This window comes from Mesorhizobium abyssinicae (assembly GCF_049887195.1).
In the GTDB taxonomy this organism is placed as follows: domain Bacteria; phylum Pseudomonadota; class Alphaproteobacteria; order Rhizobiales; family Rhizobiaceae; genus Mesorhizobium; species Mesorhizobium abyssinicae.
This window is the reverse complement of the sequence record NZ_JARAKC010000013.1, coordinates 56928-112460: the sequence shown is the minus strand read 5'-3', so window position 1 is coordinate 112460 and position 55533 is coordinate 56928. Positions and strand designations below refer to the sequence as shown.

At 65.8% G+C, this 55533-nt stretch carries 55 protein-coding genes, 1 tRNA gene, 1 pseudogene and 1 riboswitch (2 of these 58 running past the window's edge); of the genes and pseudogenes, 31 read left to right on the top strand and 26 right to left on the bottom strand.

Features of this window, described 5'->3' with window-relative positions; all coding sequences use genetic code 11:
* The 10 genes from PU724_RS24300 to PU724_RS24255 all read left to right on the top strand — a co-directional run.
* Positions 1 to 260 carry the 3' portion of a DUF6600 domain-containing protein gene (locus tag PU724_RS24300; protein ID WP_127392100.1) on the top strand. 892 nt of this gene lie to the left of the window's left edge, so 260 of the gene's 1152 nt are visible here — the last part of the coding sequence; the start codon falls outside the window, past its left edge; the stop codon is at positions 258 to 260.
* Positions 261 to 519: 259 nt separating this feature from the next.
* Positions 520 to 2301, top strand: coding sequence for an acetolactate synthase 3 large subunit (locus PU724_RS24295; protein ID WP_127285088.1), 1782 nt, complete (start codon positions 520 to 522; stop codon positions 2299 to 2301).
* An 84-nt stretch (positions 2302 to 2385) separates the two neighbouring features.
* Positions 2386 to 2958 carry an acetolactate synthase small subunit gene (gene ilvN, locus PU724_RS24290; RefSeq protein ID WP_006204962.1) on the top strand — a complete coding sequence of 191 codons (573 nt, stop codon included), beginning with the start codon at positions 2386 to 2388 and terminating at the stop codon, positions 2956 to 2958.
* Between the two features lie 146 nt (positions 2959 to 3104).
* Positions 3105 to 3701 (top strand): LysE family translocator, encoded by a 597-nt coding sequence (locus PU724_RS24285; protein WP_127392168.1) that lies wholly within the window; start codon positions 3105 to 3107, stop codon positions 3699 to 3701.
* Between the two features lie 340 nt (positions 3702 to 4041).
* On the top strand, positions 4042 to 5319 hold the full coding sequence (locus PU724_RS24280) for an efflux RND transporter periplasmic adaptor subunit (protein WP_354424113.1): 1278 nt from the start codon (positions 4042 to 4044) through the stop codon (positions 5317 to 5319).
* Positions 5316 to 8480 (top strand): efflux RND transporter permease subunit, encoded by a 3165-nt coding sequence (locus PU724_RS24275; RefSeq protein WP_127392166.1) that lies wholly within the window; start codon positions 5316 to 5318, stop codon positions 8478 to 8480. The genes PU724_RS24280 and PU724_RS24275 overlap by 4 nt, the downstream gene beginning before the upstream one ends.
* Positions 8481 to 8549: 69 nt before the next feature.
* Entirely contained in the window at positions 8550 to 9155 is a 606-nt protein-coding gene (nthA, locus tag PU724_RS24270) for a nitrile hydratase subunit alpha (RefSeq protein ID WP_127392165.1), read from the top strand.
* Between the two features lie 13 nt (positions 9156 to 9168).
* Positions 9169 to 9828, top strand: a complete 660-nt coding sequence (gene nthB / locus PU724_RS24265) for a nitrile hydratase subunit beta (protein WP_354424110.1) — start codon at positions 9169 to 9171, stop codon at positions 9826 to 9828.
* Positions 9815 to 10183: a nitrile hydratase accessory protein gene (locus tag PU724_RS24260; protein WP_354424108.1), complete on the top strand. Its 369-nt coding sequence runs from the start codon at positions 9815 to 9817 to the stop codon at positions 10181 to 10183. Before nthB ends, PU724_RS24260 begins: the two co-directional genes overlap by 14 nt.
* Before the next feature lie 152 nt (positions 10184 to 10335).
* Positions 10336 to 11463, top strand: coding sequence for an ATP-dependent DNA helicase (locus tag PU724_RS24255; RefSeq protein WP_127285265.1), 1128 nt, complete (start codon positions 10336 to 10338; stop codon positions 11461 to 11463).
* A 12-nt stretch (positions 11464 to 11475) separates the two neighbouring features.
* Here the strand turns inward: PU724_RS24255 and PU724_RS24250 are convergent, their stop codons facing one another.
* Positions 11476 to 11880: a SpoIIAA family protein gene (locus PU724_RS24250; RefSeq protein WP_354424106.1), complete on the bottom strand. Its 405-nt coding sequence runs from the start codon at positions 11878 to 11880 to the stop codon at positions 11476 to 11478.
* Between the two features lie 145 nt (positions 11881 to 12025).
* Between PU724_RS24250 and PU724_RS24245 the strand changes: the two genes are divergently transcribed.
* Positions 12026 to 12766, top strand: coding sequence for a pyridoxine 5'-phosphate synthase (locus tag PU724_RS24245; protein WP_354424104.1), 741 nt, complete (start codon positions 12026 to 12028; stop codon positions 12764 to 12766).
* Between the two features lie 103 nt (positions 12767 to 12869).
* On the top strand, positions 12870 to 14789 hold the full coding sequence (locus tag PU724_RS24240) for a potassium transporter Kup (protein ID WP_127285268.1): 1920 nt from the start codon (positions 12870 to 12872) through the stop codon (positions 14787 to 14789).
* A 55-nt stretch (positions 14790 to 14844) separates the two neighbouring features.
* On the opposite strand, the gene PU724_RS24235 is transcribed toward PU724_RS24240, so the two are convergent.
* Complete coding sequence (locus PU724_RS24235; protein ID WP_354424102.1) at positions 14845 to 15738, bottom strand: SDR family oxidoreductase; 894 nt, start codon at positions 15736 to 15738, stop codon at positions 14845 to 14847.
* 137 nt (positions 15739 to 15875) lie between these two features.
* Here PU724_RS24235 and PU724_RS24230 point away from each other — a divergent pair, with 137 nt between their 5' ends.
* The gene (locus PU724_RS24230; protein ID WP_127283382.1) at positions 15876 to 16286 is read left to right on the top strand and encodes a winged helix-turn-helix transcriptional regulator; all 411 of its coding nucleotides are present in this window, start codon (positions 15876 to 15878) and stop codon (positions 16284 to 16286) included.
* A gap of 78 nt (positions 16287 to 16364) precedes the next feature.
* Positions 16365 to 17606: an FAD-dependent oxidoreductase gene (locus tag PU724_RS24225; protein WP_354424099.1), complete on the top strand. Its 1242-nt coding sequence runs from the start codon at positions 16365 to 16367 to the stop codon at positions 17604 to 17606.
* Here PU724_RS24225 and PU724_RS24220 read toward each other — a convergent pair.
* Entirely contained in the window at positions 17554 to 18312 is a 759-nt protein-coding gene (locus tag PU724_RS24220; RefSeq protein ID WP_354424097.1) for a glutathione S-transferase family protein, read from the bottom strand. The two genes, PU724_RS24225 and PU724_RS24220, sit on opposite strands and share 53 nt — an antisense overlap.
* A 96-nt stretch (positions 18313 to 18408) precedes the next feature.
* Between PU724_RS24220 and PU724_RS24215 the strand changes: the two genes are divergently transcribed.
* From PU724_RS24215 to ilvC, 3 genes are all read left to right on the top strand, one after another.
* Positions 18409 to 18864 carry a MarR family winged helix-turn-helix transcriptional regulator gene (locus PU724_RS24215; RefSeq protein ID WP_354424095.1) on the top strand — a complete coding sequence of 152 codons (456 nt, stop codon included), beginning with the start codon at positions 18409 to 18411 and terminating at the stop codon, positions 18862 to 18864.
* Positions 18865 to 19027: 163 nt separating this feature from the next.
* A complete protein-coding gene (locus PU724_RS24210) occupies positions 19028 to 19678 on the top strand; it encodes a TetR/AcrR family transcriptional regulator (protein ID WP_354424093.1) in 651 nt (216 codons plus the stop codon).
* Positions 19679 to 19704: 26 nt separating this feature from the next.
* Positions 19705 to 20724, top strand: a complete 1020-nt coding sequence (gene ilvC / locus PU724_RS24205; protein ID WP_127283377.1) for a ketol-acid reductoisomerase — start codon at positions 19705 to 19707, stop codon at positions 20722 to 20724.
* A 411-nt stretch (positions 20725 to 21135) separates the two neighbouring features.
* On the opposite strand, the gene PU724_RS24200 is transcribed toward ilvC, so the two are convergent.
* On the bottom strand, positions 21136 to 21420 hold the full coding sequence (locus PU724_RS24200) for a PilZ domain-containing protein (RefSeq protein WP_135858711.1): 285 nt from the start codon (positions 21418 to 21420) through the stop codon (positions 21136 to 21138).
* A gap of 150 nt (positions 21421 to 21570) precedes the next feature.
* The gene (locus PU724_RS24195) at positions 21571 to 22149 is read right to left on the bottom strand and encodes a BA14K family protein (protein WP_320254981.1); all 579 of its coding nucleotides are present in this window, start codon (positions 22147 to 22149) and stop codon (positions 21571 to 21573) included.
* A 166-nt stretch (positions 22150 to 22315) separates the two neighbouring features.
* On the opposite strand from PU724_RS24195, the gene PU724_RS24190 reads away from it, so the two are divergent.
* Both PU724_RS24190 and PU724_RS24185 read left to right on the top strand, forming a co-directional pair.
* Entirely contained in the window at positions 22316 to 23428 is a 1113-nt protein-coding gene (locus PU724_RS24190) for an endonuclease/exonuclease/phosphatase family protein (protein WP_354424090.1), read from the top strand.
* Between the two features lie 28 nt (positions 23429 to 23456).
* The gene (locus tag PU724_RS24185; protein ID WP_354424088.1) at positions 23457 to 24182 is read left to right on the top strand and encodes a hypothetical protein; all 726 of its coding nucleotides are present in this window, start codon (positions 23457 to 23459) and stop codon (positions 24180 to 24182) included.
* A gap of 4 nt (positions 24183 to 24186) precedes the next feature.
* Here the strand turns inward: PU724_RS24185 and PU724_RS24180 are convergent, their stop codons facing one another.
* Positions 24187 to 25257, bottom strand: a complete 1071-nt coding sequence (locus PU724_RS24180; RefSeq protein WP_127283372.1) for a 1-aminocyclopropane-1-carboxylate deaminase — start codon at positions 25255 to 25257, stop codon at positions 24187 to 24189.
* Between the two features lie 146 nt (positions 25258 to 25403).
* On the opposite strand from PU724_RS24180, the gene PU724_RS24175 reads away from it, so the two are divergent.
* Entirely contained in the window at positions 25404 to 25880 is a 477-nt protein-coding gene (locus tag PU724_RS24175) for an Lrp/AsnC family transcriptional regulator (RefSeq protein WP_354424086.1), read from the top strand.
* Between the two features lie 21 nt (positions 25881 to 25901).
* Here PU724_RS24175 and PU724_RS24170 read toward each other — a convergent pair whose 3' ends face one another.
* The 4 genes and pseudogenes from PU724_RS24170 to PU724_RS24155 all read right to left on the bottom strand — a co-directional run bounded on the left by PU724_RS24170 (position 25902) and on the right by PU724_RS24155 (position 29446).
* Positions 25902 to 26144, bottom strand: a complete 243-nt coding sequence (locus PU724_RS24170; protein ID WP_127283370.1) for a hypothetical protein — start codon at positions 26142 to 26144, stop codon at positions 25902 to 25904.
* A gap of 91 nt (positions 26145 to 26235) precedes the next feature.
* Entirely contained in the window at positions 26236 to 27453 is a 1218-nt protein-coding gene (locus PU724_RS24165) for an ABC transporter permease (RefSeq protein ID WP_354424083.1), read from the bottom strand.
* Complete coding sequence (locus PU724_RS24160; protein ID WP_127393495.1) at positions 27450 to 28157, bottom strand: ABC transporter ATP-binding protein; 708 nt, start codon at positions 28155 to 28157, stop codon at positions 27450 to 27452. Before PU724_RS24160 ends, PU724_RS24165 begins: the two co-directional genes overlap by 4 nt.
* A gap of 4 nt (positions 28158 to 28161) precedes the next feature.
* A pseudogene (locus tag PU724_RS24155) lies at positions 28162 to 29446 on the bottom strand (efflux RND transporter periplasmic adaptor subunit).
* Between the two features lie 101 nt (positions 29447 to 29547).
* On the opposite strand from PU724_RS24155, the gene PU724_RS24150 reads away from it, so the two are divergent.
* Positions 29548 to 30453, top strand: a complete 906-nt coding sequence (locus PU724_RS24150) for a PhzF family phenazine biosynthesis protein (RefSeq protein ID WP_127393497.1) — start codon at positions 29548 to 29550, stop codon at positions 30451 to 30453.
* 195 nt (positions 30454 to 30648) lie between these two features.
* Positions 30649 to 30724: transfer RNA gene (locus PU724_RS24145), tRNA-Lys, on the top strand.
* A 151-nt stretch (positions 30725 to 30875) separates the two neighbouring features.
* On the opposite strand, the gene PU724_RS24140 is transcribed toward PU724_RS24145, so the two are convergent.
* From PU724_RS24140 to cbiE, 8 genes are all read right to left on the bottom strand, one after another.
* Entirely contained in the window at positions 30876 to 31208 is a 333-nt protein-coding gene (locus PU724_RS24140) for a hypothetical protein (protein WP_127283365.1), read from the bottom strand.
* Between the two features lie 219 nt (positions 31209 to 31427).
* Complete coding sequence (cobT, locus tag PU724_RS24135; RefSeq protein WP_320254973.1) at positions 31428 to 32438, bottom strand: nicotinate-nucleotide--dimethylbenzimidazole phosphoribosyltransferase; 1011 nt, start codon at positions 32436 to 32438, stop codon at positions 31428 to 31430.
* A 24-nt stretch (positions 32439 to 32462) separates the two neighbouring features.
* Entirely contained in the window at positions 32463 to 33239 is a 777-nt protein-coding gene (locus PU724_RS24130) for an adenosylcobinamide-GDP ribazoletransferase (protein WP_320320310.1), read from the bottom strand.
* 3 nt (positions 33240 to 33242) lie between these two features.
* Positions 33243 to 34556 (bottom strand): cobyrinic acid a,c-diamide synthase CobB, encoded by a 1314-nt coding sequence (locus PU724_RS24125; RefSeq protein WP_354424080.1) that lies wholly within the window; start codon positions 34554 to 34556, stop codon positions 33243 to 33245.
* Positions 34553 to 35368: a uroporphyrinogen-III C-methyltransferase gene (gene cobA / locus PU724_RS24120; protein ID WP_135858714.1), complete on the bottom strand. Its 816-nt coding sequence runs from the start codon at positions 35366 to 35368 to the stop codon at positions 34553 to 34555. Before cobA ends, PU724_RS24125 begins: the two co-directional genes overlap by 4 nt.
* Positions 35365 to 36129, bottom strand: coding sequence for a precorrin-4 C(11)-methyltransferase (cobM, locus tag PU724_RS24115; RefSeq protein ID WP_292173379.1), 765 nt, complete (start codon positions 36127 to 36129; stop codon positions 35365 to 35367). The genes cobA and cobM overlap by 4 nt, the downstream gene beginning before the upstream one ends.
* On the bottom strand, positions 36126 to 36512 hold the full coding sequence (locus PU724_RS24110; protein ID WP_354424077.1) for a cobalamin biosynthesis protein: 387 nt from the start codon (positions 36510 to 36512) through the stop codon (positions 36126 to 36128). The genes cobM and PU724_RS24110 overlap by 4 nt, the downstream gene beginning before the upstream one ends.
* Positions 36509 to 37738 (bottom strand): precorrin-6y C5,15-methyltransferase (decarboxylating) subunit CbiE, encoded by a 1230-nt coding sequence (gene cbiE / locus PU724_RS24105; protein ID WP_354424076.1) that lies wholly within the window; start codon positions 37736 to 37738, stop codon positions 36509 to 36511. The genes PU724_RS24110 and cbiE overlap by 4 nt, the downstream gene beginning before the upstream one ends.
* Before the next feature lie 154 nt (positions 37739 to 37892).
* Here cbiE and PU724_RS24100 point away from each other — a divergent pair, with 154 nt between their 5' ends.
* Entirely contained in the window at positions 37893 to 38657 is a 765-nt protein-coding gene (locus tag PU724_RS24100; RefSeq protein ID WP_354424075.1) for a cobalt-precorrin-6A reductase, read from the top strand.
* Here PU724_RS24100 and PU724_RS24095 read toward each other — a convergent pair.
* The 8 genes from PU724_RS24095 to PU724_RS24060 form a co-directional block, all read right to left on the bottom strand.
* The gene (locus PU724_RS24095) at positions 38621 to 39385 is read right to left on the bottom strand and encodes a precorrin-3B C(17)-methyltransferase (protein WP_127283356.1); all 765 of its coding nucleotides are present in this window, start codon (positions 39383 to 39385) and stop codon (positions 38621 to 38623) included. The genes PU724_RS24100 and PU724_RS24095 overlap by 37 nt on opposite strands.
* On the bottom strand, positions 39382 to 40140 hold the full coding sequence (locus PU724_RS24090) for a precorrin-2 C(20)-methyltransferase (RefSeq protein WP_354424073.1): 759 nt from the start codon (positions 40138 to 40140) through the stop codon (positions 39382 to 39384). Before PU724_RS24090 ends, PU724_RS24095 begins: the two co-directional genes overlap by 4 nt.
* Positions 40137 to 40769 (bottom strand): precorrin-8X methylmutase, encoded by a 633-nt coding sequence (locus tag PU724_RS24085; protein WP_354424071.1) that lies wholly within the window; start codon positions 40767 to 40769, stop codon positions 40137 to 40139. Before PU724_RS24085 ends, PU724_RS24090 begins: the two co-directional genes overlap by 4 nt.
* Before the next feature lie 2 nt (positions 40770 to 40771).
* Positions 40772 to 42229 carry a precorrin-3B synthase gene (cobG, locus tag PU724_RS24080; RefSeq protein ID WP_426213656.1) on the bottom strand — a complete coding sequence of 486 codons (1458 nt, stop codon included), beginning with the start codon at positions 42227 to 42229 and terminating at the stop codon, positions 40772 to 40774.
* Positions 42226 to 45789 (bottom strand): cobaltochelatase subunit CobN, encoded by a 3564-nt coding sequence (gene cobN, locus PU724_RS24075; protein ID WP_354424069.1) that lies wholly within the window; start codon positions 45787 to 45789, stop codon positions 42226 to 42228. Before cobN ends, cobG begins: the two co-directional genes overlap by 4 nt.
* A 17-nt stretch (positions 45790 to 45806) precedes the next feature.
* The gene (cobW, locus tag PU724_RS24070) at positions 45807 to 46844 is read right to left on the bottom strand and encodes a cobalamin biosynthesis protein CobW (protein ID WP_292169099.1); all 1038 of its coding nucleotides are present in this window, start codon (positions 46842 to 46844) and stop codon (positions 45807 to 45809) included.
* A 2-nt stretch (positions 46845 to 46846) separates the two neighbouring features.
* Positions 46847 to 47275, bottom strand: a complete 429-nt coding sequence (locus tag PU724_RS24065) for a DUF1636 family protein (protein WP_354424067.1) — start codon at positions 47273 to 47275, stop codon at positions 46847 to 46849.
* Between the two features lie 38 nt (positions 47276 to 47313).
* Positions 47314 to 47519, bottom strand: a riboswitch (cobalamin riboswitch).
* A 29-nt stretch (positions 47520 to 47548) separates the two neighbouring features.
* The gene (locus PU724_RS24060) at positions 47549 to 48748 is read right to left on the bottom strand and encodes a winged helix-turn-helix domain-containing protein (RefSeq protein WP_354424065.1); all 1200 of its coding nucleotides are present in this window, start codon (positions 48746 to 48748) and stop codon (positions 47549 to 47551) included.
* Positions 48749 to 49070: 322 nt separating this feature from the next.
* On the opposite strand from PU724_RS24060, the gene PU724_RS24055 reads away from it, so the two are divergent.
* The 8 genes from PU724_RS24055 to nuoG all read left to right on the top strand — a co-directional run.
* Complete coding sequence (locus tag PU724_RS24055) at positions 49071 to 49436, top strand: NADH-quinone oxidoreductase subunit A (RefSeq protein WP_010910112.1); 366 nt, start codon at positions 49071 to 49073, stop codon at positions 49434 to 49436.
* A complete protein-coding gene (locus PU724_RS24050; RefSeq protein ID WP_126054018.1) occupies positions 49427 to 50008 on the top strand; it encodes a NuoB/complex I 20 kDa subunit family protein in 582 nt (193 codons plus the stop codon). Before PU724_RS24055 ends, PU724_RS24050 begins: the two co-directional genes overlap by 10 nt.
* 4 nt (positions 50009 to 50012) lie before the next feature.
* Positions 50013 to 50618: an NADH-quinone oxidoreductase subunit C gene (locus PU724_RS24045; protein ID WP_292169095.1), complete on the top strand. Its 606-nt coding sequence runs from the start codon at positions 50013 to 50015 to the stop codon at positions 50616 to 50618.
* Between the two features lie 9 nt (positions 50619 to 50627).
* Positions 50628 to 51818 carry an NADH-quinone oxidoreductase subunit D gene (locus PU724_RS24040; RefSeq protein ID WP_127286224.1) on the top strand — a complete coding sequence of 397 codons (1191 nt, stop codon included), beginning with the start codon at positions 50628 to 50630 and terminating at the stop codon, positions 51816 to 51818.
* Positions 51819 to 53090 (top strand): NADH-quinone oxidoreductase subunit E, encoded by a 1272-nt coding sequence (locus PU724_RS24035; protein WP_354424059.1) that lies wholly within the window; start codon positions 51819 to 51821, stop codon positions 53088 to 53090.
* Between the two features lie 10 nt (positions 53091 to 53100).
* Positions 53101 to 54405 carry an NADH-quinone oxidoreductase subunit NuoF gene (nuoF, locus tag PU724_RS24030; protein WP_127392362.1) on the top strand — a complete coding sequence of 435 codons (1305 nt, stop codon included), beginning with the start codon at positions 53101 to 53103 and terminating at the stop codon, positions 54403 to 54405.
* A 75-nt stretch (positions 54406 to 54480) separates the two neighbouring features.
* Positions 54481 to 55176 (top strand): NADH-quinone oxidoreductase subunit E, encoded by a 696-nt coding sequence (locus PU724_RS24025; protein ID WP_354424057.1) that lies wholly within the window; start codon positions 54481 to 54483, stop codon positions 55174 to 55176.
* Positions 55177 to 55250: 74 nt separating this feature from the next.
* A protein-coding gene (gene nuoG, locus PU724_RS24020; RefSeq protein ID WP_354424055.1) for an NADH-quinone oxidoreductase subunit NuoG crosses the window boundary here: on the top strand, positions 55251 to 55533 show its start. Its footprint extends 1799 nt past the window's final position; 283 of the gene's 2082 nt are visible here — the first part of the coding sequence; it begins with the start codon at positions 55251 to 55253; the stop codon falls past the right edge of the window.

Below are 55533 nucleotides of genomic sequence, written 5' to 3'. Positions count from 1 at the left end.
CGGCGATCGCCGAAGGGGAACCGAACACGGCCGACCGAAAGCACAAGAGGGTGATCGCCGGCGCCGGGCAGGTGGAGATCGGCGAGACATCCGATGGCAAACATGCGCCGCGCAGGAGGCTCAACCATCAGCAGATGCTGGCGATGCGCACACCGCATCATGGGCCGGCGAAGGCCGAGCCGCATCGCCCTTCCTTGGTGCAGGCGAGGAAGGGAGCCAAATGCGATCCGCTTGTCGCGCACTGCAAGCCGCCGCGCTGAAGCCATTTGGGACGGCACGCGAACGGTGGCGAGGCGGGAGCATTTTCCCGGTTGACAGGCCGGCTTTCCCGCCTCTACTGTCCGCCACCATGAAAACGGCACTCATTCTCGTAGGCAGGCGCGTGGGCAAGGCGGTGTAACCGCCGGGCGAAAACCTCCCATGCGCATCACACAGGCTCCCTCGGGGGCCTTTTTTATTGCCCGAAACACGACTAAACGACCAGCAACGCCCAAATGGCGACAGTACGGGACCAGACCGATGAGCAACGAGCGGAACGAGCGGCGCGAAATGACGGGCGCCGAAATGGTGGTGCAGGCGCTGAAGGACAATGGCGTCAAGCATGTCTTCGGTTACCCGGGCGGCGCGGTTCTCCCGATCTACGATGAAATTTTCCAACAGGACGAGGTCGAGCACATTCTGGTCAGGCACGAGCAGGGCGCCGGCCATGCGGCGGAAGGCTACGCGCGCTCGACCGGCAAGGCCGGCGTCCTGCTGGTGACGTCCGGCCCCGGCGCCACCAACGCGGTGACGCCGCTGCAGGACGCGCTGATGGATTCCATTCCGCTGGTCTGTCTGACCGGCCAGGTGCCGACCTCGCTGATCGGTTCCGACGCTTTCCAGGAATGCGACACGGTCGGCATCACGCGCCCCTGCACCAAGCACAACTGGCTGGTGAAGGACGTCAACGAGCTCGCGGCCACGATCCATGAGGCCTTCCATGTCGCGACCACCGGGCGCCCCGGCCCGGTGGTGGTCGACATTCCGAAGGACGTGCAGTTCGCCAAGGGCACCTATGTGCCGCCGCAGACAGCGCCGCGCACCAGCTACCAGCCGAAGGTCCAGGGCGACCTGGAGAAGGTCAAGGCAGCGGTCGAGCTGATGGCCAGCGCAAAGAAGCCGATCATCTATTCGGGAGGCGGCGTCATCAATTCCGGTCCGGAGGCGAGCCATCTGCTGCGCGAACTGGTCGATCTCACCGGCTTTCCGATCACCTCGACGCTGATGGGGCTCGGCGCCTATCCGGCTTCCGGCAAGAACTGGGTGGGCATGCTCGGCATGCACGGCACCTACGAGGCCAACATGGCCATGCACGATTGCGACGTGATGATCTGCATCGGCGCCCGTTTCGACGACCGCATCACCGGGCGGCTCAACGCGTTCTCGCCGAACTCGAAGAAGATCCACATCGACATCGATCCGTCGTCGATCAACAAGAACGTTCATACCGACGTGCCGATCCTCGGCGATGTCGGCCGGGTGCTGGAGGATCTGGTGCGGCTGTGGCGGGCGACCGCCAAGGCCGACAAGAAGGCGCTCTACCCGTGGTGGGAGCAGATCGCCAAATGGCGGGCGCGCGACTCGCTGGCCTACAAGCCGAACGCCGACGTGATCATGCCGCAATACGCCATCCAGCGGCTCTATGCGCTGACCAAGGACATGGACACCTACATCACCACCGAGGTCGGCCAGCACCAGATGTGGGCGGCGCAGCACTATCATTTCGAGAAGCCGAACCGCTGGATGACGTCGGGCGGGCTGGGCACGATGGGCTACGGCCTGCCGGCAGCGCTCGGCGTGCAGATCGCGCATCCCAATGCGCTGGTCATCGACATCGCCGGCGATGCCTCGGTGCAGATGACGATGCAGGAGATGAGCACGGCGGTGCAGTACGAAGCGCCGATCAAGATCTTCATCCTCAACAACCAGTATATGGGCATGGTCAGGCAGTGGCAGCAGCTGTTGCACGGCAACCGGCTGTCGCATTCCTACACCGAGGCAATGCCGGACTTCGTCAAGCTGGCCGAGGCCTATGGCGGCCACGGCATACGCTGCGACAAGCCGGACGAACTCGACGACGCGATCAAGGAAATGATCGCGGTGAAGAAGCCGGTGCTGTTCGACTGCCGCGTGGCGACTTTGGCCAACTGCTTCCCGATGATCCCCTCGGGCAAGGCGCATAACGAGATGCTGCTCCCCGACGAGGCGACCGACGAGGCGGTGGCCAATGCCATCGACGCCAAAGGCAGGGAACTGGTGTAGGCGACGAGCCAAGGCAGGGCTGGTCTAAGGAAGCCGTGCGCAAACAGAGAATTAGATCCAAGAGTTGAAATCGAGATTCACCCCATGAACGCACAGCTCCAACCGACCGGCTCCGCCTATTTCATCGCCAAGGAAACGGAAAAGCCGGAGAACCACACGCTCTCCGTGCTGGTCGACAACGAGCCGGGCGTGCTTGCCCGGGTCATCGGCCTTTTCTCCGGCCGCGGCTACAACATTGAGAGCCTGACCGTCTCGGAGACCGAGCACGAGAAGCATCTGTCGCGCATCACCATCGTGACGCGCGGCACGCCGCATGTGCTGGAGCAGATCAAGCACCAGCTCGAGCGCATCGTGCCGGTGCACCGTGTGGTCGACCTCACCGTGCGCTCGCACGAGCTTGGCCAGGAGCGGCCGCTGGAGCGCGAGCTGGCGCTGGTCAAGGTCGCCGGCACCGGCGACAGCCGCGTCGAGGCGTTGCGTCTTGCCGATGCCTTCCGAGCCAGCGTCATCGACGCCAACACAGAGCATTTCATCTTCGAGATCACCGGCAAGGGCTCCAAGCTCGACCAGTTCATCGCCATCATGAAGCCGCTCGGCCTGGTAGAGATCTGCCGCACCGGCGTGGCGGCGATGAACCGCGGCCCGCAGGGCATGTAGTAGGCCGGCGCCGAAGCGCCGGCAGGTCGTCATTTCCGTCCTGACCGTCTGGCCCGGTTGATGCTCCAGGGTGGCCTTTGCGCGCCCGGTATAAAAGGACAATTATACTGACCTATTCGACGCGATGACTTGTGTGGGAGGACGTCATGCCGCTTGAAACGTTCCTTGCGCTCCTGGTCTACGCCTTCGTCACCTCGATCACGCCGGGGCCGAACAACCTCATGCTGCTGGCTTCCGGCGTCAATTTCGGCATCGTCAGGACCGTTCCGCACATGCTCGGCATCAGCATCGGATTTCTGGTGCTGCTGCTTGCCGTCGGCTTCGGGCTGGGCGCAGTGCTGACGGCGTTTCCGGTGCTGCATACGGCGCTGAAGGTCGCCGGCGGCGTCTATCTGCTTTATCTCGCCTGGAAGATCGCCATGTCGCGTTCGCTGAGCAGCAAGGGCGAGATGGAAGCGCGACCGATGCGCTTCATCGATGCGGCGGCGTTCCAGTGGGTCAATCCCAAGGCCTGGGTGATGGCGATCACCGCCATGGCCGTCTATGCCAATGCGGAGCACCCGTTCCTGTCGGTGGTGCTGATCTCGGTCGCCTTCACCATCGTCAACCTGCCGAGCGTCTCGGTGTGGGCGGGCTTCGGCACGGCGCTGCGCGGGTTCCTGTCGGATCCGGTGCGGCTGAAGTGGTTCAACATCGCCATGGGTGCGCTGCTGGCGGCGACGCTGTGGCCGATGCTGCGTTAAGATCTGTCGATATTCAGGTGCGGCCGGCCTGCAAACGGCGCTTTCCTGCGCTTCCGGTGCTCACCTATCCAAAGGTACGCTCCGCTCCGGTTCTCGGAAATCAACGTTTTCGACTCGGCCTGACCTGAATCTCAACAGATCTCAGGTCGCGGTCCCGGCCCATGGGTCGGGTTGCCTCCTTATTGTGCACTGCACATTAAATCTTCGTAATGCCGTGTTTTGGCCCTTTTCCGCCAAAGCCTTGTCCTATCTATTTCGGCGAAATTCGCGGCAAGGCGCCGCGGATCGAGCAAAAATAGACCACCGGATCCGGCGTGTCGCGTGAGAGGGCTTGTTGTCGATGCGCGGAAAAATCGTCTTTGCGGTGATTGCGCTGGCCTGCGTTGCCGGGGCCGGTCTCTACCTTTCGCCGACGGCGCTGGGCAAAGTCCAGCAACTGATTTCGGGCCAGCAGGCCGCCAGCAACGGCACGGAAAAGACGGCCAAGGCACCGGACAATGCAAAGGGCGGCGGCGGTGGCTCGCATTCGGCCTCGATCGTTTCCGCGGCCGCCACCACCGCCGATTTTCCCATCCGCCGCTATGCCATCGGCTTCGTGTCCTCGCCGGAGGTGGTTGCCATCAACGCCCGCGTCTCCAGCCAGATCGTCTCGATCGCGGTCAAGGACGGGCAGATGGTCAAGGCCGGCGATCTTCTCATTTCACTGGATGACCGGGCGCTGAAGGCGCAGCTCGCAAAAGACCAGGCGACGCTGGTCAAGGACCAGGCCATGCTGGTCAGCGCCCGGGCCGACCTGCAGCGCGCCAAGGACCTCGTCGCCAAGCAGGCCGGCACGCAGCAGACCTACGATCAGGCGCTGGCGGCGCAGAAGGCGGCAGCCGCGACCATCGATGCCGACAAGGCCACCATCGACGCCGATACCGTGCAGTTGAGCTACGCGTCGATCTCGGCGCCGATCTCGGGCAGGCTGGGGGCCGTCAATGTCTCGGTCGGCGATCTCGTCACCACCAGCAACGGCAACAGCAGCAGCTCGACCCCGCTGGTGACGATCACGCAGATGGATCCGCTGCAGGTGAATTTCACCCTGCCGGAGAGCAACCTCGCCCTGCTGCACAAGGCGCTGGCCGACCCGCAGCAAGGCGACGTGACGCTGACCAAGGACGGCGATCCGACGCCGATCGGCAAGGGCACGCTCGACTTCGTCGATTCCAGCGTCGACACCGCCTCCGGCACTATCGCCACTCGGGCGAGCGTACCGAACCCGGATCTTTCGCTGTGGCCCGGCCAGTATGTGAACGTCGTGCTCGACGCCGGCACGATGCCGCAAATGACCTCGGTTCCGACCGTCGCGGTGCAGCCCAGCCAGAAGGGGCCGTTCGTCTACGTAGTCAAGCCGGACAATACGGTGGAGATGCGCCCCGTCCAGGTGGCGCTGACCGAAGGCGACAACAGCGCCATCAGCCAGGGCCTCAAGGGTGGGGAGAAGGTGGTCGTCGAGGGCCAGACCAGGTTGAAGGACGGCGCGGCCGTGCATGAGGGCAAGGCGGCCGCCAAGGGCGGCGCTCAGGGCGCACCCAAGGTCGCGCAAGCCGGCAAGGCGGGCGAGGCCAGCCAATGATCTCCGAATTCTGCATTCGCAGGCCCGTCGCCACGCTTCTGATGTCGTTCGCCCTCGTGCTGGGCGGATTGTTCGCCTACAAGTTTCTGCCGGTTGCGGCGCTGCCCAGCGCCGAGTTTCCGGTGGTCAACGTCTCCGCCCAGCTGGCCGGCGCTTCGCCGGAGACCATGGCGACGTCCGTCGCGACGCCGCTGATCAAGCAGTTCGCCACGATCGCCGGCATCGATTCCATCTCGACCACCAATTCGCTCGGCCAGACCTCGATCGCCATCCAGTTCGTGCTCAACCGCGACATCGACGCCGCGGCCGCGGATGTGCAGGCGGCGATCGCGCGCACGCAAAGGTCGCTGCCGCCCGAGATGACGGCGCCGCCGAGCTATCGCAAGGTCAATCCGGCCGACGCTCCGATCCTGTTGATGTCGCTGGTCAGCGACACGGTCCCGCTGACCGATCTCGATGCCTTCGCCGAGAACGTCATCTCGCCCTCGCTGTCGACCATCGACGGCGTGGCGCAGGTTTCGATCTACGGCCAGCAGAAATACGCCGTGCGCATCCAGATCGACCCGACGGCGCTCGCCGCGCGCGGCATCTCGATCGACCAGTTGCAGGCGGCGGTGGCGTCGGCCAACAGCAACACGCCGCTCGGCGTGCTGCAGAACGACAAGCAGCAATTGACCATCACCGCCAATACTCAGCTTAACAACGCGGCGGGTTTCGCGAATCTAATCATCGCCACCAAAGACGGTCACCCGGTACGGCTGGGCGATGTGACCCGCGTCGTCGATTCGGTTCAGACCACGACGACAGCGAGCTGGTATGACGGCACCCGCGCCATCATCATGGCCGTGCAGCGCCAGCCGGACGCCAACACGGTCGACGTCGTCGACAAGGTCAAGGCGATGCTGCCGTCCTTTCAGGACCAGATGCCGGGCGCCGCCTCGATCAAACTGCTCAACGACCGCTCGACCTCGATCCGCCAGGCCGTCGACGACGTGCAGTTCACGCTGCTTTTGACGATCGCGCTGGTGGTGATGGTGATCTTCGTCTTCCTGCGCCGCGTCACCGCGACGATCATCCCGGCCGTCGCGGTGCCGATCTCGCTGATCGCCACGCTCGGCGCGATGTTCCTGTTCGGCTTTTCCATCGACAACATCTCGCTGATGGGACTGACGCTCGCCGTCGGCCTGGTCGTCGACGACGCCATCGTCATGCTCGAAAACATCTTCCGGCACATGGAGGAAGACGGGCTCTCGGCGTTCGACGCGTCGCTGAAGGGCGCGCGCGAAATCGGATTCACCATCATCTCGATCTCGATCTCGCTGGTGGCGGTGTTCATTCCCGTGCTGTTGATGGGCGGCGTCATCGGCCGCATCTTCAACGAGTTCGCGGTCGTGGTGACCGTCGCCATCCTGGCGTCGATGTTCGTCTCGCTGACGCTGACGCCGATGCTCTGCTCGCGCCTGCTTTCGGTCTCGAAGGCGGAGAGGGAAGCCCATGGAGGCGGCCACCGGCATGACTTCGTCACACGCTGCTACGACTGGCTGCTGAGCTTCTGCCTGCGCCACACCTTCCTGGTGTTCCTGGTCTTCATCGGCACCGCTGCGGCGTCGGTCTGGCTGATCGAGGTCTCGCCGAAGGGCTTCTTCCCGCAAGAGGACATCGGCCAGATATCGGTGACGACGGTCGCCCGCCAGGACATCTCGTTCGACGCCATGGCGAAGCTGCAGGGCCAGGTGGCCAGCGTCTTCTCCCATTCGCCCTATGTCGATCATGTGGCGTGGTCGGCGGGCAGCGGCAACAATGCGCTCAACCAGGGCCAGTTGTTCGTGCAGCTCAAGGACAAGGACAAGCGCCCGGACATCGAAAAGGTGCTCTCGGATCTGCGCAAGCAACTGGCAGGCGTGGCCGGCATCGAGACCTATATGCAGCCGGTGCAGAACCTGAGGCTGGGTTCGCGGTCGTCGGCCAGCGCCTACCAGCTCGTGGTTCAAGGCCTCGATACTGGCCAGACCGATATCTGGGCACAGAAGCTGAATGACGCGATGGCGGCGGACCACAATTTCTTCGCCGATGTCACCAGCGACCTGCAGAACAATGCCCTACAGGCGTCGTTGGTGGTGGACCGCGACAAGGCCGCCCAGCTCGGCATCGATACCGATACGCTGCGCTCGGCCCTCTATGGCGGCTTCGGCACCGATCAGGTCTCGACGATCTTCGGCTCGGCCGACAGCTATGCAGTGATCACCGAGCTCGACCCGAAGATCGAATGGTCGCCCGAGCGCATGCTTGCCATCCAGGTGCGGACGGCGAGCGGCAGCCTGGTGCCGCTTGGCGCCTTCGCCCATGTCGACCGCACAGCCGGCGCGCTCACCGTCAACCAGCTCGGCCAGCTTCCGGCGGTGACGATTTCCTACAATCTGCCGCCGGGCGTGGCGCTGGGCGACAGCGTGACCCGCATCGACCAGCTCAAGGAGCAGGTCGGCATGCCGACAACGATCGGCACCAGCTTTGCCGGCACCGCCAAGACCTTCCAGGATTCGCTCGCCAACCAGGGGCTGCTGATCGGCGGCGCGATCCTGACCATCTATATCGTGCTCGGCATGCTCTACGAGAGCTTCATCCATCCGCTCACCATCCTCACCGGCCTGCCGTCGGCGGTGCTGGGGGCGGTGGTTGCACTGCGTGTTGCCGGCATGGATATTTCGGTGATCGCGGTGATCGGCATCCTGATGCTGATCGGCATCGTCAAGAAGAACGGCATCATGATGGTCGACGTGGCGCTGGAGCTCAGGCGCGAGGGCATGTCGGCGGTGGAGTCCATCCACAAGGCCTGCCTGATGCGTTTCCGGCCGATCATGATGACGACGCTGGCGGCGCTGATGGGCACGTTTCCGATTGCGCTCGGCACCGGCGCCAGCGCCGAACTGCGCCAGCCGCTCGGCGTCGCGGTGGTCGGCGGCCTGCTCGCCTCGCAGGCGCTGACGCTCTTCGTCACGCCGGTGATCTACGTCTATTTCGAGAATTTTTCCGGCTGGCTGCTCGGCTTCTCCTTGAAGAAGGGCCGGCCGGCGCTGCATGCGGTCGAAAGTGCGGAGCAACCGTCGCTGTTCGATCCGGAAGAAGGCCGGGTCATCCAGCTCCAGAAAGCCGCGGCCGAATAGCTCGACCGCCGCTTGCTGGCCCAAGCCGTCATGCTTGCGGCCACATGTCGGCGGTTCTAGTCTGAGCTCATGTCGCATGATCATGACCATGACAACGAGCTCGATCCGTTCGCGGCGCGCGTGCGCGCGCTGGAAACGATCCTGACCCAGAAAGGCCTGATCGATCCGGCCGCGATCGACGTCATCGTCGACACCTACGAGACCAAGATCGGCCCGCGCAACGGGGCCCGGGTGGTGGCCAAGGCCTGGACCGATCCGGCCTATGCCGACTGGCTGAGGCGCGATGCGACGGCGGCGATCGAATCGCTGGGCTATACCGGCAGGCAGGGCGAGCACATGCAGGCCGTCTTCAACAGCGAGGAGACGCACAACCTCGTCGTCTGCACGCTGTGCTCCTGCTATCCGTGGACGGTGCTCGGCCTGCCGCCGGTCTGGTACAAGGCGCCGCCCTATCGCTCGCGGGCGGTGATCGATCCGCGCGGCGTGCTGGCGGAATTCGGCCTGACCCTGCCGGCGGACAAGAAGATCCGCGTCTGGGATTCGACGGCGGAGCTGCGCTATCTGGTGGTGCCGATGCGGCCGGAGGGCACTGAGGGCTGGAGCGAGGAGCAACTGGCCGAGCTGGTGAGCCGCGATGCGATGATCGGCACCGCACTGGCAAAGGCGCCGGCATGACGGGGGAGCCGGCATGAACGGGCCGCAGGATCTCGGCGGGCAGATGGGCTTTGGGCCGGTCGCGCCCGAAACGGACGAGCCCTATTTCCATGCCGGCTGGGAAAGGCGGGCACTCGGCGTGACGCTCACCGCCGGCGCCATGGGCGCCTGGAACATCGACGAAAGCCGGCATGCGCGGGAATCGCTGCATCCGGCCGATTACTATTCATCGAGCTACTACCAGATCTGGATCAAGGCGCTGGAAGTGCTGCTCAAACGGCATGGCTTCGTCAGCGACCGCGATCTGGCCGAGGGCCGGGCGGTCGATCCGGCAGTTGCTCCCAAGAGAATGCTGAAGGCGGAAAACGTCCCGGCAGCGCTGGCCAGGGGCGGCCCGTGCAACCGGCCGGTCGCCACGCCGGCGCGGTTCAGGGCCGGCGACCGGGTGCTCATGAAGAATATCAATCCGACCGGGCACACGCGGCTCCCGCGCTACGCACGCGGCAGGCAAGGCACCGTCGAGGCGGTGCGCGAGGGCTTTGTCTTCCCCGACAGCAACGCGCATGGGAAAGGCGAGAACCCGCAATGGCTCTATACGGTGGTCTTCGATGGCACCGAGGTCTGGGGCGAGGGCGCCGACCCGACGCTGACCGTGTCGATCGATGCCTGGGAAAGCTATCTTGAGCCGGCGTGAAGACCTGCCGGCGGGCTTCGACGAGCCGGTCTTCGCCGAGCCGTGGCAGGCCGAGGCCTTCGCCATGACCGTGGCGCTGCACGACAAGGGCCTGTTTTCCTGGAGCGAATGGGCCGATGCGCTGTCCGCCGAAGTGAAGAGGCCGGATGCGGCAGCGGACGGCCATGACTATTACGAGCACTGGCTGGCGGCGCTGGAAAGCCTGCTGTCGGCCAAGGGCGTTGCCGGCAGGAGCGATGTCGACACGCTTGCCGCCGCCTGGGAGCGCGCCGCGCACGCCACACCGCACGGCAAGCCGATCCTGCTGGAGAACGATCCTGGGCCTAGCGCAGGCCGTGGCGGGCCGGGTGTGTAGGCATACTGATTGAAATCGGCATCTGTTCTCTTTACGTTCTCATTGTCGCCTGATAGCCTGCCGAGCCAGTGGTGGGTAACGGCCGCCGCCGCTGACAGTAGTTGTCGGCAGCCGATCTTGTCTTTCGCTTGCGAATCCGGTCTTTCCAGCTGATGGAATTCTCTCCCCAACAGGATGAGGCGTTGAAGGCAGTCGCGCGCTGGCTGAAAGACGGCCGGCCGCAGATCTTCCGGCTGTTCGGCTATGCCGGCACCGGCAAGACGACGCTGGCGCGCTATTTCGCGGAGCATGTCGACGGCCAGGTGCAGTTCGCAGCCTTCACCGGCAAGGCGGCGCAGGTGCTGCGCTCCAAGGGCGCGGTCAACGCCCGCACCATCCATTCGCTGATCTACAGGCCGAAGGGCGAGGAATCGGTCTCGGACGAGGTGACCGGCAAGACCTCGATCTCGCCGACCTTCTCGCTCAATCGGCAAAGCCCGATCGCGCGCGCCAAGCTGGTCGTCATCGACGAGTGCTCGATGGTCGACGAGCAGCTCGGCCGCGACCTGATGAGCTTCGGGACGCCGATCCTGGTGCTCGGCGATCCGGCGCAGCTGCCGCCGATCTCGGGCGGCGGCTTCTTCACCGAACACGAGCCGGACGTGCTGCTCACCGAGATCCATCGCCAGGCGCGCGACAATCCGATCATCCGGCTGGCGCTCGACGTGCGCGAGGGCCGCGAATTCATGCGCGGCGACTACGGCTCGGCGCAGGTCATCGGCAAGGAAGACGTCAACCAGGAACTGGTGCTGAAGGCGGATCAGGTGCTGGTCGGCACCAACCGCACGCGGCGGCGCTATAACCAGCGGCTGCGCGAGTTGAAGGGGTTCAATGCCGATTTCCCGCAGGCCGGCGACAAGCTGGTCTGCCTGCGCAACGACCCCGCCAAGGGCCTGCTCAACGGCTCGCTGTGGAAGGTGATGACCTCGTCGCGCGAGACGGTGAAGCCCGGCATCAACCTGCTGGTCTCGCCGGAAGAGGACGATCCGGACCGCGGCGTCGCCAAGATCAAGCTGCTCAAGGCGGCGTTCGAGGACCCCGACGCCGAGATTCCCTGGCAGCAGAAGAAACGTTTCGACGATTTCGACTATGGCTATGCGCTGACTGTGCACAAGGCGCAGGGCTCGCAATGGAACGACGTCGTGCTGTTCGATGAAAGCTGGGCGTTCAAGGAAACCCGCCAGCGCTGGCTCTATACCGCCATCACACGCGCGGCCGAGCGGCTGACCGTGGTCAGATAGGCCGTTCCGGCCTCACCGACGTTCGACGGGCCTGGCGCCGAGCCAGCGCCAGGCATCCGCCTCGTCTTGCGCTTCGAAATGCCGGAGCTCGAAGGGCAGGGGCGCGGCGAAGAAGCCTTGCGCGTAAGGCACCCAGTCGGGCTTGCCGACCGCAGCGCAGCGGCGGACATGCTCGAGCGCGTGGGCCGTGCCCTGCTTGACGGTTTCATCCGACACTTCGGCCCAGTCGACGCCCTCGTGGTCCACCATGCGCACCAGCACGTCGATCTTGGCGTGCAGCGCATAGGCCGCCTCGAGCAGGCCGAACAGGTTTTCCGCATCGGCTGGCGTGACATGGCCGAACACATCGACGGCGAACAGGGTGTCGCGGTCGGTGTCGACACGCCGGATTGCCGGAACGGACTCGAGGAAGTTCACGGGCACTTTCCTCCTGCTCAATGTTGGGTCGTACCCCTGGAACACCCGAAACCCTCTGTCTGTTCCCGTCAAAGACGCTATAGATGCGCGCAATTCAAACGCGGCGGCGCCCAATCGGGCGCCCAGAGGAGCCCGAGCCGAAGCCATGCCCGCCAAGCTTTCCGTCAACCTCAACGCCATCGCCATGCTGCGCAATCGTCGCGACCTGCCCTGGCCGAGCGTCATCGGGCTCGGGCGTATCGCGCTTGCGGCGGGCGCGCATGGACTGACCGTGCATCCGCGGCCCGACGAGCGGCACACGCGGCGCACGGACCTGCCCGAGATCAGGGCGCTGATCGACGACGAGTTCCCGAAGGCGGAATTCAACATCGAAGGCCACCCCACCGAGGAATTCCTGGCGCTTGTCGAAAAGCACCAGCCCGACCAGGTGACGCTGGTTCCGGACGATCCGAGCCAGGCAACATCGGACCATGGCTGGAACTTCATCGCCGACGCGGCGTTCCTCACTCCGATCGTCAAGCGACTGAAGAAAGGCGGCTTTCGCGTGTCCCTGTTCTCCGATCCGGATCCGGGCGGCATCAATGCCGCGCGCGACACCGGCGCCGACCGTATCGAGCTCTATACGGGTCCCTACGGTAGCTGCCATTCCGATTCCGCCAAGGGGGCCAAGGAGCTGGAAAGATTGGGAAAAACCGCTGATGCGGCATTTGCCGCCGGGCTGCAGGTCAATGCCGGGCATGACCTGACGGTGGCCAATCTGCCGGCGCTGGCCAGGCGCGTTCCGGCATTGGCGGAAGTGTCGATCGGACACGGGTTGACAGCCGATGCGTTGGAGTATGGCATGGCCGGCACGGTGGGACGGTTTCTCGGAGCTTGCGGTTGGTAGGAAGGCGAGCCCCGCGTTGCCGACATGGAAGCCATAACGCGACGGCACTTGATATTGCATCGCAGCAAGCGTAGAGCACCGCGCGTTTATCGGAGTGTCGTTTATGGCCCTTGCCAACACTGGTAGTGAGGCAGAACCAGTCGACCAATCGAGCCATCCCGAAATCGAGCAGCACAGCACCAAGGTGTTGATGCTTGGCGCGCTCGGTGTGGTCTACGGCGATATCGGCACGAGCCCGATCTACGCCTTCCGCGAAGCTTTGGTGGCGTCGTCCGGCGGCAACGTCGCCGATCGCGGCGACATCCTCGGCGTGCTGTCGCTGATCATCTGGTCGCTGACCATCATCGTCACCATCAAATACATCAACTTCGTGCTGCGCGCCGATAACCGCGGCGAGGGCGGCGTGCTGTCGCTGATGGCCCTGGCGCGCGGCAGTTTCCCGACGCGCTCGGCAATCATCCTCGGAATCGGCATCGTCGGCGCTTCATTGTTTTTCGGCGATGCGGTGATCACGCCGGCGATCTCGGTGCTTTCGGCGGTCGAAGGCATGAATGTCGTCACGCCGACGTTCCAGCCCTATGTGGTGCCGCTGACGCTGGTCATCCTGGCGATCCTGTTTTCGGTGCAGCGCTTCGGTACCGGCGGCGTCGCGCTGATCTTCGGCCCAATCACGGCGGTCTGGTTCCTGGCGATCGGCCTGTCAGGCCTCAACCATATCATCGCCGACCCCGAAATCCTGCTGGCGGTCAGCCCGCATTACATCGTCGCCTTCCTGATCAATTCGCCAGATGTGGCCTTCGTCACCATCGGCGCCATCTTCCTCGCCGTCACCGGCGCCGAGGCGCTCTATGCCGATCTCGGCCATTTCGGGCGCAAGCCGATCGTGCTCGCCTGGCTGTCGATCGTGTTTCCCTGCCTGCTGCTCAACTATGTCGGCCAAGGCGCCTTCGTGCTCGCCAATGGCGGCACCGTCGGCCATCCCTTCTTCGAGATGAACCAGGGCTGGACGCTGATCCCGATGGTGGTGCTGGCGACCGCCGCCACCGTGATCGCCAGCCAGGCGGTGATCTCCGGCGCCTTTTCGCTGACCAGGCAGGCGGTGCAGCTCAACATGCTGCCGAGGCTCGAGATCCTGCACACGTCGGAAAAGCAGTCCGGCCAGATCTACATGCCGCGCGTCAATCTGCTGCTGGCGCTGGTGGTGATGCTCTTGGTGGTCGGTTTCGGCGAATCCAGCAAGCTCGCCTCGGCCTACGGCATCTCGGTGACCGGCAACATGCTGGTGACGACGGTGCTGCTCTATGTCGTCATGACGCGCATCTGGAAATGGCAGCTTTGGGTGGCGGTGTCGATGACGGCGCTGTTCGCCTTCATCGACGTCGGCTTCTTCGCCTCCAACATCGTCAAGGTGTTCGAGGGCGGCTGGGCGTCGCTGGCGGTGGCCTTCACGATCATCCTGGCCATGTGGACGTGGGTGCGGGGCAGCCGCTACCTGTTCGACAAGACCCGCCGCAACGAGATCCCGCTCGATTTCCTGGCCGGCAATTTGTTGAAGAAGAAGCCGCAACTGGTGTCCGGCACGGCCGTGTTCCTGACCAGCGATCCCTTGAGCGCGCCGACCGCGCTGATGCACAGCCTGAAACACTACAAGGTGCTGCACGAGCAGAACGTCATCCTGTCGGTGGTGACGGCGCCGCAGCCAGTGGTGCCTGACAGCGACCGCGTCAAGATGGAGACGGTCAACGAGCTGTTCATGCGGGTGACGCTGACCTTCGGCTACATGGAGCAGCCGAACATCCCGCGCGCGCTGGCGATCTGCCGCAAGCAGGGCTGGAAGTTCGACATCATGACGACCTCGTTCTTCCTGTCGCGGCGCTCGCTGAAAGCTTCGCCCAATTCCGGCATGCCGGTGTGGCAGGACAGGCTGTTCATCGGCCTGGCGCGCACGGCGGCCGATGCCACGGAGTATTTCCAGATTCCGACGGGGCGCGTGGTGGAGATCGGCACGCAAGTCGCCATCTAACAGCGGAGCAAAAGGCCGTGCCGCAGGGCACGGCCTTCGCACAGAATGCGTCGCTCTAGCCGGCGAACGCGTCCTTGTTGGCTTCGAGGAACTGCTTCAGCGACTTCGGCTTGCGTCCCGACAGCGTCTCGATCGCGTCCGTCACCATGGAGATGCGGCCGGAGCGGGTGTTGGCGTCGAAGGAAACGATGACGCGGGCGAATTCCTCGGGAACGCCGGCCGCCTTCACGCCTTCGGTCAGGGCCTCGTCGGGCAACTGAATGACTTCCAGCGGTTTGCCGGTGACCTCGCTGACGAGGGCGGCGATCTCTGTCGTCGTATAGGCTTGCGGGCCGGTCAGCGTGTGGATCCGGCTGTCGGTCGAGCCGGAAGCGAGGCCGGCGGCGATCGCGGCGGCCATGTCGTCGCGCGCGCCATGGGCGATGCGCCCTTCGCCCGCCGACGTATACCACTTGCCCGAGGCAATTGCGTGCGGCAGCGCCAGGAACAGGTTCTCCTGGTACCAGCCGTTCCGGAAGATCGTGTAGGCGATACCGCTCGCCTTGATCGCCTGTTCGGTGCCGTAGTGGTCGCCGGCAAACAGCACCGGCGAACCCGGCTCCGGATTGGGCATCGAGGTGTAGAGCAGGTGGGAGACGCCGGCCGCCTTGGCTGCGGCCACCGCCGCCTGATGCTGCTTCAGGCGCCGGTCGCTCTTGAGGTCGAGGTCGCCGGTCGAGATGATCAGCACGCGGTCGGCGCCCTTGAAAGCCTCTTCCAGCGAGGCCTGGTCGTTGAAGTCGGCCGCCCTGACGGTGATGCCGAGCGCCGCCAGATCGGCGAGGCTTTCGGGATTGCGCGTGGTGGCGATGATGTGTGCCGGCGCAATCTTTTGCGCGTCGAGCAGGTGGCGCAGGACGCTGCGGCCAAGCTGGCCGGAGGCGCCGGTGACGAGAAGGGTTTCGCTCATGGGGAGATCCTGATTTTGCGCCGAAGCGGCGGGTGCTCTTGATGGTCTCAAAAAGAGACCAGCACTAAATTAGGAATTGACCGCTCCCCGTAAAGAAGGCAGTTTTCCGGGACGTAGGCACACGCAGGGAACCAGCGATGGACGGCAAGATCGTCAATCTGAAATCGAAGATCGAGATCTACAAGGCGATGACGGACGGCGCCAATTTCGCCGATTGCCCGGTCCGCGACGTCATGCAAGGCATGAACGGCAAATGGAGCCCGTTGCTGGTAACGGCGCTTGCGGAAAAGCCTTATCGCTTCGGTGAACTGCGGCGGCTGGTTCCCGACATCTCGCAGCGCATGCTGACCCAGACGCTGCACGAATTGCAGCGCGACGGCTACGTCCATCGCGAGGTGTTCCCAACCAAGCCGCCAAGCGTCGAATACAGCCTGACCGATCTCGGGCGTTCGATGTTCGTGCCCCTGTATCAACTCGTCCAGTGGGCCGAACTCAACCATGACGCGGTGCGCGAGGCGCGAGCAGCATTCGACGCCGCGCAGGCCTGACCCACGCTGCGACGGCGCGGTGGCTTGATTTAGCCATGCCGCTGAAGGATTGTCCGGCCACTTCGGGTTGGGCGGGCAATGCAAAAATCTCTAGACATCGCGATTGCCGGCGCCGGGCCGGCCGGGCTGGCCACCGCGCTCTATCTCAAGCGGGCAGGGCACCGGGTCACCATCTTCGAACGGTTCGATGAGCCGAAGCCGGTCGGTTCCGGGCTGATCCTGCAGCCGACCGGGCTCAGCGTGCTGGCCGAACTCGGCCTGCTCGGCGACATCCTTTCGCTGGGCAGCCGCATCGATCGCCTGCACGGCGCCGACGCCAGAAGCGGCCGCACGGTGCTCGACGTCCGCTACGATGCCCAACGCGGCGGCCGCTTCGGGCTGGCGGTGCATCGGGCGGCGCTGTTCGGCGTGCTGTTCCGCGCCGCCCGGCGCGAAGCGATCGCGATCGAGACCAATGTCGAGGTCGATGCGCTGGAGACCGGCGAAAGGGCCGTGCTGGTCTGCGGCAAGGGACGCAAGGCAGGGTCGTTCGATCTTGTCGTCGATGCCAGTGGCGCGCGCTCCAGGCTGCGCCGCCAAAGCCTCAACGATCCAACTGAACCCAGGCCACTCACCTATGGCGCGTTCTGGGCCTCGCTCGGCTGGAGAGCCGAGGGCTTTGACGAGAACGCGCTGCTGCAGCGCTATGACAAAGCGAGCGTGATGATCGGCGTGCTGCCGATCGGCCGGCCCGAGCCCGGCGCCGAACGGATGGCTGCCTTCTTCTGGAGCCTGAAGCCGGCGGATGCCGAGAGCGCCCGCGCCGCGGGGCTCGACGCCTGGAAGGCAAGGGTGGTCTCGCTGTGGCCGGAGTGCGCCGCCTTCACCGAACAGATCGAGAGTTTCGAGCAACTGTCGCTGGCGCGCTATGGCCATCACACGATGAGGCAGCCCATCGGTCGGCGGCTGGCGGTGATCGGCGACGCGGCCCATTCGACCAGCCCGCAGCTCGGCCAGGGGGCGAACATGGCGCTGCTCGACGCGGCGGCGCTCAGCCATGCGCTTGCGCGGGCGGGCAGCGTCGATGCGGCGCTGGAGGGCTACGCAAAGGCGCGGCGCTGGCACGTGCGCATCTTCCAGGCGCTGTCGCTGGCCTTCACGCCGTTCTATCAGTCCGATTCCGTGGCGCTGCCGTTCATCCGCGACCGCCTGGTGGCGACGATCGCCAAAATCCCACCGGCGCCACAGTTGCTGGCTTCGATGGTGGCCGGAACGGTGGTCGACCCGTTCAGGCGTATCGGGCTTCAGGAAGCGGGGTGGCCTGATCGCGCTGCCGGATGAGTTCCGAGAGATGGGAAGCCTTGGCCCGCAGGAAAGCCTCGAGGCGCTGCGGATAATCAGGATCGACCGCGTCCTTCACCGACTGCCGTTCGCTCAATGCACGGCGCCAGGCCTGGACGAGGGGTTTTCCACCGAGGATGCCGAAATCGCCGATCTCGTCGAAGACGTCGAAATAGCGGAAGATCGGGCCATAGACGGCGTCGACCAGAGAAAAACGCTCGCCGGCGAACCAGGGGCCGGGGCTGGTGCGGCCTGCTAGTTCCGCTTCGAGCCGATCGAACATCGCCGACAGGCCTTTGCTCTCGGCGGTGAAGGCGGCCTCGCTGGAGGCGGCATAGAAGCGGCCGATGGCGTTCAGCGTGGCCGAGCCGAACTCGATCCAGGCGCGGTGCCGGGCGCGTGTCAGCGGATCGGCTGGGTGCAGCGGATTGGCCTCGGTTTCCTCGAGGAATTCGAGGATGACGGCGGACTCGAAAATCTCCGTCTCTTGGCCGCCGCGATCGACGCTGAGCAGCGGCACCTTGCCGAGCGGCGACCTCGCCCTGAACCAGGCCGGCTTGTCGGCGAGATCGATCATGACGCGCTCGAACGGCACGCCCTTCTCGGCAAGGGCAATCGCCGCGCGTTGCACATAGGGGCAGAGGTGGTGGCTGACGAGGGTCAGCTTGCTGACCGCCTCCCCAGCTTTGCAGATTTCGTGTTTCATCGGATGACTCCATATAGATGCAGTTGCATTGATATGGATGCAAATGCATCGAACGTCAAGCTTGATGCAATTGCATCTATCGCTTAGGCTGCGCCAATGACGAGGACATCGCCTTCACCCGCCGCGATCAAGGCCTGGGCGCGCCTGATGCGCGTCTCGCGCCAGCTCGTGGAAAGAGCGGAGGAGGCGCTGAAGGCCAGCGGTCTGCCGCCGCTTGCCTGGTACGACGTGCTGCACGAGCTTGCCGAAGCCGGCGAGGGCGGGCTGCGGCCGTTCCAGCTCATCGAGCGGACCTTGTTTGCGCAATACAACATCTCGCGGCTGCTGGCCCGGCTCGAGGCCGATGGCCTGGTCGAGAAGCTGCCGGTCGCTGATGACGGCCGCGGCCAGACCATCCGCATCACCGGCAGCGGGCGCGAGACTCGCCGCCGCATGTGGGCCGCCTACGGGCGGTCGATCGCCGAGCTGGTGGGCGCCAGGCTTCCGGTCGAGGACCTTGAGACACTGGCCACCCTGCTCGGCAGGTTGCGCGATCCGCCTGCCGGCGACTGAGCCAGCCAGGACCTGGCGGGTTGCGCGCTGCATCTGGATACCAAAATGATTTTCTCCATTTTGTCCTTGCGTCGGCAGCAGGATTGCGCAATATGCCGAACCGTAACGTACGGTACGCCACCAAGAACGGGCGTGACCTTTCATCAGGCGAGAAAGAAACGAGTTGCAGGCAGGCGCCGAGATCGACAGCAGCGATGCGCTGACGGAGCGGCAGCAGGCCGTTCTCGACGCCGCCCTTCGCCTGCTGGTCGAGGAGGGCGACAGCCTCACCATGACCGCGGTGGCGCGGCGGGCAAGCTGCTCCAAGGAAACGCTCTACAAATGGTTCGGCGACCGCGACGGGCTGCTGACGGCGACGGTGCAGTGGCAGGCTTCCAAGGTGCGCGTGGCGCCCGTCGACCGCAAGGGCCTCGACATCGGCTCGCTGACGGCGAGCCTCGAACGCTTCGCCTCGGACTGGCTCAAGGTGATTTCGAGCGATACGTCGATCGCGCTGAACCGGGTGGCCGTCGGCCATGCCGGTTCCGGCAAGGATGACCTCGGCGCCATCGTGCTGCAGAATGGACGTTTCGCGCTCGCCAGGCGCTTGAAGCCGGTGCTGGAAGCGGGACGAGAGGCCGGATTGCTGGATTTCGCGGATGCCGAAACGGCATTCCGCACCTTTTTCGGGCTGGTCGCCCGCGATGTGCAGATGAGGCTTCTGCTCGGCGACCGGCTGGAATTGACTGAGGCGACGATTGGTGGCGATGCCGCCCGTGCGACGCAGCAGTTTCTCGCTCTTTACGGAGCAAAAACCGGGCCCCGAGCCCTCTGATCTTCAAAACGGGAAGGAAGACGAAAATGCGTGTCTATTACGATCGTGACGCCGATCTCAACCTCATCAAGGGCAAGAAGGTCGCCATCATCGGCTATGGCAGCCAGGGCCGGGCGCATGCGCTCAACCTCAAGGAGTCCGGTGTCAAGGACATCGCCATCGGTCTCAAGGCCGGCTCGGCGACCGCCAAGAAGGTCGAGGCCGACGGGCTCAAGGTGTTGACCGTCGCGGACGCCGCCAAATGGGCCGACCTGATGATGATGGCGACGCCCGACGAACTGCAGGCCGACATCTACAAGAACGAGATCGCGCCGAACATCCGCGATGGCGCGGCGATTGCCTTTGCGCACGGCCTCAACGTGCATTTCGGCCTGATCGAGCCGAAGTCGACCGTGGACGTCGTCATGATTGCGCCGAAGGGCCCGGGCCACACCGTGCGTGGCGAATACCAGAAGGGCGGCGGCGTGCCGTGCCTGGTGGCCGTCAACCATGATGCTTCCGGCAATGCGCTCGATCTGGCGCTCTCCTACGCCTGCGGCGTCGGCGGCGGCCGCTCCGGCATCATCGAGACCAATTTCCGCGAGGAATGCGAGACCGACCTGTTCGGCGAGCAGGTGGTGCTCTGCGGCGGCCTGGTCGAGTTGATCCGCGCCGGCTTCGAGACGCTGGTGGAAGCCGGCTACGCGCCGGAAATGGCCTATTTCGAGTGCCTGCACGAGGTCAAGCTGATCGTCGACCTGATCTATGAAGGCGGCATCGCCAACATGAACTACTCGATTTCGAACACCGCCGAATGGGGCGAATATGTCTCGGGTCCGCGCATCATCACCGCCGAGACCAAGGCCGAGATGAAGCGCGTGCTGAAGGATATCCAGACCGGCAAGTTCACCTCGGAATGGATGCAGGAATACCGGGCCGGCCTGGCGCGCTTCAAGGGCATCCGCCGCAACAACGACAGCCACCAGATCGAAGAGGTCGGTGCGAAGCTGCGCGCGATGATGCCGTGGATCGCCAAGAACAAGCTGGTCGACAAGGCAAAGAACTGAGGCGATCCACGGTCTTGCATTGCGCGTCCTCGGGCTTCGCCCTGCGGGCGCGCGGTGATCGCCAAGAACAAGCTGGTCGATAAGGCCAAGAACTGAGGCGATCCACGGTCTTTGCATTGCGCGTCCTCGGGCCTCGCCCTGCGGGCGCGCGGTGATCGCCAAGAACAAGCTGGTCGACAAGGCGAAGAACTAGGAAGCTTGCGCCAATCCTACCCTGCCGGCCATCCGCCACGGGTTTCTGCGCTTCCGGTGCGCACGGACTGCAATGTCCGCTCCGGTTCTCGAAACCCGCACCAGCTGACTCGGCAGGGCGAATTGTCATCAAGCTTCCGGTCGAGAAACACCGAGCCGGCGGAGCAATCCGCCGGCTTTTCGTTAAGCGGATGAGTTCGCGGTGGAAAAGAGCCCGCTTCAGCCGTAGTGCCAGTGCGGCTTCGGTTCGGTGCCGGTGAACTCGACGCCGATGCGGCCGTCGCGGCGCCAGCGCACCACGGCCTTGTAGCCGATGCCGTCGGTCGGCACGTAGAGCAGGAATTCGTCGGGCACGCGTGCCTCGATCGGAACTTTCAGCTCGGCACCGCCGGCATGCATGTTGCGCAGCGTGCATTTGACTTCGGAATTGGCGATGCCGGTCAGGATCGACGCGCCCTTCAGCACGCGCTGCCTGCGCTTGTCCCTGTTTTCGTCCTCGGCCATGGCTTTCCGCTGCCGGGCGATCCGGTCAGCCTATGTGATAGACCCGCCTGATGAACAGCGCGTTAGCGCCGATGGCGTCATGCCGCTGCCCAGGCAAAAACGGCGCCGCGAGGCGCGGCGCCGTTCGAGCATTCTTCGATCCCTTGCCGCTCAGCTATAGGGCGACCAGCACTGCTGGCGCGGGCCGTTATAGGGCTGGAACGTGTTGTCCCATGCCCGGTACGAGCGGTAGCGGTCGTAGCACCACTGGACATGCGCGCTCGAGAGACGCTGCGTCCGGTAGATCCGCCGGGGCTGAGCGTAGTAGCCGTTGTTGTAGTAGCCGTTGTTGTAGTACAGGCTGCCAAGACCGAGACCCAGGCCAAGACCAAGAATTGCGGCATCGGAATCTCGGAAATGGCGGCGGTGATGGTGGCGTCTCCAGCGCCAGTCGTCGCCGTTCCAGTTATTGTCACCATCCCAGTTGCGGGAGAAATTGCGCTCGCGGAAATTGCCGGACCGCCAGCGGCCGTCGCGGTTACGCCAGCGCCATTCCTCATTGTTGAGTTGCCGGTCATTGCCGCCGGCCCACTCGTCGCGGACGGGCGTGATGCCCGGCGCCGCCAGGTTGGACGGGACCGACAGGTCTGGCTCAAGGATCGGACCGGCCAGCGACGGCGCCGTCACCCCCGCCACAAGGCCCAGGGTCAGCAGACCGGACCTCAACGAAGACAAAAAGAGCGTTTTCATTGCACACTCCGAAGATTTCAGGCCCCACGCCCAGAATACCCCGGGAAGAGGCCCATTTATGGAACTTGCCGTCTGAACGGCGGATGAACGGAAAGGTTCCGTCAACCATGACGGGCTGATGGGAGGCCCTTGTCTTCATCGGGAGTTCTGGGCAAAGGTCACGGCCATGTCGCTGCGCCTTGCCACCTTCAATGTCGAGAACCTGATGAACAGGTTCGATTTTTCCGGCTACCGCAACCAGCTCAACGAGGATCGCACGCTGGCGCTGTTCGATATCCAGAGCGAGGCCGAGTACAAGATGCTCGAGCAGGCGCGCGCCATTTCCCAGTCCGACGACACTCGCCAGCTCACTGCACTGGCGATCGCCGCCACCCGTGCCGACATCATCTGCATGCAGGAAGTCGACAATATCGAGGCGCTGAAGGCCTTCGAATATGGCTATCTGTTCAAGATGGTCGGGCAGGGCTACCGACAGAAATACACCACGGCCGGCAATGATTCACGCGGCATCGACGTTGCCGTGATGATGCGCAGCGAGACGGCCGAGGGCCAGCCGATCGAATTCGTGCGCATGACCAGCCACGCCCACGTCACCTTCGAGCAATTCGGCCTGTTCACGCCGGAACTGGCGGCGCTCGGCTATCAGGCCATCGAACGCATCTTCCGGCGCGACTGCCTCGAGGTCGACCTGAAGATCGGCGGCGTGCCGCTGACGCTCTATCTCGTCCACTTCAAGTCGATGGGATCGCCGCGCAACGGTCTCGACGGACGCGAGGCGACCATGCCGCTGCGCGTCGCCGAGGCGCAGGCGGTGCGCCGCATCATCGAGGAGCGCTTCGGCAAGGATCACGCCGCCGACAAGCGCTGGGCGATCTGCGGCGACATGAACGACTACCGGCAGCGGGTGAAGATCGATGGCGACAGCGTCGACGGCTACCGTTTCCAGGTGATCGACGAGAGCCAGTCCTGCATCAACGTGCTGACCGCCGGCGGCTTCTGCGAAAACGTGGTCGAGCGGCGGCCGGAGATGGACCGCTGGAGCTTTTACCACACGCGCGGTCCCGAGGAGCGGCACCTCTGTCAGCTCGACTATATCCTGCTGTCGAAGGGGCTGGCGGCGAAGAACGCGACCGCCGTTCCCGACATCGTCCGCAACGGCCAGCCCTGGCGCACCATCTTTCCGGCGGGCCAGGAGGTCGAGCGCTTCCCGCGCGCCGGCTGGGACCGGCCGAAGGCCTCCGACCATTGCCCGGTGGTGATCGCCCTGGACATGGCCTGAGCTGCATCTCAAAACACCTCAGAGCAAGATGAGCTTCGACCTTCCACGCAACGTCATACTGCCGGTCGACAAGGTCGATGTCAGGCTCGACCCCGGCCCGCATCCGTTCGAACGCGACAACGCCGAGGCGATCGCCGAGAACTGGCGGCGCGAGATGGGGGCGAACCCGGCGCTGTTCGACGGCACGGTGGTGTTGCTCTCGGCGCTCGCCTATCGCGACGGCCGGCTCGTCGGTCGCTGCCATGCGGTGAAATATTCGACCTTCATGCTGTGGCGGAAGAAGCGCGAGGCGAGCGGCGCCGAGCATGCCTATGCGCATGCCATGCTGGTCGCCGGCGACAATGCGCTGGTGGCGATCCGCATGGGCGCGCATACCGTCAATGCCGGCCGCGTCTACTTCGCCGCCGGCTCGTTCGAGCCGATCGATTTCCGCGACGGCCTCGTCGATGTCGACTTCAACATGATCCGCGAAGTGCGCGAGGAGACTGCGATCGACCTGTCGGGCGCCGAACGCGGCCGGCGCTATCATGCGCTGTCGACGCCGAGCGGCACGGTGATCTTCCGCCGCTATCGGGTGAGCGAGCCAGCCGACGAGATCGCGCGGCGGATCAGCGCCTTCGTCGCCACGGAGGCGGAACCGGAGATCGAAGCTCCCGTCGTCATCCGCGATGCCACCGACCTGCCGGGCGGGCTGATGGGACATATGAAGCCGCTGATCGAATGGCATTTCGCGGGCGGCGACGAAGTCCCCTGAGTCCTCATGGGAAGATCGGCGGCAGCGCCTCGTCCGGCATGCTTTTCCGGGAGCCGCCGTCGTCCTTGTAATAATAGCTGTAGCCGTTGATGGCCGGCGCGCCGCCGAGATGCGCGTAGAGAATTCGCGAGCCCTCGGGGAAGAAGCCCTTCCTGGTCAGGTCGATCAGGCCCTGCATCGACTTTCCCTCGTAGACCGGATCGGTGATCATGGCCTCGGTGCGGGCCGCCAGCCGGATCGCGTCGTTCGTGGCGTCCGACGGAACGCCATAGGCGGGATAGGCATAGTCGGGGTTGATGACGATCTCGTCGTCGCGGACGGCGCGGCCGAGCCCGACGAGGGCGGCGGTGTCGTCGACGATGCGGCGGACCTGGGCGCGGGTCTGGTCGAGCGTGCCGGAGGCGTCGATGCCGATCACCCGGTCGGCACGGTTCTGCGCGGCGAAGCCGACGATCATGCCGGCCTGCGTCGAGCCGGTCACGACGCAGACGATGATGTAGTCGAAGGCAAAGCCGAGCTCGGCTTCCTGCCGGGCCACCTCCTCGGCGAAGCCGACATAGCCCAGCCCGCCGAACTTGTGCACCGAGGCGCCGGCCGGGATCGGATAGGGCTTGCCGCCGGCATCCTTCACCGACTGGATGGCGTCCTCCCAGCTTTTGCGGATGCCGATGTCGAAACCGTCGTCGACCAGCCGGCTGTCGGCGCCCATCAGGCGTGTCATCAGGATGTTGCCGACCCGGTCGTAGACCGCGTCGTAGTGAGGCACCCATTTCTCCTGGATCACCACGCATTTCATGCCGATCTTGGCAGCCGTCGCGGCGACCATCCGCGTATGGTTCGACTGGACGCCGCCGATCGACACCAGTGTGTCGGCGCCGGACCGAAGAGCATCCGGCACGATGTATTCGAGCTTTCGCAATTTGTTTCCGCCCATCGCCAGCCCGGAATTGCAATCGTCGCGCTTTGCGTAGACCTGCACCTTGCCGCCCAGCGCAGCGCTCAGCCGCGGCAGATGCTCGATCGGTGTCGGGCCGAAGGTCAGCGGATAGCGTTCAAACTTGGCGAGAAGTGACATCGTTCTGTCTCCGCTTCTGGTGATTTTCATGAAGCGATCATAGGCGCAGTGGCTCGAAAGGTGCTCTCGAACTTGCGGGCGGATTTTTCACATCTCCCGCAAATCAGCGATATGATTGGCCTAACCATTCGAAGAGGGCAGCAGAAATGGAAGAATCTTCCGCCGAAACTCTGGATCGCATCGACGTCAAAATCCTGCGCGCCCTTCAGGCCGAGGGACGGTTGACCAATGCCGAACTGGCGGCCCGCGTGAACGTCAGCGCCGCCACCTGCCACCGGCGCACGCAGCGCCTGTTCGAGGAGGCCTACATCACCGGAGTCAGGGCGGAGATCGCCCCCGCTACGGTCGGCCTTGGCGCGCTGGTGATGGTCGGCGTCGTGCTCGACCGCTCGACACCCGAAAGCTTCGCCGCTTTCGAGGAGGCCGTGCTGAAGCTCAAGGAGGTCCTCGACTGCAATCTGGTGGCCGGCGACTTCGACTATCTGTTGAAGATACGGGTCCGCGACATGGCGGATTTCAACAAGCTGCACGGGCAGAAGCTGATCGCGCTGCCGGGCGTTCGGCAAACCCGGACTTTCTTCGTCATGAAGGAGGTCAAGGAGAACGCGCGGCTGCCGTTCTGAGAGGGCCGCTCTTGGTGGTGGTCAGCGCTGTCCCTTGTCCGGCAATGCCTTGCGATCGTTGCGGGCGGCGACGAAGAACAGGATCACGCCGAGGCCAAGCAGCGCGCCCATCGCCATTCCCATCGTCTGGCCGACGACCTCCTGGAAATTCGCGGCGACGCGATCGGGATTCTGGAGGCCGTAGCTGGCGAGATACCACCACAGGCCAGCCAGGCCGGCCTCGATGATCGCCAGCGTCAGGACCAGCCGCGCCTTCTTGCTCATTCGTATCTCCCCCATGCGCCAAAGGTCACAGCAGTAGCATTGCCGGATGCACGGCGACAGAGGGCAGGCGAGGCCGCGCCTGCCTTGCGCCTCACTCGTGCCGCAGCGCGTCGATCGGGTCGAGCCTGGCGCCGCGCAGCGCCGGGAAGAAGCCAAACACCATGCCGATCAGCGCCGAAAAGCCGACGGCGAGCAGGATGACCGCCGGGCTCGGCGCGAAGGGGATGGTCAGCGCCACCGAGGCGATGCCGGCGAGCGAGAGCCCGATCAGGATGCCGATGATGCCGCCGAAGAGCGACAGCACCGTCGCCTCGACCAGGAACTGGATGAGGATGTGCTTCTCGTGCGCGCCGATCGCCAGCCTGATGCCGATCTCGCGCGTGCGCTCGGTGACCGAGACCAGCATGATGTTCATGATGCCGATGCCGCCGACCAGCAGGCTGACGCCGGCGACCGCGCCCAGCATGCCGGTCATGGTGGTGGTGGCGCTGGCCATGGCGTCGGCGATCTGCGTCATGTCGCGGATCGAGAAATCGTCATCGCGGTCGGGCGTGACGCGGCGCGTGTCGCGCAGGATGTCCTCGACGCGCGGCTGCAGTTCGGTTGTCGGCGTGCGGTCGTCGGCGGCGATGTAGATGGAATCGATGTCGCGGTTGCCGGCGATGCGGCGCTGGTAGGCGGCCAGCGGCATCAGCACGACATTGTCCTGGTCCTGGCCGAAGCCGGTGTAGCCCTTGGGTTCCAAGAGGCCGATGATCTTGCAGGAGGTGCGGTTGACGCGAATGGTCTCGCCTTCCGGATCGCCGGCGCCGAAGAATTGCTGGCGCACCGTCTCGCCGACCAGGCAGACGCCGGCGCCGGCGCGGGTCTCGGAATCGCTGAACGGACGCCCCGAGACCAGCTTCCAGTCGCGCGCGTCGAGATAGGCGCTGTCGGTGCCGGTGACGCCCGATGTCACGCTTTCGGTGCCGAAGATGACGCGGACCTGCTTTTGCGAGGCGGGCGAGATGGCGCGGGCGCCGTCGAGATGCTTGACAAGCGCGGCAAGGTCCTTGTCGGCAAGCGGACGCACGACCTGGTCGAGCCCGCCCGGCCCGCCAGGCCCGGCCGGACGGCCGGAGCGGACGACGAGCAGATTGCTGCCGAGCTTGGAAATGTCGGACTTGACCTTCTGGGTGGTGCCGGAGCCGATGGTCAGCATGGCGATGACGGCGGCGACGCCGATGACAATGCCGAGCAAGGTCAGGAACGAGCGCAGCACGTTTCGGCGGATCGAGATCAGCGAAAGGCGAACTGTCTCCCAGATCATTGGGCCGCCTCCAGTTTGTTGGAGTCGGACGCGACATGGCCGTCGAGGAAGCGGATCGTGCGCTCGGCGTAGGCCGCCACGTCGGCCTCGTGCGTGACCATCACGATGGTGAGGCCAAGCCCGGCGTTGAGCCGCGTCAACAGCTCCATTATCTCGTGCGTGCGGGCGGTGTCGAGATTGCCGGTCGGCTCGTCGGCGACGAGCAGCGTCGGCCTGGTGACGATGGCGCGCGCGATCGCCACCCGCTGCTGCTGGCCGCCCGAGAGTTCGGCCGGCGTGTGGTGCTCGCGCCCGACAAGGCCGACCTCGGCCAGCGCCTGCATGGCAAGCTGGCGACGCTGGCGCGCGGCGACGCCGCGATAGATCAGCGGCAGCTCGACATTCTCGGCCGCCGTGGTGCGCGGCAGCAAATTGTAGCCCTGGAAGACGAAGCCGACATAGAGGTTGCGCAGCATGGCGCGGCGGTTGCGGTCGAGCCGGCCGGCATCGATGCCCTCGAAACTGTAGGTCCCGGCCGTCGGCGTGTCGAGGCAGCCGATGATGTTCATCGCCGTCGACTTGCCGGAACCCGACGGCCCCATGATGGCGACGAATTCACCCTTGCGGATGGCGAGATCGACGCCGGCCAGCGCGTGCACACGGGCCTCGCCCTGGCCGTAGCTTTTCCAGACCTTGTCGAAGGCAATCAGCGTGGAGCCTGACACGGCGTCAGTTCCGCAGCTGCGAGCCGGTGATGACCTGCGCGCCCTCGTCGAGGCCGGACGTGATCTCGGTCAGCTCGCCGTCGGTGGAACCGACCCTGACGTTGACCGCGTGCGGCCGGCCGTTTTCCAGCACATAGAGCGTGCGCGAGCCGTCGGTCGGTCTCGGCGCCGCGTCGCGCTGACGGCCGGGGCGGCCCATGCGGCCGGTGAACAAGTCGCGCAGGCTCCATGTGCGGGCGACCGGCGGCGCCGGCCGGTAGCGGAAGGCGGTGGCCGGCACGGTGAGCACGCCCTTGGCCTGCCTGGTGACGACCGAGACGGTGGCGGTCATGCCGGGTCGGAGCAGCAGCTCGCCATTGTCGACCTCCAGCCGCGCATTGTAGGTGACGACGCCATCGGTGGTGACGGAGGCATAAGAGATGTCGCGGATCTCGGCGTCGAAGGGCCGCTCCGGAAAGGCATCGACGGTGAAACGGGCATGCTGGCCGGGGTTGACCGAGCCGATATCGGCTTCGTCGACCGCAGCCTGCAGTTCCATGTTCCTCAGGTCGGCGGCAATGATGAACAACACCGGCGCCTGCAGCGAGGAGGCGACCGTCTGGCCGGGGTCGACCGAACGGGTCAGCACGATGCCGTCGATCGGCGCGTAGATCGTGCTCTTGGCGAGATCGGTCTGCTGCGCCTTGAGGTCGGCATTGGCGATGGCAAGGTTGGCCTCGGCACTGTCTCGCGCAGCCTTGGCGCGGTCGCGCGTCGCGGTCGCCGCCTCGAGCGACTGGTCGGTCGCCATGCCGCGCCTGGTGAGCTCGTTCGCGTGTCAGCGCGTTCTCGTTCTCCTTCAGCGTCACCGTGGCGTCCTCGACACTGGCCGCGGCCGCCCTGGCCGACGCTTCGGCGCGCTCGATCTGAACTTCGAGCTTGGCGGTGTCGAGCGTCGCCAGCACGTCGCCTTTCTTGACCCGTTGATTCTCCTCGACCGCGACCGATCGGACGACGCCCGAAAGCTCGCTGGAGATGTCGACCTGGGTGAGGGGCTGCAGCGTGCCGGTGGCCGAAACCTGGACGGTGAGGTCGGCGACTGTGGCCGGCACCGTGGTATAATCAATCCTGGCTGGAGAAGCTGAATACAATTGGTAGCCGGCAAAAGCGGCGGCAACGGCGGTCAGCGCCAACAGGGCATAGAGCCAGCCGCGACGGCGTGTTCTGCGCAGGCCCTGATGGTCGAGGCCAAGCGCCGTCTCGATGGCGGAATCCGATTCCGTCTTTGGCGGATTGACAATTTGGTCCACGCTGGACCCCTATAACGCGCAATGTCCCTATCTGTGCACAGATCAGGCTTTGTGGTTCGAATTACAAATTAAATTTCGCCCATGTTGGGATTGAGGCAAGAATGCAGACCCGGAACTACTTGCTCTACGATGTCTTCACGACCGAGCGGCTGGCCGGCAATCCGCTGGCTGTCGTCCTGGACAGCAAGGGGCTGGACACTGCGGCAATGCAGGCCATCGCGCGCGAATTCAATCTGTCCGAAACGGTGTTCGTGCTGCCGCCCGACAACGCCAAGCACCGCGCCCGCATTCGCATCTTCACGCCCGACTATGAAATGCCGTTCGCCGGCCATCCGACCGTCGGTTCGGCGATCGCGCTTGCCGACCTGGCAGGCGAGACCGCCGGCATCTTCGTGCTCGAGGAGAATATCGGCCCGGTGCGCTGCGCGGTGAGCAAGCATGACGGCGCCACCTTCGCCGAGTTCGACCTGGCGAAGCTGCCGGAGCCGCTGGAGCTCTCCGCCGACGCGGAAGCGATCGGCGCCGCGCTTGGCCTTGGGCCGCATGAGATCGGCTTCGAGAATCACCGGGTCTCGTTCTGGTCGGCCGGCGTGCCCTACGTGACCATTCCGGTCGCCGACCTGAAGGCGGCGGGCCAAATCCGGCTGGACAACCAGGCTTGGTCGGAACTGGCGCCGCGCAAGAGCGAATGGGCTTTCGCCAGCCCCTATGTCTATTGCCGCGAGACGGTCAACCACGAGAGCGCCTTCCATGTGCGCATGATCGTGCCCGGCAGCCCTTCCTATGAGGACCCGGCGACCGGCTCGGCAGCGGCAGCCTTCGCCGGCGCCATCATGCATTTCGACGGCCCGACCGACGGCATTTCGCAGCTCTGGATCGAGCAGGGGCTGGAGATGGGACGGCCGTCGCGAATCCGCCTCGAGCTCAATGTCGATGGCGGCAAACTGGCCGCCGCCCGCATCGGCGGCCATGCCGTCAAGGTGGCGGAAGGCAAGCTTTTTGTATGATGGGTGCGGCTGCCCCATCCCGATAGAATCGGGACGGGGCTCCATTTTTTTGTTTGAGCATGATCTCTTCCGAAAACCGGATTCCACTTTTCGGGATCATGCTTTAGCGATTTATCGGGAAATGATCCCGGCAGGGCTAGACATCCCCAGGATCGGCGGCTATATGCCCGCCGACGCTGGGTTTCCCGGCCGCGTGGGTGTGTAGCTCAGTTGGTAGAGCAGCTGACTCTTAATCAGCGGGTCCACAGTTCGATCCTGTGCACACCCACCATTTTTTCCGCTGAACTTTTCTTTTTTCATGTGCGGTGAAACAGCCGCCAAGGCTGTGAGACGCAGCGATCGCCAGCCCAGTTAGCCCAACTGGCGAGCGCCGGATCGGATAGTGGCGGCCAACGCCGCGCATAGCGATGGCAAGACGTCCGCTATGCCTGGAAGAATTGTTCGATGTCATCCAAAACGGTGATGGTCACCACAATGTCCAGGGGGCTGTTCCAGTCGACGTGAAGGAGGAATTCAACGCCTCCTGCTTCCACGCCAGCCCGGCCGTGAGGCCCAACATTGGTCACATAGACGTTTGCCAGGCCAAGGTTGGGGCGCCCAAGTGTCTTGGGGCCGCCGCCGAGGCCGCCGAAGGCGGGTGTGAATTCCGCCGCCGTTATGACCACAGTGGAGTCAAGATTGATCGGGTCCCAATTGAAATTCTTGCGAATTGTACCATGCTGACCCCTGTAGAGGACACGAATTGAACGAGCCATGTCTTCCTCCGTTGCAGTAATATTTCCACAATCGGAAATATTGGCTCGAGGTAATTGGCATGGCTGGTGTCTTTGAGATGTGAGCTGAATCACAAATCATTCGCAATATTTGGCAATTGGCGAGGCATGGTTAATAGACCAGCTCCTCGCGATCTCAGGGGCTGGTTTTTAGAACCTGAGATTCGCTTGATGAGGCAGCTTTACCTATGGGCGGTCTCGTCACTTCTCCGACACACCCGCCTCTGCGAAGCTCGCCATACGGGCGTGGCATTCCAGCGCCGAGCGCACGATGTTGACGGCAAGGCAGGCGCCGGAGCCTTCGCCGAGCCGCATGCCGAGGTCGAGCAGCGGCGGGAGGCCGAGCGATTCGAGCAGGCGGCGGTGGCCGGATTCGGCCGAGACATGGGCGGCGATGGTGTGGGCGAGGCCGGTCGGGTGCAGCCGCGCCAGCGGCGCCGCGGCGGCGGTGCAGACGAAGCCGTCGAGCAGGACCGGCACGTTGTTGCGGCGCGCGGCGAGCGTGGCGCCGAAGATGGCGGCGAGTTCGCGGCCGCCAAGGGCTGCGGCGATCTTCAGCGGGTCGGACAGCGCGTCGGCATGGCGCTTGAGGCCGGCTTCGATCGCGGTCACCTTGCGCTTCAGGCCGGCATCGTCGACGCCGGTGCCGCGCCCGGTCCATTTCTCGGCGCCGCCACCGAACAGGGCGGCAGAAATCGCCGCCGCCGGCGTGGTGTTGCCGATGCCCATTTCGCCGAAGCAGACGAGGTCGATATCCTTGGTCACCGCGTCATGGCCGGCCGAGACGGCGGCGAGGAAAGCCTTCTCGTCCATCGCCGGCACTTCGGTGAAGTCGCCGGTCGGATGGTCGAGGTCGAGCGGAATGACGTCGAGATCGGCTCCGGCGATGCGGGCGAGCTGGTTGATGGCGGCGCCGCCGCCGGCGAAATTCGCCACCATCTGCACGGTGACTTCCGACGGGAAGGCCGAGACGCCCTGCGCGGTGACGCCGTGATTGCCGGCAAAGACGAAGACCTTGACCTTGTCCAGCTTCGGCATGTCGCGACCCTGCCAGCGCCCCAGCCAGGCGGCGATGGTTTCCAGCCGGCCGAGGCTGCCTTGCGGCTTGGTCAGCGTGTCCTGGCGGCGGGCGACGGCATTGGCCGCGGTGTCGCTGCCGGCCGGCAGATCGAGGCAGGCAGCGCGAAGTTCATCAAGCGATTTGAAAGACATGGGGGCAAAGTCTCCGAAAGAGAGTCAGGATAGGGATACGGAAGCGACGAGCAGGACTGCGATCTCGCCAAGTTGCTGAAGGGCGCCGATCGTGTCGCCGGTCTGGCCATCGATCTGGTTGAGGCAGAGGGCGCGGAACGCGGCAAACAGCAGACCAAGCAGGACGATCGCGACAATGGCGCCGCCTGGCCCGAGCAGGAGGAGCGGTATCGCGCCGAGCACGGCGCCGGCTACTGCGGCCTCGGCCGAGACGCTGCCGGCGCCGGCCGAGAGGCCGTCGGACCGCGCCGGGGGCAAGAGATGCATGAAGGCGCCCAGCAATCCGCGCGAGGCGGCGTGCGCGGCAATGAGCGCCAGGAGCGCTTGTGTCGGGTCGGCGAATTCCGAAATCGCGCTCCAGCGGATCAGCAGCGACAGGGCCAGTGCCGACGCGCCATAGGCGCCGATGCGGCTGTCGCGCATGATCTCCAGTTTCCCACCTCGCGACTTGCCGCCGCCAAAGCCATCGGCGACATCGGACAGCCCGTCCTCGTGCAGGCAGCCGGTGGTGAGCAATGTTGCGGCAAGCGCAAGCGCGGCCGCCGAACCCATGGCAAGGCCGAATCGTTCCGCCGTGGCGTAGACGACCGCGCCGATCAGTCCGATAGCAAGCCCGGCGACAGGGGCGGCCCAGATCGCGGCGGCGAGGCTGCGCCCGCGAAAATCAAAGACGGGCAGCGGCAGCCTTGAGAAGAAGACCAGGCAAAGCGCGATGTCATCGAGGACTTGCCGGAGCGAAAGGGGAAAGTTCTTGAGCTTCATGCCCTAGCCCCTCGCAATGGCATGGAAGAACGTCCCGCTGACATGGCCGCGCCGATAGCCGGAGGCGCCGAGCGGATTGCCCTGGCCGTCGGCAAGGTCGGCCAGCGGCTCGTCGTTGCCGGTGGCCGTCATCTGCGCATAGTGGAATTCATGGCCGCGGATCAGCGTGCCCTCGGCTCCGAGCGGGCAAGCGGCGCGCAGCCGCGCCTCGCGGTAGCCGAGGTTCATCTTGCGCCTGGCGAAGCTGGTCGAATGGCCGAGCAGGCCAAGCATCGGATGCGTGTCGCCTGCCGCGTCCTCAAGAGCCTCGCCCAGCACCATGAAGCCACCGCACTCGCCGTGGATCGGCTTGGTCGCGGCGAAGCGCGCCATTCCGGCCCGGAAGTTGGTGGCGGCGGCCAGCCTGCCGGCATGAAGCTCGGGATAGCCGCCGGGCAGCCAGCAGACATCGCAGCTGTCGTCGGGCGCTTCGTCGGCGAGCGGCGAGAAGGGGACGATCTCGGCGCCGGCCTTGTGCCAGTGCGCGGCGACGTGCGGGTAGACGAAGGTAAAGGCGGCGTCCTCCGCCAGCGCGATGCGCTGTCCGGGCGGCGGCAGCGCGTCGCCGAAATCGCCAGCCGCGGGCACCAGCGGCGTGGCCAGCGCCATGATGGCGTCGAGATCGAGCGACTTCTCGGCCATGTCGGCCAGCCGGTCGAGATGCGCCATCAGGTTCTCGTATTCGCCGGCCTGGACGAGGCCGAGATGGCGCTCCGGCAGGTTGAGAGTGGGATCGCGCAGGATGGCGCCGACGACCGGCAGGCCGATCGCCTCGATGGCATCGCCGGACAGCCGCCGGTGGCGCTCGCTGCCGAGCCGGTTGAGGACGACGCCGGCCATGCGCACGTCCAGGTCGTAGGTTGTAAAACCCTTGGCAATGGCGGCCGCCGTGGTCGACTGGCCGGACACATCGAGCACGAGCAGCACCGGCAGGCCGTAGAGCCGCGCAAGGTCGGCGGCCGAACCCGTGCGGCCTTCTGGGGCGGGAATGCCGTCGAACAGGCCCATGGCGCTTTCGAGGACGACGAAGTCGGCATCGTCAGCCGCTTGCCTGGCCAGCGCATTGAGCAGGGAAGGCGGCATTGCCCAGCTGTCGAGGTTGACGCCGGAGAGGCCGGTGGCGGCGGTGTGGAAGCCCGGGTCGATGTAGTCAGGCCCGGACTTGGCGCCGCGCACCTTCAGGCCGCGCCGGGCGAGCGCGCGCAGGATGCCGATGGTGACGCTGGTCTTGCCCGAACCGGAGCGCGGCGCGCCGATGATGATGGCGCGCGCCGTCATGGTTCGCCCGCCAGTGCCGCGCGCATGGCGACGATGCCGCCGACGACGATCAGCGCCGGCGAGGCGAGCCCGGCGGCCGCGGCTTCCTCGGCGATGGTGGCGAGCGTGGCGACGACGATGCGCTCCTGCGGCGTCGTCGCGGAAACGATCACCGCCGCCGGCGTCGACGGCGCCAGGCCGCCCTCCAGCAGCGAAGCGGCGATCCGCGGCAGGTTGGCCATGCCCATATAGATGACGACCGGCTGGCCGGTGCGGGCGATCGCCGCCCAGTCGAGATCGTCCTCGGTGCCGGCGGCGTGGCCTGTGGCCAGGATGACCGCCTTGTTGATGCCGCGCATGGTGGCGGGGATGCCGGTGGCGGCGAGTGCGCTCAGCCCGGAGGTCAAGCCGGACAGCACGCGGAAAGGAATAGCCTCCCGCGCCAGCGCCAAAGCCTCTTCGCCGCCGCGTCCGAAGATGTAGGGATCGCCGCCCTTGAGACGGACGACGCGGCGTCCCTCGCGGGCAAGCCGCACCAGCAAAGCGGTGATGTCGTCCTGCTTCATCGACGGTTGGCCGCCGCGTTTGCCGGCATAGAAGAGCTCGGCGCTTTCGGCGACCGCGACGATATCGGGCGAGACCAGCGCGTCGTAGACGAGCGCGTCGCATTGCCCGAGCGCGGCCAGCACTTCGAGCGTCAGGCAGCCGGGATCGCCGGGGCCGGCGCCGGCCAGCCAGACATGGCCGGGCTCCAGCGCACGCGGCTTGAAGTTCAGCCGCGCCAGCGCCTGCTCCACCGTGGCCCGTCCGTTTCTGTTGGTGCTGCCGTTCACAATCCGTCCCGTCCGCGAAAACGCCGCTGGTAGTGGGCGTCGTAAAGTGAGCTTTCGCCGAAATCCTGAACCGCGAGCGCGCTGCCGACAAAGATGATCGCCGTGCGTTCCATCGGGTTTTCCGCCAGCTGCGCCGCGATGGTGCCGAGCGTGCCGGTCAGCACGCGCTCGTCCGGCCAGGAAGCGCGAAAGACGACCGCGACCGGACATTCGGAGCCGTAGTGCGGTGTCAGTTCGGCAACGATGCGGTCGATGGCGTGGATGGCGAGGTGGATGGCGAGCGTGGCGCCGGTGCGGCCGAAGCCGGCCAGCGTTTCACCCGGCGGCATCTTCGAGGCGCGGCCTGAGACGCGCGTGAGCACCAGGCTCTGCGCCAGTTCGGGAATGGTGAGCTCGCGCCGCAGCGCGGCAGCCGCTGCCGCAAAGGAGGGCACGCCCGGCGTCAGCGTGTAGGGGATGCCGTGCTTCTCCAGACGCCTGATCTGCTCGGCCACCGCGCTCCACACTGAAAGGTCGCCGGAATGCAGGCGTGCGACATCGTCGCCGGCCCTGTGGGCGGCGACATATTCGGCCTCGATCTCGTCGAGCGACATCGGCGCGGTGTCGATCAGCTTTGTCCCCGGCGCGCAATGTTCGAGCAGTTCGGGCGCAACAATGGAGCCGGCATAGAGGCAGACCGGGCAACTCGCCAGCAGTCGGCTGCCGCGCAGAGTGATGAGGTCGGCCGCACCGGGGCCGGCGCCGATGAAATGAACGGTCATGCGGCATCTCCGGCAAGTGCGATGGCGCAGGTGACAGGACCGAGCACCGTGCGCGGCCCGAGCAGTTTCGCGCCCTTGCCGGCAGCGGCGAGCGCGGTGGCTTCCGAAACCGACGGCGTGCCGGCCTTCGACTGCGAGAGAATGGAGTGGCTGAGCACGCCGGACGATACGGCTTGCATGGCATCGTTCGAGACGACGATCACAGGCAAAGCGAGGTCGCTGCCGGCGAGGAAGATCGCTTCCTCGTCGCGTTTGATTTCACCGGTTGCCAGGGCCGAAAGCGCAGTCATTGCCAATCCATGCGCTTCGAGAGCGGTCTCGACGGCGGCGCGCACGTCGCTCGCCGTCACGCCCTTCCGGCTGCCGATGCCCGCGACCATCATGGCTTGACCCAGCTCCACTGTGTGACCGGCATGGCCGGCCGCCAGGCTTGCATCGAGCCGACGGGCGAGGCCCGGGAGATGGCGATGCGGATGAGATCGCCGCCATGCTTGTTATGTTGGGCGAGGAGCAATCCCTCCATCTCCAGCGTCACGGCATTGGCGACGAGGCGGCCGCCCGTCCGCAAAGCCTTGATGGCTTTCTCCAGCACGCCGGCGTCGCTGCCGCCGCCGCCGATGAAGATGGCGTCCGGCGCCTCCAGTCCGGTGAAGGCCTTGGGCGCCGGGCCCTCGATCACGACAAGACCGGGCACGCCGCAATGCGAGGCGTTACGGCGGATGCGGACGGCGCGCTCCTGGTCGGCCTCGATGGCGATGGCGCGCAGCGAGGGGTGAGCGAGCATCCATTCGATGCCGACCGAGCCCGAGCCGGCGCCGATGTCCCACAGCAGTTCGCCGCGCCGCGGCGCCAGCGCCGACAGCGTCATGGCGCGGATCTCGCGCTTGGTGATCTGGCCGTCATGCTCGAACAGGTGGTCGGCAAGCCCCGACGCAAGCGGCAGGATACGGGCATCCGGTGTCGATTCAACGTCCAGCGCCAGCACGTTGAGCGGATTGATGTTCTTGAGATCGAAGCCGTCGGCGCGTGCGCTTCGGCGTGCTTCATCCGGACCGCCGAGCGCTTCGAGGACGGTCAACCGCGAGGGTCCGAAGCCGAGTTCGTCGAGCAGCCCGGCGATCGCTGCCGGCGCATCGCCGTCGGATGTCAGCGCAAGGATGCGCGCGCCGTGGTGGAGCAGGGGGCGGATCAGGTCGATCGCGTGGCCGTGGAGCGAGATCGCCTCGACATCCTGCAATGCCCAGCCCAGCCGGGCTGCCGCCAGCGACAGCGATGAAGGCGCCGGCAGCACCCGCATTTGCTCGGGTTTCACCTTGCGCGCCAGCGTGACGCCGACGCCGTGGAAAAACGGGTCGCCGGACGCAAGCACGCAGATTTTTTTGCCGGCCATTGCCAGGACATCGCCCATTTCGGTGTCGAATGGTGTCGGCCAGGCACGGCTCTCACCCGTCGCCAACGATGCGACGAGCGCGAGGTGCCGTTTGCCGCCGAAGATGAATTCGGCTTGCGCTATGTGCTGCTTGGCCTCGTCGCCGAGACCCGCTACACCGTCCTCGCCGATGCCGACGATGGTGAGCCATTGAGGTTTTGGCTGCTTGTTTTTTGACATGCCGCGCCGCCCCTCATCCGCCTGCCGGCACCTTCTCCCCGTATAGTGACGGGGAGAAGGGGGCTGGTTGCAACGCCGGCCTTACCCTCTCCCCGTCCTTACGGGGAGAGGGTAAGGGTGAGGGGCCGCGCCGGCGCTGCGCATCGTGGTGCTCATGACGAATATTCTGATCCTCGGCGGAACCACCGAAGCCCGGCAACTGGCGGGAAAGCTCGCCGCGCGTGCCGATCTCGCGGTCACGCTGTCGCTGGCCGGCCGCACCGAAAGTCCCATCGCGCAAGGCGTGCCGGTGCGCGTTGGCGGTTTCGGCGGCGCGCAGGGGCTGGCGGCCTATCTCAAGGAAACCGGCACGGCCCTGCTGATCGACGCTACGCATCCCTACGCGGCGCGCATCTCGGCCAACGCCGCTGAAGCTGCCCGGCAAGCCGGCGTGCCGATCCTTGCCCTGCGGCGTCCCGGCTGGCAGCCCGTGGCGGGCGATCGCTGGACGTTGGTCGACAGCGTGGCGGAGGCGGCAAGCGCGCTCGGCACGGCGCCGCGCCGGGTCTTCCTGGCGATCGGCAGGCAGGAAGCCGGCGCCTTCGAGGCCGCGTCCCAGCACCACTATCTCATTCGCAGTGTCGACCCGGTCGAGCCGAAGCTGACCCTGCCCGACGCGATCTATCTGCTGGCGCGCGGACCGTTTCCGGAGACGGAGGAACGCGCGCTGCTCGAAAAACACGGCATCGATGCCATCGTTTCCAAGAACAGCGGCGGCGAGGCGACCTACGGCAAGATCGCCGCGGCGCGGGCGCTTGGCATCGAAGTGATCATGGTCCGTCGGCCGTCGGTGCCGGACGTGTCGTCGGCCGAGACCGTCGATCAGCTGGCCGCCAAGGTCGATCATCTTTTCGAGCCCGTTGCCGAGCGTGGCGTGTAGACCAGCGACGGCTTGTCGCCGCGCCGGATGATCCTGGTTTCCGGCGAGCCGATGATGATGCAGGTGGCCATGTCGGCCTTTTCCGCATCGGCATCGGCGAGCAGATGCACGTCGATACGTTCGTCCGGCCGGCCGGCGGCGCGGCCGAAGATGACCGGGGTGGTGCCGGGCAGGATCGCCTTCAGACATTCGAAGGCGCGGCCGAGCTGCCAGGGGCGCGCCTTGCTGATCGGGTTGTAGAGCGCGATGACGAAGCCGGCGCCGGCGGCGGCCAGCAGGCGCAGCTCGATCAGATCCCAGGGCTTCAGATTGTCGGAGAGCGAGATGGCGCAAAAGTCGTGGCCGAGCGGCGCGCCGATGCGGGCGGCGACGGCAAGCATGGCGGTGACGCCGGGAACGACCGCAAGGTCGATCGCGCGCCATTCCGTCGGGCCGGCCTCGATCGCCTCGCAGACGGCGGCTGCCATGGCGAAGACGCCAGGGTCGCCGCCGGAGACGACGGCGACGTCATGGCCCTCGGCGGCCTTGGCCAGCGCTTCGTTGGAGCGGGCAAGCTCCTCCCTGTTGTCGGATGCGATGCGGGTCTGGTCCGGCCTCAGCTCGAGCCGGTCGACATAGGGCTTGTAGCCGTAGAAGAACTTGGCCTCGGACACGGCGCGGCTCGCTTCCGGCGTAACCTGATCGGCGTTGCCGGGACCGAGGCCGATGACGGTAAGGCGGCCGCTCATGCCTTGGCTCCGGCAGCACCGGGACGGGCGGACCAGCCGGCGACCAGCACGATGGCGAAATAGGGGGCCTTGTCGTCCGGCTTGTCGGCTAGCCGCATCGAGACGCTGCCCGGCATGGTGCCGCGCTCGACATAGACGGCCTTGGCAAGCTTGCCGGTCGCCTGCAGCGCGCGGCGGATTTTCGGCAGGTTGCGGCCGACCTTCATGATCACCGCTGCGTCGGTGTCGGCCAGCCGCCGCGTCAGCTCGAACTCGCTCATCGTGCCCGGCAGGACAGTCAGCACGTCGTCGCCCTGGACGATAGGCAGGCCGGTCGCCGACCAGCAGCCGGACATGGCGGTGACGCCGGGGATGACCTCGGTCGGGAAGCGATGCGCGAGGCGCACGTGCAGGTGCATATAGGAGCCGTAGAACAGCGGGTCGCCTTCCGACAGCACGGCCACCATCCTGCCGGCGGCAAGATGCTCTGCGACCGCCTCCGCCGACTCCTCGTAGAAATCGGCGATCTGCGAGCGATAGTCGTCGTGATCCTTGTCGATCTCGGTCGTCACCGGATAGAGCAGCGGCAGCTCGATCATATCCGGCCGGAAGCGGGCCTCGACGATGGCGCGCGCATTGCTGTTGTTGCCGCGCTTGGCGAAATAGGCGACGACGTCGGCCTCTGCCAATGCCCGCGCAGCCTTGAGCGTCAGTAGCTCGGGATCGCCGGGACCGGTGCCGACGCCGACGAGGCGGCCTTTTACAATCGCGTTCACAGGCCGGGCCTCGCCAATGCGTTGAGGGCTGCGGCGGTCATGGCGCTGCCGCCCAGCCTGCCGCGCACGATGGCGTAGGGCACGCCATAGGAATTCTCGGCCAGCGCGTCCTTCGATTCGGCGGCCCCCACGAAGCCGACTGGCATGCCGATGATCGCCGCCGGCTTCGGCGCGCCGTCGCGCAGTTTTTCCAGCAGATAGAAGAGCGCCGTTGGCGCGTTGCCGATGGCGACGACCGAGCCGGCGATGCGCTCGCCCCAGAGGTCGATTGCCGCGGCCGAGCGGGTGTTGCCGATTTCTTTCGCGATCTCATGCGTACGCGGATCGCGCAGCGTGCAGATCACCTCGTTGCCGGCCGGCAGGCGGGCGCGGGTCACCCCATGCGAAACCATCTCGGCGTCGCAGAAGATCGGCGCGCCGGCGGCCAAAGCGGTGCGCGCGGCGCCAACGAAATCGCCGGAGAAGACGAAATGGCTGGCGGCCTCGACCTGGCCGCAGGCATGGATCATGCGGATCGCAACATCGGCCTCGGCGTCCGAGAAGCGCGACAGGTCGGCCTCGGCGCGGATGATGGCGAAGGAGCGCTCATAGATCGCCGTGCCGTCGTGGATGTAGTCGTAGGCCGCCATGCTCATTCCTGTCGGTAGATTTCGGCGATGCCGGCCGCGCCAAGCCTTGTGAGGCAAGCGGCGGCGGTTTCGCCTCGATGTCGTTGCGCGCGGATCGCTGCAAGGATGCCGCTTATGCCGCGCGCGGCGTCATAGCCCGGCCTGTATCCGGCAGGAAGAGCCTTTGCCGTCCCGCCAACGACAAGTCCGGCTCCGTTTTCGTCGCCGACCAGTGTGAGGGCGGCCAAGCCGGGATGCGCGCAGCCTTTGGCGCAGCCGGAAACGTGCAGGCTGAGCGAGGCGTCGAGGAGGTCGCTGTTTTGCGCCGCGATGGTTTCGGCGATGGCACGGGTGGCGATGCGGCCGGAGGCGCAGGCCGGTGTGCCGGGGCAGGCAGCGATGCGGGTTCGCGGATCGGCGGCGTCGGTGACGAAGCCGAGGGCGGCGGCGGTGGCTTGCAGCGAGGTGCCGGCGGATGGGGCGAGGCCGAGCAAAAGCATGGCGCGGCCGGGGGACAGGCGGATCTCGGTGGTGCCGAGGCCGGCGGCTTGCGTGGCAAGTTCGATGAGCGATTGTGCTGGCATGCTGCCGTAGGGCAGGCCGATACCGAGAGCAAAAGTGTCGCCGGCCAAGGGGAAAAGGCCGATAGGTTTGCGCGAGGCCCCCCCCTCTGTCCTGCCGGACATCTCCGGGGAGATTACGCTATCGCCAATGGGTTCGCTAATCTGCAACGTTGGAAATGGGGAGCCGGCGTCGACGCTGCCAATCTCCCCCCTTGAGGGGGAGATGTCCGGCAGGACAGAGAGGGGGGCGACAGAGTGCCAACTTGCGAGTGAATTAAGCTGCCGCTCCGACAAGTCGCGGGTATGCGCCTCACGGCCTTTTTCCGCGACCATCCTGAGTGCCGCCACAGTGATGTCGCGTGCAGCATCCTCGTCGGCCGTCGCCAGCGGCATTGCATTGCGCGCGTCTCCGACGACAGACAAACTCCAGTGCACGGCCGCGTCGGCCCGCACCGCCTTCAGCCTTACGTCGGCCGTCACCGCGTCCATCGCCAGTTGCCCGCCGCCGTCGACAACCACCGACACCTTCGGCCCCAGCCGTGGCGTCAACCCGGCCTCTTCGACGGCCGCCCTGATCCGCTCGGCGAGCGGGCGCGGATCGGCAACCTCCTGTGGGTCAATACCCGCCAGTGGCCCGGTCTCCACCGGCACGCCGGTGCGCACGGCAATGCCCAGCGCATCCACCTCTGCCGCCAGCAGGCGCGCGCTTTCCGCCGTCAGGCCACGGATCTGCAAACTGCCGCGCGCGGTCACTTCCATGATGCCGTTGCCGTGGCGCAAGGCGGATTCGCCGAGTCCGATCAGCGACTTCGGGGTAAGTCCTCCAGCGACCGGATTGAGCCGCACCAGCAGTCCGTCGCCGGTCTGCATCGGGGCGCTGAGTGCAGGGCAGGCGCCACGGCGCGAGAAGGCGTTCATGCCGCCACCTGCTGGGCTTCGGCGATCAGCGCGGCGAGATCGTCGTCGATGGAGTTCCGCAAGGGGTGCCAAAGGCCGCGCCGTCGCGCGGAGAGGAAGCGTTCCGCGATCACCTTCGCGGCAGCCGGGTTCTCGCGCAGGATGAAGGCGCGAACGTCTGCGTCACCCAGATAGGCATCGTGCACCGCCTCGATCAGCGCGCCCGATATGGCATGCGTGGTCTCGGCAAAGCCGACGAGGCGGTCGACGGTCTCGGCGAATTCGGAGGCGCCGCGCGGGCCATGGCGCATCTGGCCGGCGATGAAGCGCGGGTTGACGGCGCGGGCGCGGACCACTCTGGCCACCGCATCGCCGACCGAGCGCGGCTTCGGCTTTTGCGGGTCCGTGGTGTCGAGCACGATGACGTCGGCATTTTTGCCCAGTGCTGCCAAGGCGGCCGAGAACCCGCCGATGAAGGCGACGTCAGCCGAACCCTCGAGGATGTCGCGGCCGGGGTCGTCGCCGGTGTGGACTAGCAGGTCGGCCTCGGCGATGCGGCCCTCGAAGGCGCCAGGCGCGGAAATCGCTTCGCCATCGGCGCCCCCATAGGCATGCGAGGTGGCGTCGAGATAGGCGCGGCCGATTTCCTCGCGTGCGGCCCAGTCGCCGCGCGACAGCAAATCCTCGACGCCGGCGCCGTAGGTGCCGGGCGAGGTGCCGAAAATGCGCGGGCCGATCGTGCCCTCGGCGCGGGTTGCGGCAGCGAGCGGGTTCTCGGAATCGTCCTCGTCGCGGCTGGCGACGGCGGTGGCGGCGGCGTCGATCAGTGCGATCTGGGCCGGGAACATGTCGCGGAACAGGCCGGAAATGCGCCAGGTGACGTCGACGCGCGGCCGGCCAAGGGCGGCTGGCGGCAGCACTTCGATGCCGGTGACGCGGCCGGTGGCGCCATCCCATTGCGGCCGGCAGCCCATCAGCGCCAGGCCTTGCGCGATCTCCTCGCCGCCGGTGCGCAGCGAGGCCGAGCCCCAGAGGTCGATGACCAGCGAGCGCGGCCAGTCGCCATGCAACTGCATGTAGCTGCGCACGACTTCTTCCGCCGCCGCCTGGCCAAGGTCATAGGCGGTCGGCGTCGGCATGGTGCGCGGGTCGGCGGTGAACAGGTTGCGGCCGGTCGGCAGCACGTCGGAGCGGCCGCGCGCCGGCGCGCCGGCCGGTCCGGCCTTGATGTGGCGGCCATCGAGCGCGGCGAGAAGGGCCGCTTTCTCCGCTTTCGCGCTTTGGGTGCGCAGCGAATCCGCTTCGCCCTCCGGCGCGCGGCCATAGACATGCAGCCCGTCCTTGACGGCGAAATCCTTGAGGTCGCAGAGCCAGGCGTCAATGCGGCGCAGCGCCTCGTCCGGCGCGTCGGTCCTGGCGACGCCAGCTTCGGAGGCGAGGCCGGTCTTGCGCGCGGTCTCGACGATCAGCCTGGCCAGGCGGTCGCGGCGGCGACGGTCGAGCCCGTCGGCCTGCGCATATTCGTCGACCAGCCGCTCGAGGCGCTGCTGGTTCTCGTCCAGTCCGGCGCCGGTCAGCGGCGGCGGCAGATGGCCGAGCGTGACGGCGGCGATGCGGCGCTTGGCTTGCGCCGCCTCGCCGGGATTGGAGACGATGAAGGGATAGATGACGGGCAGCGCGCCGGTGACGATCTCGGGGAAGCAGATATCGGAGAGCGCGACCGTCTTGCCCGGCAGCCATTCCAGCGTGCCGTGCGCGCCGACATGGATGAGGGCGTGGACCCCGAGCGATTTTTGCAGCCAGAGGCCGAAGGCGATCAGGTCGTGGCGCGGGGGCAAAGTGGGGTCATGGTAGTCGGCGCGGCGGTCGACTGAGCGGCCACGATCGGGAGCGAGTGCCACGGTGACGTTACCGAAGGTCGCTGCGCGGAAGAGGAAGTGATTCTCGGCGCTTGCCTGCGAAGGTAGGCGTTCTGTCGCCCCCCTCTCTGTCCTGCCGGACATGTCCGGCAGGACAGAGAGGGGGGCCTCGCGCAGACCTATCTCTTCTACCTGCCCCCACGCGGCTTCAACCGCTGCCACTGCTTCTGCCGGTACATCCTTTGAGAAGCTCTGATAATCCTTCAGTGATAGCTGTTCGCCACCCACCTCCAGCGCATCCAGCAGTTCCCGCGGCGATTGCGGAATCCCGTCAACCGCATAGCCCTCCTCCTTCAGGTCATGCAGCATCGCAAGCACGCTCGACGGCACATCAAGCCCAACCGCATAGCCCGTTCGCCCCGCAGCGCTCGGATAATCCGGTATCAGGATCGCCAGCTTGCGCTCGGCCCGCTGGCTCCTCTGCAGGCGAATGAACGCCGCGATGCGCTTGGCGACCTGCGCGACGCGATCGATCTCCGGCCGGTTGGCGAAGGCGCGGAAAGCCAGCGCCGGGTCGGTTTCGCTCTCGCCCTTGAACGAAATCGCGCCGGCCAGGATGCGGCCGTCGAGTTCCGGCAGCACGACATGCATGGCAAGGTCAGCGGGTGCCAGGCCGCGCTGGTTTTTCTCCCAGACCTCGCGTCTGGTCGTGGCGACGATGACCTGGAAGACCGGCACGCCTGCACGGTCGAACAGGGTTTCCGCGCCGGGTTCGGCGCCGGAGGCGAATGCGGTGGCGGTGACGATGGCGGCCGGGTTCAGTGAGGCGAGGGCGTTCTCGACAAAGGCCAGAGACGCCTGATCCTTGAGGCTCGAAACGAAGATCGGCACCGGCGCGATGCCTTGCGCGTGCAGTGCGTCGACCAGCGCATCGATCGGCGCGACATCGGCGGCGAGCAGCATCGAGCGGTAGAAGAGGATTGGGATGACAGGCGCATCGTTTCCCTCCCCCTCGAGGGGAGGGTGGTCCGCAGGGCCGGGAGGGGTCGGGACGACTGGGCTTAACGTCTCTCCCTGCGGTCGTTCTTCAGGGTGTCGGCGCGTGTCGCGGAGGACCCCACCCCCGGCCTGCGGCCGGACCCTCCCCTCAAGGGGGAGGGGGACGACGCCGTGGCCCGGCTGATAATACCCTGCCTTCGGCACGCCGACCGGCTCGGCAACCGCCTCATCCGACCCAGCCAGCCGCGCCAGCCTCTTCACCAGCGCTGTCATATTCGCAGGCCCGCCTTCGCGGAAATAGCCGAGCAATCCGTCCAGCTCGGCGCGCGGCAGGGTCGAGGCCTCGATCAGCCGCAGATCCTCGTCGTGACTTTCGCCGGGCAGCAGCGCCAGCTTGATGCCGCGTTCGCGCGCGACCGTGGCGAGCTGGTCGCAACCGTAGCGCCACCAGTCATAGCCGCCGAGGATGCGGACCAGGATGACCTTGGCGTGGCGGGCGACGCTGTCGATCCAGAGGTCGACCGACATCGGATGGCGGAGATCGCGAAGTGCCGCCAGCCGCATTGAGGGCAATCGTTCCGCGTCGGCCTTCCACGCCGCAGCCAGTCCGGAAAGATCGCTGTCGGTGAAGGACAGCGCCACGACATCCGCAGGCATCTGCCTGAGATCGACAGGCTCGGCGAGATCGTCGAGCGAGGCGGATGTGGTGGTGAGGATGTGCATCTTGGTTCGGGTTTGCCTCAGCCGGCGAGGATACGCTCGATCGCCGGGCGGTTCAGCCCCTTCAGGCCGATGACGACGAGGCGCGAGCGGCGATCGTCCTCGGCCGTCCAGGCGCGGTCGTAGTAGTGGTTGACGCGCGGGCCGACGGCCTGCAGCAAAAGCCGCATCGGCTTGCCGCCGACCTCGACGAATCCCTTCACGCGCAGCACATTCTCCTGTTCGGCAGCGGTGGCGACGCGTTGTGCCAGTTCATCCGGATTGGCGATCGACGGGATGTCGATGACGAAGGAGTCAAAATCGTCGTGCTCGTGGTCGAGCTCGTCATCGTGATGGGTCTTGCGGTTCTCGATGTCGTCCTCGACGGCGAGGCCAAGGCCGAGCAGCACGGACGGGTCGACCTTGCCCTGGGCGGTCGGCACGACCTTGACGGCGCGGGCCACATGCTCGCCGATGACGGCGTTGGCGCGCGCCGAGCCGGCGGCGTCCATCAGATCGCTTTTCGACAGGATGATCAGGTCGGCGCAGGCGATCTGGTCCTCGAACACTTCTTCGACCGGATCGTCATGGTCGAGCGAGTCATCCGCCGCGCGCTGTGCCTGCAGCGCGTCCATGTCGGAAGCGACCCGGCCGTCTGCCAGCGCCGGGCCGTCGACCACGGCAATGACGCCATCGACAGTGACGCGGCTCTTCACGCTCGGCCACTGGAAGGCCTGGACCAGCGGCTTCGGCAGCGCGAGGCCTGAGGTTTCGATCAGGATGTGATCGACCTTCGGCGTCCGCGACAGGATCTGGTCGAGCGCCGGCACGAAATCGTCGGCGACGGTGCAGCAGATGCAGCCATTGGCCAGTTCGACGATGTTTTCCTCCGGGCAGGTGTCGACGCCGCAGCCTTTTAGGATCTCGCCGTCGATGCCGACATCGCCGAACTCGTTGACGATGATCGCCAGCCGCTTGCCTTTGGCGTTCTCGAGCAGGTTGCGGATCAGCGTCGTCTTTCCGGCGCCCAGGAAGCCGGTAACGACGGTGCAGGGAACACGGGAGACGGATGCGGTCATGGTCAGTCCTTCAGCAGGTCGAGGGGAGGGATGCGGGCAACAAGGCCGCGCTTCAGGGAATCGGGCCGGCCGCGCCACGGGATGAGGCCGTCGGTCGAGGTGGCGAAGAGCTTTGCGCCAGCAACGAGGTCGGCGCCGCTGGTCGCTGTCAGGTCGCCGAAGACGTAGCTCCAGCAGCCGTCACGCAGAAGCGCTGCGCTTAGGCGACGCTTGCAATTGCCGAGGCATTCGACAGTGCGGATGCGTATGTCCTGGCCGGAAGCAGCCCGGCGCGTGTCCTCGGCGAGCAGCGCGCCTGCGCGCGGATGGGCATCGGAACCCGTTTCGTCGCGGCAGGACGAGCAGACGATGACGGTCACGCCCGCCAAGGCTTCGCCGTCGTCGGACGGTATGTCCGCTCTATCAGCCGGAAAACTGCTGTCGCGCTCCAAATCAGGCTCCTTGCCCGGAAAACCCGCCAGGCGATCGGATTCATCTGTCTCAGACGGCAGGTCTCCTGGCTCGCGGGTCATCGCCTTGGTTGCCGCCTTCCCGGGACCATCCCAGTGGTTTTCGGCCGAGGCTCATCGCTTACAGTTGCGGGGACAGCCGCGGAATTGGGATTCTCGATCCCGCACCGCATTCCCTCTTGGCTCCTCCCTTTGCCGGGAGAAGACCGTCTGCGGCGGATTTAGGCTTACGGGTGTGGGCCTGTCAACGCACGTCTACGACGCGCTAAGGCCTGCCAGCGCCGGGCCGAGGTCGCCGGCCGGCGTCACTTCGATGCTCTCGAGGCCAAGCCAGCCCTGCATTCGCTTGAGCTCCTCGAAGAGTTCTGCCGCAGTTTCCGGCGGCGTATCAGCCTCAGCATAAGCGGCGTGGACGCGCAGCACGCCAGCCGGGCGGTCGGCACGGAGATCGACGCGGGCGACGATCCGGTCGCCGAGCAGGAAGGGCAGCACGTAGTAGCCGTATTGGCGCTTTTCGGCCGGCGTGTAGATCTCGATGCGGTAGCGGAAGTCGAACAGCTTTTCCGTCCGCGTGCGCTCGAAAACGACGGGATCGAACGGCGCGAGCAGGGCGCGCGCCTCGATTTTGCGCGGAAAGCGGGCGTCCTTGTGCAGGTAGGCGGGCTTGTCCCAGCCTTCGACCCGCATCGGCAGCAGATCGCCCATCTCGACCAGTTCCTCGATGCGGTCCTTCGTGTCGCCGGGGGCGAGGCGAAAATAATCGCGCAGGTCGCTGTAGGTGGCGATGCCATGCGCGCGGGCGGAAATGCGAAGCAATTCGCGATGCGCGTCCTCGACGGAGGGAACCGGCAGATCGAGCACGGCCTGCGGCAGCACGCGCTCCGGCAAATCGTAGTAGCGCTCGAAGCCGCGTCGGTAGGCGGTGGTGATGCGGCCGGCCCAGAACAGCCACTCGAAGGCGTGCTTGGCCGCGCTCCAGCCCCACCAGCCGCCATTGCCCTTGTGGCCTTCTATGTCGGAGGCGGCGATCGGCCCGCGTTCGGCGACCTCGTTGTAGACGTCGTCAATCATCTGGCGCTGCTCACGGCCCCATTTCGCCAGGCCGAGATACATTTCCTCGCCCTGTTCGGCGCGCTGCATGCGCCAGCGCAGCAGCGGCCAGGTCTCGACCGGCAGGAAGGAGGCCTCATGCGCCCAATATTCAAAGACGGTGCGCTTGCGCGTGAGCGCGGCGTTGTCGAGCAGGGAAAGCGGGTAGGGGCCGAGGCGCGAATAGAGCGGCATATAGTGCGCGCGCACCACGGCGCTGACGGAATCGATCTGCAGCAGGCCGGTGCGGGACAGCACGCGGGCGAGGTGCCGGCGGTCCGGCGTGCCGCCCGGCTGCGGGTCGGTGAAACCTTGCGCGCCGAGCGCGATGCGCCTGGCCATGGCGAGCGATATCTTTTCCTTCATCCAGAAGCCTGCCCTGATCCGTTGGCCATCCCTGATTCCGGTCATGCTAGCAGGCAAATGGCGGGAGATATGTCAGGAGAGAAAAGTGGAGTAAAAAGCGAAGGAAATCAAACAGGAGCGGGTCGGACCAGTTTCTTCCGATCTGGCGTCCAGCGCCAGGTTTTGAACAAGGTTTGACTTGCTTCGCCGAAAGCGCTGCGCTAACCCTCGCCGCGTTGCAGCATAGGCCCTTAAAACGGTTCAGCGGTGAATCTGTCACGCTTCCGCAATAGGATCGGTTGCTGTAATCAACGTGGATTGACCGCCAACGGAAAGCCGCAGCATGAACGCACTTTTGAGTTCGTATCTGCCCATCGTCCTGTTTATCGGCGTGGCGCTTGTCGTCGGCCTGGCGCTGCTTGCGGCGCCGTTCCTGGTGGCCTACCGCAACCCCGACCCGGAAAAGCTTTCCGCCTATGAATGCGGTTTCAACTCGTTCGACGACGCCCGCATGAAGTTCGACATCCGCTTCTACCTGGTGTCGATCCTGTTCATCATCTTCGATCTGGAAGTGGCCTTCCTGTTCCCCTGGGCGGTGTCCTTCTCGAAGATCGGCATGCTCGGTTTCTGGTCGATGATGGTGTTTCTGGCGGTGCTGACCATCGGCTTCGCCTATGAATGGAAAAAAGGAGCGCTGGAATGGGATTGAACGACAGTTCAGGCACCCTCGTCGCGCCGAAGCCCAAAGGCATCATCGACCCCAACACCGGCCGGCCGGTGGGGCAGGATGACCCGTTCTTCCTCGAGATCAACAACGAGCTCGCCGACAAGGGTTTTCTCGTCACCTCGACCGAGGCGCTGATCACCTGGGCGCGCAGCGGCTCGCTGATGTTCATGACCTTCGGCCTCGCCTGCTGCGCGGTCGAGATGATCCACACCTCGATGCCGCGCTATGACTCGGAGAGGTTCGGCGTCGCCCCGCGCGCGTCCCCGCGCCAGTCCGACATCATGATCGTCGCCGGCACGCTGACCAACAAGATGGCGCCGGCGCTGCGCAAGGTCTACGACCAGATGCCGGAGCCGCGCTACGTCATCTCGATGGGCTCGTGCGCCAATGGCGGCGGCTACTACCACTATTCCTATTCGGTGGTGCGCGGCTGCGACCGCGTCGTGCCCGTCGACATCTATGTGCCCGGCTGCCCGCCGAGCGCGGAAGCGCTGCTTTACGGCATTCTTCTGTTGCAGAAGAAGATCCGCCGCACCGGCACGATCGAGCGGTGAGCCGATGAGCCAGAAGCTGAACGAACTCTCCACCTATCTCGGCGAGAAGCTCACTGGCCGCATCGGCGAAGCCGTGCTGGCCTATGGCGAGCTCACGGTTTCCGTCGAGCCGGGCAGCCTGATCGAAGTGGCGACTTTCCTGCGCGACGATGCGCGTTGCCAGTTCGTCTCGTTCATCGACGTCAGCGGTGCCGACTATCCGTCGCGCGCCCGGCGCTTCGACGTCGTCTATCACCTGTTGTCGCCGAAGCAGAATGTCCGCATCCGGCTGAAGGTCCAGGCCGACGAGGAGACACTGGTTCCCTCGCTCACCGCCGTTTATCCCGGTGCCGACTGGTTCGAGCGCGAGACCTACGACCTCTATGGCGTGCTGTTCTCCGGCCATCCGGACCTGCGGCGCATCCTCACCGACTACGGTTTCGAGGGTCATCCGCTGCGCAAGGATTTCCCGCTGACCGGCTTTGTCGAGGTGCGTTACGACGACGAGGCCAAGCGCGTGATCTACGAGCCGGTCGAGCTCAAGCAGGAATTCCGCAATTTCGATTTTCTTTCCCCGTGGGAAGGCACCGACTACGTGCTGCCGGGGGATGAAAAAGCCAAGACGAATTGAGGCGCCACAATGGCTGAAACCTCCGTCCGCAACTTCAACATCAACTTCGGACCGCAGCATCCTGCGGCGCATGGTGTTTTGCGCCTGGTGCTGGAGCTGGACGGCGAGGTGGTCGACCGTGTCGATCCGCATATCGGGCTCTTGCATCGCGGCACCGAGAAGCTGATCGAGGCCAAGACCTATCTGCAGGCGGTGCCCTATCTCGACCGGCTCGACTATTGCGCGCCGATGAACCAGGAGCACGCCTTCGCGCTCGCCGCGGAGCGGCTGCTCGGCATCGAGGTGCCGAAGCGCGGCCAGCTGATCCGCGTGCTCTATTCCGAGATGGGCCGCATCATGTCGCACATCCTCAATGTGACGACGCAGGCGATGGACGTCGGCGCGCTGACGCCGCCGCTGTGGGGCTTCGTCGAACGCGAAAAGCTGATGGTGTTCTACGAGCGCGCCTCGGGTTCGCGCATGCACGCGGCCTATTTCCGCCCCGGCGGCGTGCACCAGGACCTGCCGCAGAAGCTGGTCGAGGACATCGGCAAGTGGATCGATCCGTTCCTGAAGTCGATCGACGACCTCGACGCGCTGCTCACCCCCAACCGTATCTTCAAGCAGCGCAATGTCGATATCGGCACCGTGTCGCTGGCCGATGCCTGGGCCTGGGGCTTTTCGGGCGTGATGGTGCGCGGCTCGGGCGCTGCCTGGGACCTGCGCAAGTCGCAGCCCTATGAATGCTATTCCGAGATGGATTTCGACATCCCGATCGGCAAGAACGGCGACTGCTACGACCGCTACCTCGTGCGCATGGAAGAGATGCGCCAGTCGGCGAAGATCATGCGCCAGTGCGTCGACCTGCTGCTCGGCAAGGAAGGCACCGGGCCGGTGTCGAACCTCGACGGCAAGGTGGTGCCGCCGAAGCGCGCGGCGATGAAGCGTTCGATGGAAGCGCTGATCCATCACTTCAAGCTCTACACCGAAGGCTATCGTGTGCCGGCGGGCGAGGTCTACGCGGCCGTCGAGGCGCCGAAGGGCGAGTTCGGCGTCTACTTGGTCTCCGACGGCACCAACAAGCCCTACCGCTGCAAGCTGCGCGCGCCCGGATTCGCGCATCTGCAGGCCATGGATTTCCTGTGCCGCGGCCACATGCTGGCCGACGTCACCGCCGTGCTTGGTTCGCTCGATATCGTCTTTGGTGAGGTCGATCGCTAAATGTCAGTCCGCCGTCTCGCAGATGCCAGCGTCCAGCCAGCGTCCTTCGCCTTCAACAAGGCGAATACGGCCGCGGCCAAGCAGTGGATCAAGAAATATCCGAAGGGCCGCGAGCAGTCGGCCATCATTCCGCTGCTGATGATCGCGCAGGAACAGGAAGGCTGGGTGACGAAAGCGGCGATCGAGACGATCTCCGATATGCTCGGCATGCCGCGCATCCGTGGGCTCGAGGTCGCGACCTTCTACACGCAGTACCAGCTCAATCCGGTCGGCACGCGCGCACACATCCAGGTCTGCGGCACCACGCCCTGCATGCTGCGCGGCTCGGAAGCGCTGATAGATGTCTGCCGCTCCAAGATCCACCACGACCAGTTCCACACCAATGAAAAAGGCACGCTGTCGTGGGAGGAGGTCGAATGCCTCGGCGCCTGCGTCAACGCGCCGATGGTGATGATCTTCAAGGACACGTTCGAGGATTTGACGCCGGAGCGGCTGGCCGAGATTATCGACCTCTATGAGGGCGGCAAGGGCGCCTCGGTGACGCCTGGCCCGCAGAACGGCCGCACCGGCTCGGAGCCGGCTACCGGCCTGACGACGCTGAAGAGCGAAAAGGCGATCCTGAAGTCGACGCGCGAGAAGGAAGCCAAGGCGGCGGCCAAGGCCGCCAAGGCGGCGCCGGATGCGATCATCGCGGCGCCGGTGCCGGCGCCGGCTGCTCCGGTCGCGCCCTCCAAGGCCAGCAAGCCGAAGACCGACGCGCCCGAAACCAGCCCGGCGCTGAAGACGCCGTCGCCGGTCAAGGTCGCGCCGGCCGTGGAAAGAGCGGCTAGCGTCTCAGCGCCGCGGCATTCCGCCGCCAACGCCAACAAGGCCTCGCCGGAAGTCGAGGGGGTCTCGAAGCAGCGCAACGGACCGAAGAACAAGGGCGAACCGGTTGCCGCCTTCAAGTCGCCGGAAGCCAAGCAGCCTGCCGCCGCAAAACCTTCGCTCGACGACAAGAACCGGCCCGCCGGCATAGAGCGGCCCGCCGCGGTCGACGACCTCAAGCTGATCTCCGGCGTTGGTCCGAAGATCGAGGGCACGCTGCATTCGCTCGGCATCTACACCTTCGCGCAGGTCGCGTCCTGGAAGAAGGCCGAGCGCGAATGGGTCGACGGCTACCTGAACTTCAAGGGCCGCATCGAGCGCGACGACTGGGTCAAGCAGGCGAAGGCGCTCGCCAAGGGCGGGGTCGCCGAATACATCCGCGTCTTCGGCAAGAAGCCGGTCTGAGGGACGAACCATGCTTCAGGACAAAGACCGCATCTTCACCAACATCTACGGCCTCTTCGACAAGTCGCTCAACGGCGCCATGGCGCGCGGCGCCTGGGACAACACGCCCGGCCTGGTCGCCAAGGGGCGGGAGTGGATCGTCAACGAGATGAAGGCGTCGGGCCTGCGCGGCCGCGGCGGCGCCGGCTTCCCGACCGGCCTGAAATGGTCGTTCATGCCCAAGCAGAGCGACGGCCGGCCGAGCTATCTGGTCATCAATGCCGATGAATCCGAGCCCGGCACCTGCAAGGACCGCGACATCCTGCGCAACGACCCGCACACGCTGGTCGAGGGCGCACTGCTCGCCGGCTTCGCCATGGGCGCGATCGCCGCCTACATCTATGTGCGCGGCGAGTTCATCCGCGAGCGCGAGGCGCTGCAGCGGGCGATCGACGAGGCCTACGAGGCCAAGCTGATCGGCAAGAACAACACGTCCGGCTACGACTTCGACGTCTACATGCACCACGGCGCCGGTGCCTATATCTGCGGCGAGGAGACGGCGCTGCTCGAAAGCCTCGAAGGCAAGAAGGGCCAGCCAAGGCTGAAGCCGCCGTTCCCGGCCAATGTCGGCCTCTATGGGTGCCCGACCACCGTCAACAATGTCGAGTCGATCGCGGTGGCGCCGACCATCCTGCGGCGCGGCGCTGCCTGGTTCTCGTCCTTCGGCCGGCCGAACAATGTCGGTACCAAGCTGTTCTGCGTCTCCGGCCACGTCAACAATCCGTGCACCGTCGAAGAGGCGATGTCGATCCCGTTCCGCGAACTGATCGACACGCATTGCGGCGGCATCCGCGGCGGCTGGGACAATCTGCTGGCGGTCATTCCGGGCGGCGCCTCGGTGCCGCTGGTGCCGGCCGAGCAGATCATCGACACGCCGATGGATTTCGACGCGCTGCGCGACCTGAAATCCGGCCTCGGCACGGCGGCGGTCATCGTGATGGACAAGTCGACCGATATCGTGAAGGCGATCGCCAGGCTCTCCTACTTCTACAAGCATGAGAGCTGCGGCCAGTGCACGCCGTGCCGCGAAGGCACCGGCTGGATGTGGCGGGTGATGGAGCGGCTGGTGCGCGGCGAGGCGCAGAAGCGCGAGATCGACATGCTGCTCGACGTCACCAAACAGGTCGAGGGCCACACGATCTGCGCGCTGGGCGACGCGGCGGCGTGGCCGATCCAGGGCCTGATGCGGCATTTCCGCGGCGAGGTGGAGCGCCGCATCGACGAGTTTTCGCGCAACGCGCACCGGGTCGAGCCGGTGATGGTGGCGGCGGAGTAAGGTTGGAATTGCGGGCGAAAGCCCGGCGACAGGAATAACGGGCGGGGCATACGAAGAAACGACCAGGAGCACTCGATGGCGCTGTATTCGATACCCTATGCACTGATGCCCGACATGGAACAGTTGGAGAAGATGAACCAGGATCTGACCAGGATGATGCCTAAGGAGATGGCCAGCGCCGTCAATCTCCTGGCGCACCCTGTCGCCGGAGTCGCCGCCATGTCGGCGATAAGCATCGGGCTGGCCAATCATGCCTTCGGTGTCTGGCTGGGCGCGCTTTCGGGCGCCGCAGAAGCCTCGCAGCGGCTGTTCCAGCCGATCGTCGACGATTTCGAGGCGCGGAGCGAGGAACTCGCGGAAGCCCAGAAGACCTCGTCCAAGGCGCGCAAGGCGGCAACGACGCTGATCGCCGAGGCGCAGACCTTCGCCAGGGACGTGACCGACATCGCCCAGACCAGCGTCGAGAAGGCGCAAGACACCGGCGGCGCCGACACGGTGGCCAGCAGTGCCGCGGCCGGACTGATGCCGGAGGATTTCAGGCAGCCCAAGGCCATCGACAGGCCGGTGGAGCCGGCCGACCTCAAGGCGATCTCGGGCATCGGCCCGAAGCTGGAAAAGGTGCTCAACGGCCTCGGCATCTGGTCATACGGCCAGATCGCGGCCTGGACGGCGGAAGAGATCGCCTGGGTCGAGGACTATCTGTCGCTCGCCGGCCGCGTCGGCCGCGACGACTGGACCAGCCAGGCAACGGCGCTGGCGGCCAAGGGTTGAAATTCAATGCCGGGCGCGGCTCTGGTCGCGCCCGCAAGAGGGATTGCGGGACGTCCGCAGAGGTTTGAGGCGAGATGGCAAAGCTCAAGGTCGACGGGAAAGAGATCACTGTACCCGACCACTACACGCTGCTGCAGGCGGCCGAGGACGCCGGCGCGGAAGTGCCGCGCTTCTGCTTCCATGAGCGGCTGTCGATCGCCGGCAACTGCCGCATGTGCCTGATCGAGGTGAAGGGTGGCCCGCCCAAGCCGCAGGCCTCCTGCGCCATGGGCGTGCGCGATTTGCGCCCCGGGCCGAATGGCGAGGCGCCGGAAATCTTCACCAACACGCCGATGGTCAAGAAGGCCCGCGAAGGCG

Coding starts and splice junctions, on each gene's coding strand:
- PU724_RS24230 (WP_127283382.1), top strand. CDS start 15,876: ATGGACGGCAAGATCGTCAATCTGAAATCGAAGATCGAGATCTACAAG.
- PU724_RS24280 (WP_354424113.1), top strand. CDS start 4,042: ATGCGCGGAAAAATCGTCTTTGCGGTGATTGCGCTGGCCTGCGTTGCC.
- PU724_RS24165 (WP_354424083.1), bottom strand. CDS start 27,453: ATGATCTGGGAGACAGTTCGCCTTTCGCTGATCTCGATCCGCCGAAAC.
- PU724_RS24235 (WP_354424102.1), bottom strand. CDS start 15,738: ATGAGCGAAACCCTTCTCGTCACCGGCGCCTCCGGCCAGCTTGGCCGC.
- PU724_RS24175 (WP_354424086.1), top strand. CDS start 25,404: ATGGAAGAATCTTCCGCCGAAACTCTGGATCGCATCGACGTCAAAATC.
- PU724_RS24215 (WP_354424095.1), top strand. CDS start 18,409: ATGACGAGGACATCGCCTTCACCCGCCGCGATCAAGGCCTGGGCGCGC.
- ilvC (WP_127283377.1), top strand. CDS start 19,705: ATGCGTGTCTATTACGATCGTGACGCCGATCTCAACCTCATCAAGGGC.
- PU724_RS24150 (WP_127393497.1), top strand. CDS start 29,548: ATGCAGACCCGGAACTACTTGCTCTACGATGTCTTCACGACCGAGCGG.
- PU724_RS24240 (WP_127285268.1), top strand. CDS start 12,870: ATGGCCCTTGCCAACACTGGTAGTGAGGCAGAACCAGTCGACCAATCG.
- PU724_RS24140 (WP_127283365.1), bottom strand. CDS start 31,208: ATGGCTCGTTCAATTCGTGTCCTCTACAGGGGTCAGCATGGTACAATT.
- PU724_RS24180 (WP_127283372.1), bottom strand. CDS start 25,257: ATGTCACTTCTCGCCAAGTTTGAACGCTATCCGCTGACCTTCGGCCCG.
- PU724_RS24200 (WP_135858711.1), bottom strand. CDS start 21,420: ATGGCCGAGGACGAAAACAGGGACAAGCGCAGGCAGCGCGTGCTGAAG.
- PU724_RS24295 (WP_127285088.1), top strand. CDS start 520: ATGAGCAACGAGCGGAACGAGCGGCGCGAAATGACGGGCGCCGAAATG.
- PU724_RS24225 (WP_354424099.1), top strand. CDS start 16,365: ATGCAAAAATCTCTAGACATCGCGATTGCCGGCGCCGGGCCGGCCGGG.
- cobG (WP_426213656.1), bottom strand. CDS start 42,229: ATGAACGCCTTCTCGCGCCGTGGCGCCTGCCCTGCACTCAGCGCCCCG.
- PU724_RS24255 (WP_127285265.1), top strand. CDS start 10,336: ATGGAATTCTCTCCCCAACAGGATGAGGCGTTGAAGGCAGTCGCGCGC.
- PU724_RS24190 (WP_354424090.1), top strand. CDS start 22,316: ATGTCGCTGCGCCTTGCCACCTTCAATGTCGAGAACCTGATGAACAGG.
- PU724_RS24125 (WP_354424080.1), bottom strand. CDS start 34,556: ATGACGGCGCGCGCCATCATCATCGGCGCGCCGCGCTCCGGTTCGGGC.
- PU724_RS24185 (WP_354424088.1), top strand. CDS start 23,457: ATGAGCTTCGACCTTCCACGCAACGTCATACTGCCGGTCGACAAGGTC.
- PU724_RS24050 (WP_126054018.1), top strand. CDS start 49,427: ATGGGATTGAACGACAGTTCAGGCACCCTCGTCGCGCCGAAGCCCAAA.
- nuoF (WP_127392362.1), top strand. CDS start 53,101: ATGCTTCAGGACAAAGACCGCATCTTCACCAACATCTACGGCCTCTTC.
- PU724_RS24195 (WP_320254981.1), bottom strand. CDS start 22,149: ATGAAAACGCTCTTTTTGTCTTCGTTGAGGTCCGGTCTGCTGACCCTG.
- PU724_RS24130 (WP_320320310.1), bottom strand. CDS start 33,239: ATGAAGCTCAAGAACTTTCCCCTTTCGCTCCGGCAAGTCCTCGATGAC.
- PU724_RS24035 (WP_354424059.1), top strand. CDS start 51,819: ATGTCAGTCCGCCGTCTCGCAGATGCCAGCGTCCAGCCAGCGTCCTTC.
- nthA (WP_127392165.1), top strand. CDS start 8,550: ATGTCGCATGATCATGACCATGACAACGAGCTCGATCCGTTCGCGGCG.
- PU724_RS24095 (WP_127283356.1), bottom strand. CDS start 39,385: ATGAGCGGCCGCCTTACCGTCATCGGCCTCGGTCCCGGCAACGCCGAT.
- nthB (WP_354424110.1), top strand. CDS start 9,169: ATGAACGGGCCGCAGGATCTCGGCGGGCAGATGGGCTTTGGGCCGGTC.
- PU724_RS24285 (WP_127392168.1), top strand. CDS start 3,105: ATGCCGCTTGAAACGTTCCTTGCGCTCCTGGTCTACGCCTTCGTCACC.
- PU724_RS24245 (WP_354424104.1), top strand. CDS start 12,026: ATGCCCGCCAAGCTTTCCGTCAACCTCAACGCCATCGCCATGCTGCGC.
- cobT (WP_320254973.1), bottom strand. CDS start 32,438: ATGTCTTTCAAATCGCTTGATGAACTTCGCGCTGCCTGCCTCGATCTG.
- cobN (WP_354424069.1), bottom strand. CDS start 45,789: ATGCACATCCTCACCACCACATCCGCCTCGCTCGACGATCTCGCCGAG.
- PU724_RS24045 (WP_292169095.1), top strand. CDS start 50,013: ATGAGCCAGAAGCTGAACGAACTCTCCACCTATCTCGGCGAGAAGCTC.
- PU724_RS24110 (WP_354424077.1), bottom strand. CDS start 36,512: ATGATGGTCGCGGGCATCGGCAGCCGGAAGGGCGTGACGGCGAGCGAC.
- cobM (WP_292173379.1), bottom strand. CDS start 36,129: ATGACCGTTCATTTCATCGGCGCCGGCCCCGGTGCGGCCGACCTCATC.
- PU724_RS24060 (WP_354424065.1), bottom strand. CDS start 48,748: ATGAAGGAAAAGATATCGCTCGCCATGGCCAGGCGCATCGCGCTCGGC.
- cobW (WP_292169099.1), bottom strand. CDS start 46,844: ATGACCGCATCCGTCTCCCGTGTTCCCTGCACCGTCGTTACCGGCTTC.
- PU724_RS24220 (WP_354424097.1), bottom strand. CDS start 18,312: ATGAAACACGAAATCTGCAAAGCTGGGGAGGCGGTCAGCAAGCTGACC.
- PU724_RS24085 (WP_354424071.1), bottom strand. CDS start 40,769: ATGGCGGCCTACGACTACATCCACGACGGCACGGCGATCTATGAGCGC.
- PU724_RS24275 (WP_127392166.1), top strand. CDS start 5,316: ATGATCTCCGAATTCTGCATTCGCAGGCCCGTCGCCACGCTTCTGATG.
- PU724_RS24025 (WP_354424057.1), top strand. CDS start 54,481: ATGGCGCTGTATTCGATACCCTATGCACTGATGCCCGACATGGAACAG.
- PU724_RS24170 (WP_127283370.1), bottom strand. CDS start 26,144: ATGAGCAAGAAGGCGCGGCTGGTCCTGACGCTGGCGATCATCGAGGCC.
- PU724_RS24040 (WP_127286224.1), top strand. CDS start 50,628: ATGGCTGAAACCTCCGTCCGCAACTTCAACATCAACTTCGGACCGCAG.
- cbiE (WP_354424076.1), bottom strand. CDS start 37,738: ATGTCAAAAAACAAGCAGCCAAAACCTCAATGGCTCACCATCGTCGGC.
- PU724_RS24055 (WP_010910112.1), top strand. CDS start 49,071: ATGAACGCACTTTTGAGTTCGTATCTGCCCATCGTCCTGTTTATCGGC.
- PU724_RS24100 (WP_354424075.1), top strand. CDS start 37,893: ATGACGAATATTCTGATCCTCGGCGGAACCACCGAAGCCCGGCAACTG.
- ilvN (WP_006204962.1), top strand. CDS start 2,386: ATGAACGCACAGCTCCAACCGACCGGCTCCGCCTATTTCATCGCCAAG.